This is a genomic window from Rhizobium chutanense, assembly GCF_002531935.1.
GTDB classification, from domain to species: Bacteria; Pseudomonadota; Alphaproteobacteria; order Rhizobiales; family Rhizobiaceae; genus Rhizobium; species Rhizobium chutanense.
The window spans coordinates 1-56027 of record NZ_NWSV01000001.1; the positions used below are offsets into that span (position 1 = coordinate 1).

55 protein-coding genes and 1 tRNA gene (1 of these 56 running past the window's edge) are annotated in these 56027 nt (G+C 62.1%); 27 read left to right on the forward strand and 29 right to left on the reverse strand.

Annotated features, from left to right (window positions below):
- On the forward strand, positions 1-287 hold a 287-nt coding region (locus tag CO666_RS34395; RefSeq protein WP_210202055.1), incomplete at its 5' end, for a hypothetical protein.
- A gap of 143 nt (positions 288-430) precedes the next feature.
- Positions 431-2371 (forward strand): M23 family metallopeptidase, encoded by a 1941-nt coding sequence (locus CO666_RS00005; protein ID WP_097610154.1) that lies wholly within the window; start codon positions 431-433, stop codon positions 2369-2371.
- A gap of 89 nt (positions 2372-2460) precedes the next feature.
- On the opposite strand, the gene clpB is transcribed toward CO666_RS00005, so the two are convergent.
- The 6 genes from clpB to CO666_RS00035 all read right to left on the reverse strand — a co-directional run bounded on the left by clpB (position 2461) and on the right by CO666_RS00035 (position 12091).
- On the reverse strand, positions 2461-5061 hold the full coding sequence (clpB, locus tag CO666_RS00010; RefSeq protein WP_097610155.1) for an ATP-dependent chaperone ClpB: 2601 nt from the start codon (positions 5059-5061) through the stop codon (positions 2461-2463).
- Between the two features lie 246 nt (positions 5062-5307).
- Positions 5308-6039 (reverse strand): DUF4167 domain-containing protein, encoded by a 732-nt coding sequence (locus CO666_RS00015; RefSeq protein WP_097610156.1) that lies wholly within the window; start codon positions 6037-6039, stop codon positions 5308-5310.
- 341 nt (positions 6040-6380) lie between these two features.
- Positions 6381-7241: a peptide chain release factor N(5)-glutamine methyltransferase gene (prmC, locus tag CO666_RS00020; RefSeq protein ID WP_097610157.1), complete on the reverse strand. Its 861-nt coding sequence runs from the start codon at positions 7239-7241 to the stop codon at positions 6381-6383.
- A complete protein-coding gene (prfA, locus tag CO666_RS00025; RefSeq protein ID WP_085738516.1) occupies positions 7238-8317 on the reverse strand; it encodes a peptide chain release factor 1 in 1080 nt (359 codons plus the stop codon). Before prfA ends, prmC begins: the two co-directional genes overlap by 4 nt.
- A gap of 142 nt (positions 8318-8459) precedes the next feature.
- Positions 8460-10727: a phosphoenolpyruvate--protein phosphotransferase gene (gene ptsP, locus CO666_RS00030; protein WP_097610158.1), complete on the reverse strand. Its 2268-nt coding sequence runs from the start codon at positions 10725-10727 to the stop codon at positions 8460-8462.
- Positions 10728-10816: 89 nt separating this feature from the next.
- Positions 10817-12091: an aspartate kinase gene (locus tag CO666_RS00035; protein WP_085738518.1), complete on the reverse strand. Its 1275-nt coding sequence runs from the start codon at positions 12089-12091 to the stop codon at positions 10817-10819.
- 296 nt (positions 12092-12387) lie between these two features.
- Between CO666_RS00035 and ubiG the strand changes: the two genes are divergently transcribed.
- On the forward strand, positions 12388-13134 hold the full coding sequence (gene ubiG / locus CO666_RS00040; protein WP_097610159.1) for a bifunctional 2-polyprenyl-6-hydroxyphenol methylase/3-demethylubiquinol 3-O-methyltransferase UbiG: 747 nt from the start codon (positions 12388-12390) through the stop codon (positions 13132-13134).
- Between the two features lie 21 nt (positions 13135-13155).
- Here ubiG and CO666_RS00045 read toward each other — a convergent pair whose 3' ends face one another.
- Genes CO666_RS00045 through CO666_RS00065 form a run of 5 tightly spaced genes read right to left on the reverse strand, consistent with a single transcriptional unit; the run spans position 13156 to position 16094 of the window.
- Entirely contained in the window at positions 13156-13734 is a 579-nt protein-coding gene (locus tag CO666_RS00045; RefSeq protein ID WP_097610160.1) for a DUF3291 domain-containing protein, read from the reverse strand.
- Position 13735: 1 nt separating this feature from the next.
- The gene (locus tag CO666_RS00050) at positions 13736-14164 is read right to left on the reverse strand and encodes a DUF1178 family protein (RefSeq protein WP_097610161.1); all 429 of its coding nucleotides are present in this window, start codon (positions 14162-14164) and stop codon (positions 13736-13738) included.
- On the reverse strand, positions 14161-15018 hold the full coding sequence (locus CO666_RS00055; protein WP_097610162.1) for a carbon-nitrogen hydrolase family protein: 858 nt from the start codon (positions 15016-15018) through the stop codon (positions 14161-14163). Before CO666_RS00055 ends, CO666_RS00050 begins: the two co-directional genes overlap by 4 nt.
- A 10-nt stretch (positions 15019-15028) precedes the next feature.
- Positions 15029-15286: a glutaredoxin 3 gene (gene grxC, locus CO666_RS00060; protein ID WP_097610163.1), complete on the reverse strand. Its 258-nt coding sequence runs from the start codon at positions 15284-15286 to the stop codon at positions 15029-15031.
- Between the two features lie 31 nt (positions 15287-15317).
- The gene (locus CO666_RS00065) at positions 15318-16094 is read right to left on the reverse strand and encodes a ComF family protein (RefSeq protein WP_097610164.1); all 777 of its coding nucleotides are present in this window, start codon (positions 16092-16094) and stop codon (positions 15318-15320) included.
- 77 nt (positions 16095-16171) lie between these two features.
- Here CO666_RS00065 and CO666_RS00070 point away from each other — a divergent pair, with 77 nt between their 5' ends.
- Positions 16172-17056, forward strand: a complete 885-nt coding sequence (locus CO666_RS00070) for a methyltransferase domain-containing protein (RefSeq protein ID WP_097610165.1) — start codon at positions 16172-16174, stop codon at positions 17054-17056.
- Positions 17057-17070: 14 nt separating this feature from the next.
- Here the strand turns inward: CO666_RS00070 and CO666_RS00075 are convergent, their stop codons facing one another.
- From CO666_RS00075 to CO666_RS00100, 6 genes are all read right to left on the reverse strand, one after another.
- The gene (locus CO666_RS00075; protein WP_085738526.1) at positions 17071-17238 is read right to left on the reverse strand and encodes a Flp family type IVb pilin; all 168 of its coding nucleotides are present in this window, start codon (positions 17236-17238) and stop codon (positions 17071-17073) included.
- Between the two features lie 69 nt (positions 17239-17307).
- The gene (locus CO666_RS00080; protein ID WP_085738527.1) at positions 17308-17625 is read right to left on the reverse strand and encodes a hypothetical protein; all 318 of its coding nucleotides are present in this window, start codon (positions 17623-17625) and stop codon (positions 17308-17310) included.
- Positions 17626-17805: 180 nt separating this feature from the next.
- Complete coding sequence (gene mutT / locus CO666_RS00085; protein ID WP_097610166.1) at positions 17806-18219, reverse strand: 8-oxo-dGTP diphosphatase MutT; 414 nt, start codon at positions 18217-18219, stop codon at positions 17806-17808.
- The gene (locus CO666_RS00090) at positions 18216-19022 is read right to left on the reverse strand and encodes a GNAT family N-acetyltransferase (RefSeq protein ID WP_097610167.1); all 807 of its coding nucleotides are present in this window, start codon (positions 19020-19022) and stop codon (positions 18216-18218) included. The genes mutT and CO666_RS00090 overlap by 4 nt, the downstream gene beginning before the upstream one ends.
- Positions 19003-20244, reverse strand: a complete 1242-nt coding sequence (gene argJ, locus CO666_RS00095; protein ID WP_097610168.1) for a bifunctional glutamate N-acetyltransferase/amino-acid acetyltransferase ArgJ — start codon at positions 20242-20244, stop codon at positions 19003-19005. Before argJ ends, CO666_RS00090 begins: the two co-directional genes overlap by 20 nt.
- Before the next feature lie 117 nt (positions 20245-20361).
- A complete protein-coding gene (locus tag CO666_RS00100; RefSeq protein WP_097610169.1) occupies positions 20362-21243 on the reverse strand; it encodes a peptidylprolyl isomerase in 882 nt (293 codons plus the stop codon).
- Positions 21244-21489: 246 nt separating this feature from the next.
- Between CO666_RS00100 and secA the strand changes: the two genes are divergently transcribed.
- The 3 genes from secA (at position 21490) to CO666_RS00115 (ending at position 27079) form a co-directional block, all read left to right on the forward strand.
- Positions 21490-24207: a preprotein translocase subunit SecA gene (secA, locus tag CO666_RS00105; protein ID WP_097610170.1), complete on the forward strand. Its 2718-nt coding sequence runs from the start codon at positions 21490-21492 to the stop codon at positions 24205-24207.
- Positions 24208-24385: 178 nt separating this feature from the next.
- Positions 24386-25801 (forward strand): oligosaccharide flippase family protein, encoded by a 1416-nt coding sequence (locus CO666_RS00110; protein ID WP_097610538.1) that lies wholly within the window; start codon positions 24386-24388, stop codon positions 25799-25801.
- Entirely contained in the window at positions 25802-27079 is a 1278-nt protein-coding gene (locus CO666_RS00115; protein ID WP_097610171.1) for a GNAT family N-acetyltransferase, read from the forward strand.
- Here CO666_RS00115 and CO666_RS00120 read toward each other — a convergent pair.
- A complete protein-coding gene (locus CO666_RS00120; protein WP_097610172.1) occupies positions 27054-28715 on the reverse strand; it encodes an AMP-binding protein in 1662 nt (553 codons plus the stop codon). The genes CO666_RS00115 and CO666_RS00120 overlap by 26 nt on opposite strands.
- A gap of 235 nt (positions 28716-28950) precedes the next feature.
- On the opposite strand from CO666_RS00120, the gene CO666_RS00125 reads away from it, so the two are divergent.
- Positions 28951-29931 (forward strand): aldo/keto reductase, encoded by a 981-nt coding sequence (locus tag CO666_RS00125; RefSeq protein WP_097610173.1) that lies wholly within the window; start codon positions 28951-28953, stop codon positions 29929-29931.
- Positions 29932-29990: 59 nt separating this feature from the next.
- Here the strand turns inward: CO666_RS00125 and CO666_RS00130 are convergent, their stop codons facing one another.
- Positions 29991-30569 carry a TetR/AcrR family transcriptional regulator gene (locus CO666_RS00130; protein ID WP_097610174.1) on the reverse strand — a complete coding sequence of 193 codons (579 nt, stop codon included), beginning with the start codon at positions 30567-30569 and terminating at the stop codon, positions 29991-29993.
- A gap of 127 nt (positions 30570-30696) precedes the next feature.
- Here CO666_RS00130 and CO666_RS00135 point away from each other — a divergent pair, with 127 nt between their 5' ends.
- Entirely contained in the window at positions 30697-31992 is a 1296-nt protein-coding gene (locus CO666_RS00135; RefSeq protein ID WP_097610175.1) for an MFS transporter, read from the forward strand.
- A gap of 121 nt (positions 31993-32113) precedes the next feature.
- Positions 32114-32198, forward strand: a tRNA-Leu gene (locus CO666_RS00140).
- A gap of 175 nt (positions 32199-32373) precedes the next feature.
- Here CO666_RS00140 and CO666_RS00145 read toward each other — a convergent pair.
- Both CO666_RS00145 and CO666_RS00150 read right to left on the reverse strand, forming a co-directional pair.
- Positions 32374-32661, reverse strand: a complete 288-nt coding sequence (locus CO666_RS00145) for a hypothetical protein (RefSeq protein ID WP_085738536.1) — start codon at positions 32659-32661, stop codon at positions 32374-32376.
- 164 nt (positions 32662-32825) lie between these two features.
- Positions 32826-33110 carry a hypothetical protein gene (locus CO666_RS00150; RefSeq protein WP_097610176.1) on the reverse strand — a complete coding sequence of 95 codons (285 nt, stop codon included), beginning with the start codon at positions 33108-33110 and terminating at the stop codon, positions 32826-32828.
- 212 nt (positions 33111-33322) lie between these two features.
- Here CO666_RS00150 and CO666_RS00155 point away from each other — a divergent pair, with 212 nt between their 5' ends.
- A complete protein-coding gene (locus CO666_RS00155; RefSeq protein ID WP_097610177.1) occupies positions 33323-35071 on the forward strand; it encodes a cation:proton antiporter domain-containing protein in 1749 nt (582 codons plus the stop codon).
- 56 nt (positions 35072-35127) lie between these two features.
- Here CO666_RS00155 and CO666_RS00160 read toward each other — a convergent pair whose 3' ends face one another.
- On the reverse strand, positions 35128-35454 hold the full coding sequence (locus CO666_RS00160; protein ID WP_097610178.1) for a hypothetical protein: 327 nt from the start codon (positions 35452-35454) through the stop codon (positions 35128-35130).
- A gap of 216 nt (positions 35455-35670) precedes the next feature.
- Here CO666_RS00160 and CO666_RS00165 point away from each other — a divergent pair, with 216 nt between their 5' ends.
- Together CO666_RS00165 and CO666_RS00170 are read left to right on the forward strand one after the other, a co-directional pair.
- Positions 35671-36267, forward strand: a complete 597-nt coding sequence (locus tag CO666_RS00165) for a YqaA family protein (RefSeq protein ID WP_097610179.1) — start codon at positions 35671-35673, stop codon at positions 36265-36267.
- Between the two features lie 23 nt (positions 36268-36290).
- Positions 36291-36806 carry a disulfide bond formation protein B gene (locus tag CO666_RS00170; protein ID WP_097610180.1) on the forward strand — a complete coding sequence of 172 codons (516 nt, stop codon included), beginning with the start codon at positions 36291-36293 and terminating at the stop codon, positions 36804-36806.
- Between the two features lie 5 nt (positions 36807-36811).
- On the opposite strand, the gene CO666_RS00175 is transcribed toward CO666_RS00170, so the two are convergent.
- Together CO666_RS00175 and CO666_RS00180 are read right to left on the reverse strand one after the other, a co-directional pair.
- Positions 36812-37369 carry an HNH endonuclease gene (locus tag CO666_RS00175; RefSeq protein ID WP_097537242.1) on the reverse strand — a complete coding sequence of 186 codons (558 nt, stop codon included), beginning with the start codon at positions 37367-37369 and terminating at the stop codon, positions 36812-36814.
- A gap of 111 nt (positions 37370-37480) precedes the next feature.
- Positions 37481-38173 carry a DNA-3-methyladenine glycosylase family protein gene (locus CO666_RS00180; protein WP_097610181.1) on the reverse strand — a complete coding sequence of 231 codons (693 nt, stop codon included), beginning with the start codon at positions 38171-38173 and terminating at the stop codon, positions 37481-37483.
- On the opposite strand from CO666_RS00180, the gene gluQRS reads away from it, so the two are divergent.
- Positions 38172-39053, forward strand: a complete 882-nt coding sequence (gluQRS, locus tag CO666_RS00185) for a tRNA glutamyl-Q(34) synthetase GluQRS (RefSeq protein ID WP_097610182.1) — start codon at positions 38172-38174, stop codon at positions 39051-39053. The genes CO666_RS00180 and gluQRS overlap by 2 nt on opposite strands.
- Here gluQRS and CO666_RS00190 read toward each other — a convergent pair.
- On the reverse strand, positions 39018-39941 hold the full coding sequence (locus tag CO666_RS00190; protein ID WP_085738542.1) for a YihY/virulence factor BrkB family protein: 924 nt from the start codon (positions 39939-39941) through the stop codon (positions 39018-39020). The genes gluQRS and CO666_RS00190 overlap by 36 nt on opposite strands.
- A 76-nt stretch (positions 39942-40017) precedes the next feature.
- On the opposite strand from CO666_RS00190, the gene CO666_RS00195 reads away from it, so the two are divergent.
- The 7 genes from CO666_RS00195 to CO666_RS00230 all read left to right on the forward strand — a co-directional run bounded on the left by CO666_RS00195 (position 40018) and on the right by CO666_RS00230 (position 45618).
- Positions 40018-40851, forward strand: a complete 834-nt coding sequence (locus tag CO666_RS00195) for an SDR family oxidoreductase (RefSeq protein ID WP_097610183.1) — start codon at positions 40018-40020, stop codon at positions 40849-40851.
- A gap of 14 nt (positions 40852-40865) precedes the next feature.
- The gene (locus CO666_RS00200; protein ID WP_003582606.1) at positions 40866-41069 is read left to right on the forward strand and encodes a twin transmembrane helix small protein; all 204 of its coding nucleotides are present in this window, start codon (positions 40866-40868) and stop codon (positions 41067-41069) included.
- Positions 41070-41305: 236 nt separating this feature from the next.
- Positions 41306-41884 (forward strand): cob(I)yrinic acid a,c-diamide adenosyltransferase, encoded by a 579-nt coding sequence (locus CO666_RS00210; RefSeq protein WP_097610185.1) that lies wholly within the window; start codon positions 41306-41308, stop codon positions 41882-41884.
- A gap of 33 nt (positions 41885-41917) precedes the next feature.
- Positions 41918-42706 carry a rhomboid family intramembrane serine protease gene (locus CO666_RS00215; RefSeq protein ID WP_097610186.1) on the forward strand — a complete coding sequence of 263 codons (789 nt, stop codon included), beginning with the start codon at positions 41918-41920 and terminating at the stop codon, positions 42704-42706.
- 182 nt (positions 42707-42888) lie between these two features.
- Positions 42889-43638 carry an electron transfer flavoprotein subunit beta/FixA family protein gene (locus CO666_RS00220; protein ID WP_097610187.1) on the forward strand — a complete coding sequence of 250 codons (750 nt, stop codon included), beginning with the start codon at positions 42889-42891 and terminating at the stop codon, positions 43636-43638.
- 21 nt (positions 43639-43659) lie between these two features.
- Complete coding sequence (locus tag CO666_RS00225) at positions 43660-44589, forward strand: electron transfer flavoprotein subunit alpha/FixB family protein (RefSeq protein ID WP_097610188.1); 930 nt, start codon at positions 43660-43662, stop codon at positions 44587-44589.
- Positions 44590-44736: 147 nt separating this feature from the next.
- Complete coding sequence (locus tag CO666_RS00230; protein WP_017966357.1) at positions 44737-45618, forward strand: 3-hydroxybutyryl-CoA dehydrogenase; 882 nt, start codon at positions 44737-44739, stop codon at positions 45616-45618.
- 279 nt (positions 45619-45897) lie between these two features.
- On the opposite strand, the gene tlpA is transcribed toward CO666_RS00230, so the two are convergent.
- Complete coding sequence (gene tlpA, locus CO666_RS00235) at positions 45898-46560, reverse strand: thiol:disulfide interchange protein TlpA (RefSeq protein WP_097610539.1); 663 nt, start codon at positions 46558-46560, stop codon at positions 45898-45900.
- A 26-nt stretch (positions 46561-46586) separates the two neighbouring features.
- On the opposite strand from tlpA, the gene argH reads away from it, so the two are divergent.
- From argH to CO666_RS00255, 4 genes are all read left to right on the forward strand, one after another.
- Positions 46587-47990: an argininosuccinate lyase gene (gene argH / locus CO666_RS00240; RefSeq protein WP_097610189.1), complete on the forward strand. Its 1404-nt coding sequence runs from the start codon at positions 46587-46589 to the stop codon at positions 47988-47990.
- A gap of 149 nt (positions 47991-48139) precedes the next feature.
- Positions 48140-48334 (forward strand): LPS translocon maturation chaperone LptM, encoded by a 195-nt coding sequence (gene lptM / locus CO666_RS00245; protein ID WP_097610540.1) that lies wholly within the window; start codon positions 48140-48142, stop codon positions 48332-48334.
- Positions 48335-48345: 11 nt separating this feature from the next.
- Complete coding sequence (lysA, locus tag CO666_RS00250; protein ID WP_097610190.1) at positions 48346-49614, forward strand: diaminopimelate decarboxylase; 1269 nt, start codon at positions 48346-48348, stop codon at positions 49612-49614.
- Between the two features lie 247 nt (positions 49615-49861).
- Positions 49862-52516, forward strand: coding sequence for a TIGR02302 family protein (locus CO666_RS00255; protein ID WP_097610191.1), 2655 nt, complete (start codon positions 49862-49864; stop codon positions 52514-52516).
- Between the two features lie 100 nt (positions 52517-52616).
- Here the strand turns inward: CO666_RS00255 and CO666_RS00260 are convergent, their stop codons facing one another.
- The 3 genes from CO666_RS00260 to CO666_RS00270 form a co-directional block, all read right to left on the reverse strand.
- Positions 52617-52976 (reverse strand): response regulator, encoded by a 360-nt coding sequence (locus CO666_RS00260; RefSeq protein ID WP_003543311.1) that lies wholly within the window; start codon positions 52974-52976, stop codon positions 52617-52619.
- Positions 52977-53145: 169 nt separating this feature from the next.
- On the reverse strand, positions 53146-53688 hold the full coding sequence (hpt, locus tag CO666_RS00265) for a hypoxanthine phosphoribosyltransferase (RefSeq protein ID WP_097610192.1): 543 nt from the start codon (positions 53686-53688) through the stop codon (positions 53146-53148).
- A 148-nt stretch (positions 53689-53836) separates the two neighbouring features.
- The gene (locus CO666_RS00270; protein ID WP_097610193.1) at positions 53837-54490 is read right to left on the reverse strand and encodes a hypothetical protein; all 654 of its coding nucleotides are present in this window, start codon (positions 54488-54490) and stop codon (positions 53837-53839) included.
- A 205-nt stretch (positions 54491-54695) separates the two neighbouring features.
- Here CO666_RS00270 and ftsE point away from each other — a divergent pair, with 205 nt between their 5' ends.
- Positions 54696-55355 (forward strand): cell division ATP-binding protein FtsE, encoded by a 660-nt coding sequence (gene ftsE, locus CO666_RS00275; protein ID WP_003567051.1) that lies wholly within the window; start codon positions 54696-54698, stop codon positions 55353-55355.
- Positions 55348-56027 carry the 5' portion of a cell division protein FtsX gene (locus CO666_RS00280; RefSeq protein ID WP_097610194.1) on the forward strand. It continues 334 nt past the right edge of the window, so only the first 680 of its 1014 coding nucleotides appear in the window; its start codon is at positions 55348-55350; its stop codon lies beyond the right edge, outside the window. Before ftsE ends, CO666_RS00280 begins: the two co-directional genes overlap by 8 nt.

The window sequence follows — 56027 nt, forward strand, 5'->3', positions numbered from 1 at the left end:
AGTCTTCGTCGCCAGCAGCGCCGCCGCCCTCGTTCAGTGAGTGGGCTTATAGAACTATCCCCTTTTCCAAGTCAACAGCCCTTTTCGAAAAAAATGAGGTTTCTTTTATCCGATTGTTTTCACAACGGAATTTTCTCATGACGCCGAAATGCGGTCGTTTCCCGGATTCCGACCGGCTTGAGATGGCCGGGAAAATGAACCTCTTTCGACTTTTCGTGGAAAGAACGCTCTTTCATGTCGCCGCGCCCCGACATCATCACAATCTGCTGGTCTTAAGAGACGCATGATTCACACAGGTAAAAGCAGGCAATCTGCCTTTCCCTGAGCGATTTGACTTCCATGCCCAAAATATGCACATCTTTTGCCCCAGCCAGGATGGCCGAGAAATGCTTCCAGAGACGCCTGATGTAAGGACGCGGACCCGACTGCCATGATGACGGAGAAAATGATGATCCGCTCGTTGGGCAACGAGCCTCCGCTTCTGGCCGATGGCAGGCGCGCGCCCGATCGGCGCGAGGTTTCCCTGCGCTGGCTCTCGGGCACGTTCCTCACCGGCATTACCTCCTCCGTGCTGATGGGCGTCGCGCTTTTTGCCGCGCTTGACGGCCGCCAGCAACTGGCGATCCCCGCCGAAGCCTATGCGAGTGCAGCGGCAGACGCGCACGAGGATACGGCAGTGGTGCGCGGCGGAAGGCTGATTGCACCCGCCATCGCCGCAAAACCGTCCGACCGGGCCATCATGGAAGTTTCGACCGTCGTCCACGACGGCGAGAAGGAAGTCGTGCGCCGCCAACCCTTCGCGCATGTGAAGATGACGCTGGCCGCCAATCATGTGGCGACCGAGGACTATCCCGACTTCGATCCGCTGGCGATTTTTTCCGCCGACGAGCCGCAGCCCGCCCCGCAAAGCCGCACCGGCGCGATTTACGGCTCCGATGTCGAATCCGAAGTCAGCCTGAAGACCATCCCCTTCCCCACAGGCAAGACCAGCATGAAGATGGCGTCTGGCTTGTCGCTGGAGGAAGTCGAAGAGAATGTGCGCTCCAACGGCTCGGTGCTGACGGACGGCAACACGCAGCTCGCAGCGCTCTATTACGTCGATCCGCGCCGTTTTTCGAACGAGGATGCCGATGTCGATCTGACCGCCGGCCTGTCGGCTCGTGTGCTCGAGCAGAACATGACGGTCTCCGCATCGGAATCGATCACGCCGCAGACCGAGGAGTTCGCCGACGATATCTTGCCGGTGCGCGTCGACACGCCGATCGCCAAGGCGCTGACGGACTCGGGCTATCCGCAGCAATATGCCGATGGCATTGCCGGTTTCATCTCGCAGCAACTGGGTTCCACCGATCTCGACAAGGGCGACGTGCTGCGCATCGGCATCATTCAGAAGGGCGAACAGGCAAAGATCATCCGCGCCAGCGTCTATCGCGGCACGCGCCATCTCGTCACCGTGGCCGTCGACGACAAGGGCAGATACGTGCCTGGAAGCGAGCCGCCGATGCTGGATGCCATCGCCACCGCCTTCGATGACAATTCCTTCGCGCCGCCGCCCGGCCAGAACCTGCCGCGCGTCTATGACGGCATCTATCGTGCAGCCCTTTCCTACGGCATGACCAAGGATATGACGGCGCTGATCATCAAGCTGCTTGCCAGCAATGTCGATTTCCAGGCGCAGCTGCGGGCTACCGACAGTCTCGAGGCCTTCTTCTCCGTCGCCGACAGCGCCGGCCAGGCGACCGAGGATTCCGAACTGCTCTACGTCAACGCCCGCTTCGGCGACACGCAAACGCGCTTCTACCGCTTCCAGGATCCCGACGACGGCACGGTCGATTATTTCGACGAGAGCGGCAAGAGCATCCGCCAGTTCCTGCTGCGCAATCCGGTTCCGAACGGCATCTTCAAATCGGGTTTCGGCATGCGCCGTCACCCAATCCTCGGTTTTGCCCGCATGCATACCGGCGTCGATTGGGCGGCCCCCCGCGGCACCGCAATTATCGCCGCCGGCAACGGCACGGTCGAAAAAGCCGGCTGGGATTCCGGCGGCTACGGCAACCAGACGATTATCCGCCACGCCAACGGCTACGAATCCTCCTACAATCACCAGAGCGCCATCGCCAAGGGCGTTATCCCCGGCGCCAAGATCCGCCAGGGTCAGGTGATCGGCTGGGTCGGCACCACGGGCGAATCCACCGGACCGCATTTGCATTACGAGCTGATCGTCAACGGCACCAAGGTCGATCCGCTGCGCATCCGCCTGCCGGGCGGCAAGTCGCTGCAGGGCGAGGCGCTGGCGAAATTCGAGGATGAGCGCAAGCGCATCGATACGCTGCTGAACAACCAAACGTCGGATCAGGTGGCAAGCAAGTAGTCTCGAACTGATGTTCCTCGTCGTCACCTCGCCCGCCAACCAAAAATGGCGGCCGAAGCCGCCATTTCTCATGCATCCGGCACACCGGTTTATGCCGCTTCACTCACCGTCTGCTTCGTTCTGAACTGCAGCCGGTCCGAGCCGTTCGTCACCTTCACCGTCGAACCGTCCGGCACCTGGCCGGACAGAATCTGTTCGGCCAGCGGATCCTGCACGAACTTCTGGATCACCCGCTTCAGCGGCCTTGCGCCGTAAACCGGATCATAACCCTTGTTCGCCAGCCAGTGACGGGCCTCCTCATCAAGGTCGATGACGATCTTGCGTTCGGACAGCAGCGCCACCAGCCGCTTCAGCTGGATATCGACGATCGCACCCATCTCCTCACGCTTGAGGCGGTGGAAGAGGATGATCTCATCGATGCGGTTCAGGAATTCCGGCCGGAAATGCCCGCGCACGACATCCATCACCTGTTCGCGAACCGTGTCGCTGTCATCTCCGTCCGGGAGCTGCGTCAGATATTCGGCGCCGAGGTTCGACGTCATGATGATCATCGTATTGCGGAAGTCGACTGTCCGGCCCTGGCCATCCGTCAGGCGGCCATCATCCAGCACCTGCAGCAGGATATTGAAGACGTCGGGATGCGCCTTTTCGATCTCGTCGAACAGCACGACCTGATAGGGCCGGCGGCGCACGGCTTCCGTCAGCGCTCCGCCTTCGTCATAACCGACATAGCCGGGAGGCGCACCGATCAGCCGGGCAACGGAGTGTTTCTCCATATATTCCGACATATCCATGCGCACCATCGCCGTTTCGTCGTCGAACAGGAAGCGGGCAAGCGCCTTGGTGAGCTCCGTCTTGCCGACGCCGGTCGGGCCGAGAAAGATGAACGAACCGATCGGCCGGTTCGGATCCTGCAACCCGGCGCGGGCCCGGCGAACCGCGCGCGATACGGCCTGAACCGCATCGCCCTGGCCGATCACCGATTTCGCCAGCTCGTCTTCCATCCGAAGCAGCTTGTCGCGTTCGCCCTCCAGCATCTTGTCGACCGGAATGCCGGTCCAGCGGGAAACGACATGGGCGATATTGTCGGGGGTCACAACCTCCTGCACCATCGCGCCGCGTTCGCCATCCTGCTTCTCGGCGTCGACGAGCTGTTTTTCGAGATCCGGGATGACGCCGTAGGTCAACTCGCCGGCGCGCTGGAATTCACCCTTGCGCTGGGCGATCGCCAGTTCGTTGCGGGCATCGTCGAGTTGCTTCTTGAGATCGGCGGCAAGCCCGAGCTTCTGCTTTTCCGCCTGCCAGCGGGCCGTCAGCGCATCGGCCTCCTCCTCGAGGTCGGTCAGCTCTGTCTCCAGCCGCTTCAGACGGTCGGCGGAGGCCACATCGGTTTCCTTCTTCAGCGCCTCACGCTCGATTTTCAGCTGGATGATGCGGCGGTCGAGCTCATCGAGTTCTTCCGGCTTGGAATCCACCTGCATGCGCAACCGCGCTGCCGCTTCGTCCATCAGGTCGATCGCCTTGTCGGGCAGGAACCGGTCGGTGATATAGCGGTTGGAAAGCGTCGCAGCCGCCACCAGCGCCGCATCGGCGATGCGCACCTTGTGATGCTGCTCGTATTTTTCCTTCAGGCCGCGCAGGATCGAGATCGTGTCTTCGACCGTCGGTTCGTCGACGACGACGGGCTGGAAACGACGGGCAAGGGCCGGATCCTTCTCGACATGTTTGCGATACTCGTCGAGCGTGGTCGCGCCGACGCAATGCAGCTCGCCGCGGGCAAGCGCGGGTTTCAGCAGGTTGGAAGCGTCCATCGCCCCATCGGCCTTGCCGGCGCCGACCAGCGTGTGCATCTCGTCGATGAACAGGATGATCTCGCCGTTCTCGGCCTGTACTTCATTGAGTACGGCCTTCAGCCGCTCCTCGAATTCGCCGCGGTATTTCGCACCGGCGATCAGCGCGCCCATATCGAGCGCCATCAGCTTCTTGTCCTTGAGCGATTCCGGCACGTCGCCGTTGACGATGCGCAGCGCCAGCCCCTCGACGATCGCCGTCTTGCCGACGCCGGGTTCGCCGATCAGCACGGGATTGTTCTTGGTGCGGCGGGAAAGCACCTGGATCGTGCGGCGGATTTCGTCGTCGCGGCCGATCACCGGGTCGAGCTTGCCTTCGCGGGCTTCGGCGGTGAGATCGCGGGCAAACTTCTTCAGCGAATCGAAACCCTGTTCGGCATTGGAGGAATCCGCCGTCCGCCCCTTGCGGATGTCGTTGATGACCTGATTGAGGCCTTGAGCCGTCACGCCTGCGTTCTTCAGCGTCGAGAAACTCGAGGCCGAGGATTCGATCGCCAGCGCCTGCAGCAGGCGCTCGACCGTGACGAAGCTGTCGCCGGCCTTCTTTGCCGCCTCTTCGGCGGTCGAAAGCACCTTGGCAAGCGGCTGGGCCAGATAGATATTGCCGTTGCCGCCTGATATTTTCGGCAATTTGGCAAGAGCCGCGTCATTGGCGAGACGCGCGGCCTTGGCATCGCCGCCGGCGCGCTCGATCAGCGACGCCGCCATGCCCTGATCGTCGTCGAGCAGGACTTTCAGCACATGTTCGGGCGTGAACTGCTGGTGACCCTGCGCCAGCGCATAGGTCTGCGCCGACTGGATGAAACCGCGCACCCGCTCGGAATATTTCTCGATATTCATATTCTACCTCCTGGATCGCCCTACCCTGACGAGGCGCAGACCGATGATTGAGATCGACCCCCTGAAAAGGCAGGCCGCGCTTGGCCCGTCTGGAATTTGGGCGAAGCAGTCGTGGAGAATATGGTAGCCTGTTCTGCGAGTTTAAAGAGCCGATAAAACGAAAATCCCCGGCGCGAGGCCGGGGATTTTCGTTGCAATTCTAACAGATGGCATGAACCTCGCGCCCCCTGCGGAGCCGCCGGATTCTCATTCCGACGCTGCGTCCGCCAGCACCGGCACCTCGGAAGAAGCACCCTCGCCTTCACCGGCGGCTTCCCCTTCCGCACCGCGACGCGGGCGACGGGGACGGCTGCCGGTGCTGCGGCGGCGGGGCTGGCGTTCGCGCGGCTGACCGCCGGAGCCTTCCTCGTCCATGGCGACTTCGGCCGGAATGCCTTCGATCTCCGGCTGCGGGCCGGTTCCGTCGATGACCTCGGCCTGGGGCACCACCGGCGCCGGAGCAGGGGCCGGCTGGGGCTGGGGCTGCGACTCAGGTCGCGGCCGCGGCTGATGCTGCCTGTTCTGCGGCGGCTGGACGACGACGACATCATCACCGTCATTGTCGTTGTTGTCGATTTCGTCGCCGTCGCGGTCTGCGGCGTCATTGTATTCGCCGCGATCGTCGCGCTGGAAACGTTCCTGCATCTGTGCCTGGGCGCTGGCAATGATTCGATTGTAGTGTTCGGCGTGCTGGAGATAATTCTCCGCAATCACGCGGTCGCCGGAGCTTTGAGCGTCGCGGGCGAGCTGCGCGTATTTTTCGGCGATATGCTGGGCAGTGCCGCGAATCTTCACATCGGGGCCGGAGCTGTCATAGGTTCGGGTCAGCGGGTTGCCGCCCTTGCGGTTGAAATTGTTGTTATTGTTATTTCCGCCGCCGCCGTTGTTATTATTGTTGCCACGCCCTCGACCGCGCTTGTTCTGCTGTCCTGGCCTCATAGATCGTTCACCTGAATTCTCTGTTTGTGATGGATACATGGCACCAACCGCCATGACCGAAAAGCGGGTCAGGACCTTTGTGCCGCGAGCATACTGCGCCTTTGCGCCGACCTGCCGCTTGGTTTCAAGTCAGATTGACTGATTCACGCATTGGGTCGTGTTCAACCGTTGAAACTCTCGTTTAAAAGAGCGGACCCCCGAGGCAAACCAAGTACCGAACGAATCTCGTTCATTCCTATCTGCCCAACACGTGACCGCAACCTATATTGCTTCCCTGGGAAATCCAAGCCTTTTCTTCGCAATAACAATAATGTCCTGTTCGATGCAGCAATTATCGCCTGTCACGCGAGCGCGAACACGAGCACCCTGTCGTTCTGACCATAATCTTTTACGGATTTGAGGCACTTGAAGCCTTTCGCTTCAAAGATCGCCGTCACATCGTTTCGCTGATCGTAGCCGATTTCCAATCCGACGACCCCGTCGGGCCGCAGGAACCTTGCCGCATCCTTGGCTATGGCTTTGTAAGCGTCAAGCCCATCCGGGCCGCCATCCAGCGCTGCAACCGGATCAAATTTCGTCACTTCGGGAGCGAGATCGTGAATGACATTGGAAGCAATATAGGGCGGATTTGAGACAATCACGTGAAAGGAACCCCGGATGCTCTCGAACCATCTCGACTGTATGGCCTCAAAACGATCCTGCAATCCGTTTCTTTCCGCGTTCGATCTTGCCGTCTGAAGTGCATCCGCCGATATGTCGCTGCCGACACCCGACGCCTCGGGACATTCGCTCAAAAGCGCAAGGCATATCGCCCCGGTCCCGGTTCCCATGTCAAGAATATGGAGATCGTCTTGCCCTTTTGCAAGGTCTCTGAGACAGGCAAGCACCGTATCGACCAGGATTTCCGTATCCGGCCGCGGCTCCAGCGTTTCTGCCGAAAGCCGTAACGGCAGCCCATAAAATTCCCGCTCCCCGAGAATGCGGTGCACCGGCTCGTGGCCGAGGCGCCGCTCCACCGCTTTGAAAATCACGTCGGTCTGCTCGGAAGAAAGCCGCGCAGCCGATCGCGTCAAAAGCTCGGTCGACGATAGTTTTAAAAGACCTGCGACAAGCAGCCGCGCATCGATCGCCGGATCGACGATGCCTGCTTCGGTGAAGCGACGGCGCGCTTCGGCAAGCGCATCGGCGACCGTCGAGCTCATTGCTGCTCGCCGAGCTGCGCCAGCTGGCTGGCCTGGTAATCGGCCATCAGCGCATCGACGACCTCTTCGATTTCGCCTTCCATCATCCGATCGAGCTTGTAGAGCGTCAGATTGATGCGATGGTCCGTCACCCGCCCCTGCGGGAAATTATAGGTGCGGATACGTTCCGAGCGGTCGCCGGAGCCGACCTGGCTCTTTCGGTCGGCAGAGCGCTCGCTGTCGGCCCGCTGCCGCTCGGCATCATAGAGCCTGGAGCGCAGCACCTGCATCGCCTTGGCACGGTTCTGATGCTGCGATTTTTCCGAGCTGGTGACGACGATGCCGCTCGGCAGGTGGGTGATGCGCACCGCCGAATCCGTCGTATTGACGTGCTGGCCGCCGGCGCCCGAAGAGCGCATCGTATCGATGCGAATATCCTCCGGCCGGATCTCGATATCGATCTCCTCGGCCTCCGGCAGCACCGCGACCGTTGCGGCCGACGTATGGATGCGTCCGCCCGCCTCGGTTTCCGGCACACGCTGCACGCGGTGCACGCCGGATTCGAATTTCAGCTTGGCGAAAACACCCCTGCCGGTGATCGTCGCAATGATTTCCTTGTAGCCGCCGGCTTCGCCCTCGCTCGCCGAGAGCACCTCCACCTTCCAGCTCTTTTCGGAGGCAAACCGCTCGTACATGCGAAAGAGATCGCCGGCAAAAAGGGCGGCTTCCGATCCACCCGTGCCGGCGCGGATTTCGAGGATTGCGCTCTTTTCGTCTGCCGCGTCCTTCGGCAGAAGCAGGATCTGCATCTCCTGCTCCAGCGCTTCGATCTGCTCCTTCACCTCAGGCAGTTCCAACTCCGCAAGGTCGCGCATCTCGCGGTCGACCGACTTGTCCTCGAGCAGCGTTTCAAGATCGCCAAGCTCGGCGATCGCCTTTTCATAGGCGCGGATCTTCGTGACGACGGGCTGCAGCTCGGAATATTCGGATGCCAACTTCACATAGACGTCGGCGGCGGGGCCGGCCGACATGCGCGCTTCGATCTCGCCGAAACGGCGTTCCAGCTCGCGCATCTTTTCAACGGGAAGCTTCGCCACCCTTCACTCCGATTCTTCTTATATCTGTCCAGAGCATGATGCCGAAAAGTGTGAGCGGTTTTCGGATAACATCATGCTCTAACTATTTAATTTAGAACAGGATTCAGATTTTCGGCCGAATCCGGCCTAAAAACATCCTGTTCTAAAGGGGAATATTGTGGCTTTCGGCGAAGCGGGCAAGCACCTCGCGCATCGGCATCATGGCGTGGACATCGTCCAGCACTTCGTCCATCGCCTTCGTCAGAGCCCCGACATCGAGCCCGAGCAGCATTGCCTTCACTGGTCCGATCGAGGCGGGCGACATGGAGATTGAGCGGAAGCCGAGGCCGAGCAGCGCCATCGCCGAGATCGGTTTGCTGGCGAGTTCGCCGCAGAGCGTCACCGGCGTCTTGTTCCGATCCGCCCCGCGCACGATATCGCGCAGGATGCGCAGGAACGGTTTCCCGAGTGGATCGAAGCGGTCCGAGACCCGCGCATTGCCGCGGTCGACCGCCATCGAGAACTGGAAGAGGTCGTTCGAACCGACCGAAACGAAATCGACCGTCTCCATCAGCTCGTCGAGCTGCCAAAGCAATGCCGGCACCTCCAGCATCGCCCCGAATTGCAGCTTGCGCGGCAGCCCGTGGCCGAAGCGCGAGAGATGCTGCACTTCCTTCTGCAGCAGCTCGCGCACCGTCTTCAGCTCGGAAACCTCGGTCACCATCGGCACCATCAGCTTCAGCTCGGTGCCGGCCGATGCCTTCAAGAGGGCGCGCAACTGGGTGCGCAACAATCCCGGCCGGTCGAGCGACAGCCGGATAGCGCGCCAGCCGAGCGCGGGATTTTCCTCCTCATGGCCGCGGAAATACGGCACGACCTTGTCGCCGCCGATATCGAGCGTGCGGAAGGTGACGGGACGGCCGGCAGCCTGTTTTATCACATTGCGATAGAACTGCTCCTGCTCCTCCGCCTTTGGCATGGTGGAGGCAATCATGAACTGCAGTTCGGTGCGAAACAGGCCGATGCCCTCCGCGCCCGATTCCGAAAGCTGCGGCAGGTCGACCAGCAGTCCAGCATTCATCATCAGCGCGATCCGCTGACCATCCCTGGTCACCGGCTCGACGGCGCGCAGCGCCCTAAACTGTTCCTGCCGCCTGGCGCGGAAGCGCACCTTTTCCTCGTAGGAACGCCGGTGATCGGCCATCGGCCGCAGATGCACATGTCCCTCGTCGGCATCGATGATGACAGCGTCGCCGTTTTCGGCGAGCGCCACCACACCGGCCGCCTGGCCGATGACCGGAATGCCCATGGCGCGGGCGACGATTACCACATGGCTCGTCACCGCCCCTTCTTCCAGCACCAGCCCGCGCACGTTGGCGCGGGGATAATCGAGCAGTTCGGCCGCCCCCATGGCGCGCGCCAGGATGATCGCGTCGCTGGGGAAGCCTTCAGCGGTCGTCCGCCCGGTATAACCCGTCAACTGCCTGAGCAGCCGGTTCGCCAGATCCTCGAAATCATGCATGCGTTCGCGCAGATAGGGGTCGGTCAACCGCATCATCCGCGCCTTGGTGTCGCTCTGCACTTTTTCCACAGCCGCTTCCGCCGTCAGGCCGTTGCGGATCGCCTCCTCGAGCTTGCGCACCCAGCCCTGGTCATGGGCGAACATGCGATAGGTTTCGAGCACCTCGCGGTGTTCGCCCTCCATCGAGACGTCGCGACGCGACAGCATGTCGTCGATCGAGATCCGGAGCGAGCCCATGGCTTCGGCCAGCCGCCGGATTTCCTTTTCCGCATCTTCGTTGAGCAGGTTGGTAACGACGATGCGCGGCTCGTGCAGCACGACATAGCCGAGGCCGATGCCGTCATTATAGGTATCGCCGTCGATCGTCACCGATCGTGTCAGGTCGAGTTCGAGGCCCGGCTTGGTGATCTTCTTGAGCTCGCCCGTGGCGATCATCTCGGCGAGCACCATCGCCGTCGTTTCGAGCGCTTCCACCTCCTCGTCGCGATAATTGCGGCTCGCCTTGTTCTGCACGACGAGAACGCCGAGCGAGCGCCCGGTTCGGAGAATCGGCACGCCGAGGAAGGAATGGTAGATTTCTTCGCCCGTTTCCGGGAGATAGCGGAAGGCAGGATGCGACTGCGCGTCGGAAAGGTTCAGCGGCTGCGCCGAAGCGGCGATCGTGCCGACGAGGCCCTGCCCCATCTTCAGCTGCGCCAGATGCACGGCTTCTCGGTTGAGGCCTTCGGTCGCATAGAGTTCGAGCACGCCGTCGGCGCGCAGCACATAGACGGAGCAAACCTCCGCCACCATGTTGCCGGCGATCTGGCGGACGATCCGGTCAAGGCGATCCTGCGGCTCCAGCGGCTCTGCCATCAACTCGCGCAGACGCCTGAGCAGCACGCGCGGACCGCCGGAAAGGTCTCTCATGACGTCTCAAGCTCCCGAAACAACGCTCTCAGTCCCGGCGGGCCTGCCTCCGTCTCCTCAACCTGAAGGGGCAGGCCGCCCACTGGGAATCAATTCTTATCCAGACCGTAGCAGGAATGCAAAGTCCTGACAGCGAGTTCTGCATAGGGACCGTCGATCAGAATGGAAATCTTGATCTCGGAGGTGGTGATCGCCTTGATGTTGATGCCTTTTTCGGCAAGTGCACGAAACGCGGTCGCAGCAACGCCCGCATGGCTGCGCATGCCGATGCCGATGACCGACACTTTCACCAGCCCCGATTCGTTCTGCACGACATCGTAGCCGATCTTCTCCTTATGGTCGCCGAGCACCTTGATCGCCTTCTCGACGTCGCCTGACGGCACGGTGAAGGTCATGTCGGTCTTCGAGCCGTCCTCGGAGATATTCTGGACGATCATGTCGACATTGATATGGGATTCGGCGAGCGGCCCGAAGATCGCCGCGGAAACGCCCGGCCGGTCGGCAAGACGGCGAAGCGAGATCTGAGCCTCATCCTTGGCATAGGCGATGCCGGTGACTACTTCCTGTTCCACGATTTCATCCTCGTCACAAATCAGCGTTCCGGGCGGGTTTAGCAGATCGCCCATGCCCGGAGCATCGGGATCTTCGAATGACGAACGCACGAAGGTGCGCACCTTGTGCACCATGGCAAGCTCGACCGAGCGCACCTGCAGCACCTTGGCGCCGAGCGAGGCCATTTCGAGCATTTCCTCGAAGGCGATCTTCTTCAGCCTGCGCGCCTTCGGCACGATGCGCGGATCGGTCGTATAAACGCCGTCGACATCGGTATAGATATCGCAGCGATCCGCTTTGACAGCGGCCGCGATGGCAACGGCCGACGTGTCCGATCCGCCGCGCCCGAGCGTGGCGAGGCGGTTGTCGGGCCCCAATCCCTGGAAGCCGGCGATGACGGCAACCTGCCCCTCGCCCATCCGCTTGATGATGTCGGAGCCGTCGATCTCCAGGATACGGGCCGCGCCATGCGCATTGTCGGTGCGGATCGGGATCTGCCAACCCTGCCAGGAACGCGCATTGATATCCATCGCCTGCAAGGCGATCGCCAGCAATCCCGAGGTCACCTGCTCGCCGGAAGCGACCACCGCATCATATTCGCGCGCATCGTAAAACGGCGAATTGGCGCCGATCACCTTCGGCATGCCCTGCACCCAGCCGACCAGTTCATTGGTCTTGCCGGACATGGCCGACACCACCACCGCCACCTCGTGACCGGCATCGACTTCGCGTTTCACATGGCGGGCAACGTTCTTGATGCGGTCCAGGTCAGCGACGGACGTGCCGCCGAATTTCATTACGATGCGTGCCATATGCCTCTACCACGACTGGCGCCGGAAATCGGAAACCCGACCCGGCATCACGAAAGCTCTGGGGCGGACCGCTTGGCGAAAGAGCCGGACTCCCAATTTCTGGAACCGCTCTAAAAGCCCAGGCCCTGAAGGCCCCAAGTTGCGGGGTCTCTTAGCGAGTTTGGCGGGGGGAGGCAAGCACACGATATAAAGCAATTGCCGAGCGCCTCCACGCTCGTCGCTCCTTGATACCCGCGCCCCTTGACTTATGCCCCCGATCGTCCGACTTCACATCTCACGAACGCAAGGAGTGGACGATGACGGAAACCGCCAGAAGCACGATCGACCAGGGCGAAGTGGACCGCTTCTCGGCGATGGCGGCGGAATGGTGGAGCCCGACCGGCAAGTTCAAGCCGCTGCACAAATTCAATCCCGTCCGCCTCGCCTATATCAGAGACAAGGCCTGCGAGAATTTCGGCCGTGATCCGAAAACCGCCCGCCCGCTCGAGGGGCTGCGCGTGCTCGATATCGGCTGCGGCGGCGGTCTGTTGTCCGAACCTGTCGCCCGCATGGGCGCCTCCGTCACCGGCGCCGATCCGTCCGAGAAGAATATCGGCATCGCCTCGACCCATGCGAAGGCTACCGGCGTTTCGGTCGACTATCGCGCCGTCACCGCCGAGGAACTCGCCGAGGCCGGCGAGACCTTCGATATCGTCTTGAACATGGAAGTGGTCGAACATGTCGCCGACGTCGAGTTCTTCATGACGACCTGCGCAAAAATGGTCCGCCCCGGCGGCCTGATCTTCGTTGCCACCATCAATCGCACGATGAAGGCGGCAGCGCTTGCCATCTTCGCCGCCGAGAACATTCTGCGCTGGCTGCCGCGCGGCACCCACCAATATGAGAAGCTGGTGCGTCCGGAAGAGCTGGAAAAGCCGATGACGACGAGCGGCCTCGAGATCACCGACCGGACCGGCGTCTTCTTCAATCCGCTGTCGAACCAGTGGAACCTGTCCAAGGATATGGACGTGAACTATATGCTTCTGGCTAAGCGGCCTGCATAGCTCTCGTCGGCAATAAGCCGGCTACACTTTCAGCATTTGAACGCGGGCAACCAGATCCTTTTGAGTTTCCGCGTTGCAAGCGGCAAGTTCCTTGACTCGATCGCGATCGATTGTCGTCTTCGCTCCGTCAGGTCCGTAGGGCTGCTTGAACGTAAAAGCGCCGGCGCTCGGCCCGTGATCGGCGAGATATTCGAGGCGTTCGACACCCTCCTGCCAATCCGGCCTGTGATGGTCAGACACCCACCACAGAACCAGCGGCGGCCATGTCTGTTTCACATTCCAGCTGCGTGCATGTTTGAGCGCCTCTGCATGCACACCATTATAGGTAAAGGCCATCAGACTCTCGATGTCGGCCCAGAGCGAAAGGGAGGAGGGTGCTGATGTAAAACCGCTGCCCTCGATGTAACGGGGAAAGACCTGAACGCCCCAGCTTCGGGCCCCGGGATAGCCGGCATAACCGGAGCGTCCGATAAAGCCGCAGGCACGGGCGGCGGCCTCGAAATTCAAGGGCTCGCGGAGAACGAAGCCTTCGACCGTTTCGCTTTCGGCAGGCGCGACGTGCAGGCCGAAATTGTAGAAGGCCAGACGCGCGGAAGGCATTTCAGTTCACATCCTCGGGCAGAACAGGAATGGCGGCAATCTCGATGCCCTCTTCCACAAGCGCCTGTGCCTCGTCGACCGTTGCCTGGCCGATGATGCCGCGGGCATCCGCCTCGCCGTAATGGATCTTGCGGGCTTCCTCGGGAAACTTGGCACCGACATCCTCGGAATTGGCCTTGACGGCAGCAACCGCCTCTTTGAGTTTTTGCAGGGCCTCCTGGCGCATGGCGTCCATCGCCAGCGTCTGCCTCTCGTCCTTCTTGCGCGCCGTCGACACCGAAGGCGCCATCAGCAGCTTGGAGACGGCAGCGGAATGGCAGACCGGGCAGGTGAGGAAACCGGTCGCGACCTGACGGTCGAAATCGGCGCTTTCAGAAAACCAGCCTTCGAATTCATGGGCATTGTCACAGGTGAGCGAATAGCGGATCAAGCGGCCACGCCTCCGGCGACTGCCCCGGCAATCTTCTCGATCGAAAATTCCCGGCCATTCCTGAGATTCGGGATCTTGTCATGCGCAACCTTGACCGCGGCAGGTTCGATCTCGGCGATGATGACCGCCTCGCCGGTCGCCCCGGCCGATGCCAGCACCGTGCCCCATGGATCGATGATCATCGAATGACCGAAGGTCTCCCGGCCGTCCTCGTGCCGGCCGGCCTGCGCGGCGGCAATGACGAAGACACCGTTCTCAATTGCGCGGGCTCTGAGCAGTATCTCCCAATGCGCCTCGCCGGTTTGTTTGGTGAAGGCGGCGGGAACCGTCATCACCTCGGCGCCGGCAATCGCCTGGGCGCGGAAGAGTGCCGGAAAGCGCACGTCGTAGCAGATCGCAAAGCCCATCTCGGCAAAGGGCAGCGACAGCACACGCGCCTCCGAGCCGGCGGTATAGGCTGCACTTTCGCGCCAGCTCTCGCCATTGTCGAGATCGACGTCGAACATATGGATCTTGTCGTAGCGATTGAGGATCCGGCCGTCGGGACCGAACAGGAAACCGCGATTGGCGATCTTGCCGTCGGCAAGGGCAATCGCCGTCGAGCCGACATGCATGTGGATGCCGAGGTCGGCGGCAAGCTCCGAGCCGGTCTTGACGATGATGTCATGCGCCTCGTCGGCAAGCACGGCGCGCGCCGCAGCGCGGTCGCGCTGCAGCATGCCGGTCATCTCGGGCGTCTGCACATAAGTGGCGCCCTCTGCGGCCGCCTCGCGCACCAGCCGCGCCATGGCGGCGGCGTTCTTCGCCGGATCGACCCCGGAACACATCTGGATGGCGGCGGCCTTGAAGCTCATCGGCTCTTCCTCAGATCGCCAGCATCGGATCGAGCTTGCCGGCCCGATCGAGCGCAAACAGATCGTCGCAACCGCCGACATGATCGGCGCCGATGAAGATCTGCGGAAACGTGGTGCGCCCGTTCGACTTGCCGATCATCTCCTGGCGAAGATCCGGCGAGTAGGTGGCGTCGTGCTCGACATAGTCGACGCCTTTTTCTTCGAGCAGGGACTTGGCGCGGCTGCAATAACCGCAAAACTGCCGTGTATAGATGGTGACGGGTACCATGATCTCTCCAGACCGATGCCGGGTATTTCTGTCATATAGGCTCGGACAGAGCCCTTGCAAAGGTCAAAACCGTGATCTCGGCTGCCCCCGCCTTGCGCAGTGTCCGGCTTGCTGCGGCGACCGTCGCCCCTGTTGTATAGACGTCGTCGACGAGCACGATGCGCTTGCCGAAAATGTCGTTTTCGCGCCCCTTGGCAATCGCGAAAGCGCCCCTGACATTGTCCTCGCGCGCCTTCGCGCCAAGGCCGACCTGCTGGCTGGTGCGCTTGACGCGGACAAGCGTGGCGCCAAGCAGCGGCTTGCCCGAAAGCCCTGCCATATGGCGGGCAAGCTCGGCGGCCTGATTGAACTTGCGCGTCAGCATGCGGGTGCTGTGCAGCGGCACCGGGATCAGCGCATCGCAGCTTTCGACCGTCCCGTCGGAAGCACGCAGCATCCAGGCTGCCATCATCGGCGCCAGATCGGTGCGATCGCGATACTTCAGCCCGTGAACGAGATCGCGGACCGCATGGTCGTGGGTCGCAGCCGACCGCAAGCGGTCGAAGGGCGGCGGGTGGGCGATCGCCTCGGCACTGAGAATGCCGGCGCCGAGATCATGCGAGAAGGGGATACCGAGCACCTCGCAATAAGGTCGTTCGATGAAGCGGATGCCGGACCAGCATTTCGCACAGAGCCCGCGATGGCCGCCTGTGGAAATACCGCAGACCGAACAGGCCGGTGGATAGAAGAAATCGGCAAGTACCGAAAACGGCCGCAAGAGATGCGCCCGCAAGACCTTTGACGGACTTTCGAAATCGATCGGCCCCATGCCGACGAGGCTAGCGCATAATCTGGAAAAGGAAAATCGTCTTGCCGCTTAAACCGTGCGGGACTAAGGACATCGCCATGGAAACGATTTTCGACAAGGCCCTGATCGCCGCGCATCGCCATCGCGCGCTTGTCAACAGCGACCCGAAAGCCGCCTTCCTGCTCGATATCGCTGCTGAAGAACTGGCTGAGCGGCTTGCAGTCGTCGAGCGGACCTTCGAGACCGCCGTCGAACTGCATGGCGCGACGGGAGCTGCCGCCCGTGCCGCACTGGCGACGGGAAAGATCGCCACGATGATCCGCGTCGAGAGCGAGAGGGCCTATGCGATCCCGGGAGAGGCCCTGGTCGAGGCGCAGCTCGAGGACGTCCCGCTCGAACCGCAATCGGCCAATCTCATCCTTGCGCCTCTCTGCCTGCATCTGACCAACGATACGCCAGGCGTCTTCATCCAGATCCGCCGCGCTCTGAAGCCGGACGGCCTGTTCCTGGCTGCGATCCCCGGCGCCGGCACATTGCAGGAATTGCGCGACGTCCTGCTGGCCGCCGAGGCCGAACTGACCGGCGGCGCAAGCCCGCGCGTCATCCCCTTTGCCGATGTGCGCGATGTCGGCAGCCTCATGCAGCGCGCCGGCTTTGCACTGCCGGTGATCGATGCGGAAAACTATACGGTGCGTTATGATTCGCTCTTTCCGCTGATGCGGGATCTGAGAGCGATGGGCATGAGCAATCCGCTTGCAGCCCGCGGCCGGATGCCGCTGACGCGTGCCTTCTTCCTGCGCGCGGCTGAAATTTACGCCGAGCGTTATGCCGATCCCGACGGACGCATCCGCGCGACCTTCTCGATCATCTATGTCTCGGGATGGGCGCCGCACGAGAGCCAGCAAAAGCCGCTGAAGCCGGGTTCGGCCAAGGCACGCCTTGCCGATGCGCTGAAGGTGGACGAGCACAAGCTCAGACAGTAGCGGCTGGCTGCTTCTCAATTCGCCGGCAGATTGTTGCCTATCGAGTTGAAAATCCCCTGCAGGCTGCCGGAGAAAATTCCAAGAGCGGAGACGATTGCGCCACCAACGAGGGCGGCGATGAGACCGTATTCGATCGCCGTCGCACCTCTGTTATCTGCAAGACATGCTTTTAAAAGACGCATTACCCCAACCCTTAGCGCGAACTGACAGCAAACGACCATTCCACGACCATCGGGCGATGGCCAGCATTTTTAGCAACCGGCGCCTACACCGTAGCCTTGGACGACGCAGACCGAGCCGGGCGTATCCTGGAGGACGCTGCGACGGATCGTATAGCGCTTGCCGCTTTCGGTCTTCGGGATTGATCCAGTTGTCATCGTATCGAATTCAGCCGGTGCGCTGGCAAAGACGCTTTTCTTTGAGGAATCCGCAAGCATCGGCGTCAGGATGAGTGTCAGCGCCACCACCGCAGTGCCGAACAGCAGGGCGATATTGAGCGCACCCGTCCTGCGCGAGGCAGACGAAACCCGTTCCTTCTCCCGGACAGCTTTCCAGAAATCATCGTCCATGACGTCAAGCCTTTTAATACACGCACGCCAGATGCTTGATTGAGGCCGATCTTTGGCAGAAGGTGTTAAACGATCCATTAATATCCACAGCCGAAAACGGCGTGGCGCGATAATAATCAGGTAACGCTAATGCATGTCGCCTCGAAGTGTACCGCGGTACCAAGGTCAACGAGACCCGCTTTAAAGTAAATCCTGCAGCATCGGGATCAGCGGCTCATCGGCCGGCGGCATCGGGTAATCGCGTAGCGCCTGCGGACGCACCCATTTCAGCGCCTGGCCCTCCCGGCCCTGGGGAATGCCCTCGTAGCGCCGGCAGATATAGAGCGGCATCAATAGGTGGAAAGTCTCGTAAGAGTGGCTGGCAAAGGTCAGCGGCGCCAGGCAGGCGATCTTGGTATTTATGCCGAGCTCCTCCTCGAGTTCACGCACCAGCGTTTCCTCCGGCGTCTCGCCGGGCTCGACCTTGCCGCCGGGGAATTCCCACAATCCGGCCAGCGACTTTCCCTCGGGGCGCTGTGCCAAGAGGATACGCCCATCGGCATCGATCAAGGCACAGGCGGCGACCAGCAATATCTTCCGGCCTGCATCGCTCATCGCGGCTCCCGCTGCCAATAGCAATAATGATAGGCGTCGCGAAAACCGAGGCGTTCGTAAAGGGCGATGGCCGGGCGATTGGACAGCTTCACCTGCAGCCAGGCCGAACGGGCGCTGCGCATGCGCGCCCAGCGCAGCGCCGAGGTCAGGATCTCGGTGCCAAGTCCCTCGCGCCGCCGCGTCTCAGAGACCGACAGCGACATGATGCCGGCGAGGTCGTTGTCCTGGACGCAGAGCACGGTCGCAAGCGGGCCATCCGCGGCATTCTCGATCATGAACAGGCCCGACGGCGGCTTGATCGCCGAAATGATTTCGGCAAGCGCCGGCTTCAAGCTCAGCGGCGCCCGTTCGACGGCGAGGTTGGCGTCGACGAAACGGCCGACATCATGGGTCGGCAGGTGATCGAGCGTATCCGGCAGGTCGGCCTCGGAGAGGTCGCAGGTCATCACGACGGTTTCGTCGAACCGCGTCCAGTTCTGCGCGCTGAGAAGCTCGATCAGCACCGGCGAAGCAAGCGGCGTCTGGCGCACCACGGCGGCGCGACCATAGGCCTCGAACTTCCGGCTCGCCTTTTCCAGGCGGATTTCGACGTCGCGATGATCCGAAGGATCGAGCGGCACGATCGAATTCAGCCGGTTGGACGGATGGCCGGCCGTCAGCCGCACCTGCCAGCTGCCGTCATATTGCACGGATGCCGCCGGCCAGGCACGAAAGCCGACGGCCTCCAGCCTGCGCACCAGCGGCAGATTCTGTGAAGAAATGGATGCCTGCGTCAATGACCGATCAGCTCCGATAGTCGCCATTGATCGCAACATATTCCTTGGTGAGGTCGCAGGTCCAGACGGTTGCGGTGCCGGCGCCGAGGCCGATATCGACTTTGACGGGGATATCCTGTGCCTTCATGACGTCAGAGGCGGCCTGCTCGGAATAATCCGGGTCGCGCTCGCCATTGACAGCGACCCTGACGTCGCCGAACCAGATGGCGAGCCGGTCGCGGTCGGCCATCTCGCCCGATTTGCCGACGGCCATGACGATGCGGCCCCAATTGGCGTCTTCGCCGGCAGCCGCCGTCTTGACCAGTGGCGAATTGGCGATCGACAGTCCGATGCGCTTGGCGGCGGCATCGCTCTCAGCGCCCGTCACCGTAATTTCGAGCATCTTGGTCGCGCCCTCGCCGTCGCGCACCACCTGCAGCGACAGATCCTTCAGCACGTCGTTGAGGGCAGCGCGGAAGGCGGCAAGGCGCGGGTCGTCGGCGCGTTCGATGCGGGCCTGGCCGTCCTCGGCCGCAGCGCCCGTCGCAAACAGCATCAGCGTATCGGAGGTGGAGGTGTCGCTGTCGACCGTCATGGAGTTGAAGGTCGGGCCGACGCCGTCGGACAGCAGCGCCTGCAGCGCAGCCGGCGCGATATCGGCATCGGTGACGACGAAGGAGAGCATCGTCGCCATGTCGGGCGCGATCATGCCGGCGCCTTTGGCGATGCCGTTGATAGTGACCGCGACGCCGCCGATCTCGGCGCTGCGGGTCGAAACCTTCGGGTAGGTGTCGGTCGTCATGATTGCCTTGGCGGCCTCGAACCAGAAATCGCCGGTGGCTTCAGCCTGCATCTTGTCCAGGACGCCTGAGAATTTGGTGGCATCGAGCGGCTCGCCGATGACGCCGGTCGAGGCAAGGTAGACTTCGTTTTCGGCGCAGCCGACGGCAGCCGCAGCCGACTTCGCCGTCAGCGCGGTCGCCTGGCGGCCCTTCAGGCCGGTGAAGGCATTGGCATTGCCTGAGTTGACGACGACGGCGCGAGCGCTGCCGTGGGGAAGGTTCGCCCGGCAGAAATCGACCGGCGCCGACGGGCACTTGGAGCGGGTAAAAACGCCGGCGACGGCGGCCGGTCTGTCGAAGACCATCATCAGCACGTCGGTACGGTTCTTATACTTGATGCCGGCAGACGCCGTCGCCATACGCACGCCGCGCAGCGACGGCATCGAGACGAAGGATTTCGGAGCGAGCGGAGAGACGGAACCGGACATGATGCGACACCTGCCAAAGAGCATTTCCAGGCGAATGGGAAACCGGCTCGCCCTCCGGAAATGCGACAACAACGATAATAGTGAAGGGCCCGGAAGAACCGGGCCCAGATGCGGATATTACTGCTTCGGTGCCGGCGCGGCGGGCTCGCTGCCCGGCTCCGGCTGCTTGTTGGCCTGGTCGTAACCCTTGCGCAGCGTCTCGTCGGTGATCTCGATCTTGGCCGAGGCCTTCGCCTTGTTCAGAAGCTCAAGATACTTGTCGCGCATGACGAGCTGACGAACCTGATCCTGCACCTGCTCGAAGGGCGGCGGCGGGGCGTCGCGCTTATCCTCGACCTTGATGACGTGATAGCCGAAATCGGTCTTGACGGGCGTCTTGGAATAGGTGCCCTTCTCGAGCGCGAAGGCTGCGTCCTCGAATTCCTTGACCATGCGGCCGCGCGAGAAATAGCCGAGATCACCGCCTTCCGACTTGTTCGGATCGGTGGACTTTTCCTTGGCAAGTTCGGCGAAATCCTTGCCGGCGTCGAGCTGCTTGATGATGTCCTTGGCTTCGTCCTCGGTCTTGACGAGGATATGACGGGCGTGGACTTCTTCCTGTTTCGGCAGGGCAGCGACTTCCTTATCGTAGCGGGCCTTGACTTCTTCAGGTGTGACGATGTCGACGACATGCTTCTTGAAGTAGGCATTGTGCAGCTCACGGTCGGTGAGATACTGCATGCGTTTCTTGAATTCGTCGGTCTGGTCGAGCTTCTCTGCGGCAGCGTCGGCGGCCAGCAGCTTCACGTCGATGGCTGCGGAAAGGGCTGCGACCTTCTTCTGGTCGTCGGGAAGCTGCGCCAGCTGCGGGTCGAGATTGGCGACCGCGAGGTCGAGTTCCGACTGGTGAATTTCCAGATTGCCGACCTTGGCGATGACGGCGTCATCGGCATGGGCCGGGGCCTGGAGCGCAACAAAAGTTGCAAACGCCAGAACGGCAAGCTTGTTGGTGCTCAACATGAAATACCCTTCAAAGTTACATCGCCGGCTTCAGCATCCTCTGAATCCAGCCCAAAATAGCCATCAGCACCGGATTGTGGCCTTTCTGTATCCGCCAAATCCGTTGACATCATTCGACCCCCCTCTTATCTGTCACGCAACCTCGCGTCCAGAACAGTTTCCGGGCGTTTTAAGGCGCGCGCCTGATTTTCGGCTGGGCCGCGAACAAGAAACGCCGGGGATGAATATTGAGAAAGGGCCAGTCATATGGTCAGCTTTGGCGGTATAGCCCGCAAGTTATTTGGGTCTTCCAACGACCGCCGCGTGCGGTCCTTCCAGCCGAACGTCGCTGCCATCAACTCTATCGAAGAGAAGACCAAGGCCCTGACGGACGAGCAGCTCGCGGCAAAGACCGCGGAGTTTCGTGCCCTGCTCGCCGAGGGCAAGACCCTCGACGACATTCTGGTGCCTGCCTTTGCCGTCGTTCGCGAAGCGTCCCGCCGCGTTCTCGGCCTGCGACCTTTTGACGTACAGCTGGTCGGCGGCATGATCCTGCATTCGAATGCGATCGCCGAGATGAAGACCGGCGAAGGCAAGACCCTCGTCGCCACCCTGCCGGTCTATCTGAACGCGCTTTCCGGCAAGGGCGTGCACGTCGTCACCGTCAACGATTACCTCGCCCAGCGCGATGCCGCGACCATGGGCCGCGTCTACGGCTTCCTCGGCATGACCACCGGCGTTATCGTCCATGGACTCTCCGACGAGGAACGCCACGCCGCCTATGCCTGCGACATCACTTATGCCACCAACAACGAACTCGGCTTCGATTATCTGCGCGATAACATGAAGTACGAGAAGAACCAGATGGTTCAGCGCGGCCACAACTTCGCGATCGTCGACGAAGTGGACTCGATCCTCGTCGACGAGGCGCGCACGCCGCTGATCATCTCCGGCCCGCTCGACGACCGCTCCGAACTCTATAATACGATCGACGCCTTCATTCCGATGCTCGTAGCCAGCGATTACGAGATCGACGAGAAGCAGCGCTCGGCCAATTTTTCCGAAGAGGGCACCGAGAAGCTGGAAAACCTGCTCCGCCAGGCCGGCCTTTTGAAAGGCAACGCGCTCTACGACATCGAGAACGTCGCGATCGTCCACCACGTCAACAACGCGCTGAAGGCCCACAAGCTCTTCCAGCGCGACAAGGACTATATCGTCCGCAACGACGAAGTCGTCATCATCGACGAGTTCACCGGCCGCATGATGCCGGGCCGCCGCTATTCGGAAGGCCAGCACCAGGCGCTCGAAGCCAAGGAAAGGGTGCGGATCCAGCCGGAAAACCAGACGCTGGCCTCGATCACCTTCCAGAACTACTTCCGCATGTACGACAAGCTCGCCGGCATGACCGGCACGGCGCAGACGGAAGCGGAAGAATTCGGCAACATCTATAATCTCGACGTCGTCGAGGTCCCGACCAACCTGCCGATCAAGCGCATCGACGAGGACGACGAGGTCTACCGGACCTTCGACGAAAAGTTCAAGGCGATCATCGAGGAGATCCTCGACGCGCATAAGCGTGGCCAGCCGGTGCTTGTCGGCACCACCTCGATCGAAAAGTCGGAACTGCTCGCCGATCGCCTGCGCAAGCAAGGCTTCGACGACTTCCAGGTGCTGAATGCCCGCTACCACGAGCAGGAAGCCTATATCGTTGCCCAGGCCGGTGTGCCGGGCGCCGTCACCATCGCCACCAACATGGCCGGCCGCGGTACCGACATCCAGCTCGGCGGCAACCTCGACATGCGTATCGAGCGCGAACTCGGCGAGGTCGAAGCCGGCCCGGAGCGCGACGCCCGGATCCAGGCGATCGTTGAGGAAATCAAAAGCCTCAAGGAAAAGGCGCTCGCCGCCGGCGGTCTCTACGTCATCGCCACCGAACGCCATGAGAGCCGCCGCATCGACAACCAGCTGCGCGGCCGCTCCGGCCGTCAGGGCGACCCCGGCCGCTCGAAATTCTACCTTTCGCTTCAGGACGACCTGATGCGTATCTTCGGTTCCGACCGCATGGACAGCATGCTGACCAAGCTCGGTCTCAAGGAGGGCGAGGCGATCGTCCATCCCTGGATCAACAAGGCCCTGGAGCGCGCCCAGAAGAAGGTCGAAGCCCGCAACTTCGATATCCGCAAGAACCTGCTGAAGTATGATGACGTGCTCAACGATCAGCGCAAGGTGATCTTCGAGCAGCGCCTCGAACTGATGGAATCGACCAATATTTCCGAGACCGTTTCCGACATGCGCCGTGAGGTGATCGAGGACATGGTCGAAAAGCATATCCCCGAGCGCGCCTATGCCGAACAATGGGATGCCGTCGGCCTGAAGACCGGCGTTACCAATATTCTGAACCTCGATCTGCCGATCGAGGACTGGTTCAAGGAAGAAGGTATCGGCGAGGACGATATTCGCGAGCGCCTGACGGAAGCGACCAACGCCGCCTTCACGGAAAAGGCCGAGCGTTTCGGCGACGATATCATGCATTATGTCGAACGCTCGATCGTCATGCAGACGCTCGATCACCTCTGGCGCGAGCACATCGTCAATCTCGACCATCTGCGCTCCGTCATCGGCTTCCGCGGTTACGCCCAGCGCGATCCGCTGCAGGAATACAAATCGGAAGCCTTCGAGCTCTTCACCGCGCTGCTCAACAATCTGCGCGAGGCCGTGACCGCCCAGCTGATGCGCGTCGAGCTGGTGCAGCAGGCCCCTGCCGAGCCCGAACCGCCGCTGATGCAGGCCCATCACCTGGATCCGACGACCGGCGAGGACGATTTCACCCCGGCGGTCTACCAGGCATCGGAAGTCATCGTTTCTCCTGAGAACCGCAACCCCGATGACCCGGCCACCTGGGGCAAAGTCGGCCGCAACGAGACCTGCCCTTGCGGTTCCGGCAAGAAATACAAGCATTGCCACGGCGCCTTCGAGCAGGCCTGAGGCAAGCCGCAAAGACTGTGAAAATGCCGCCTTCGGGCGGCATTTTTCTTTTGCGGCACATCGGAAAACCGGGATGTCGGCGTCGGTCAGCAGGCCTGATCCGGAACCGTTTCTTAACCCTGTTCTGTCAAGACTTCGGCTGCGATTTGCCTGACCTTTAGAGTTTTGCGTGTTCATCATGGCGGTCATAGAAACAGCGGAGAAGATGCTGCCCGCGGGTGTGCGCCCGATCGGCAGCCGCACGCTGCGCATGCTTGCGGCCGTGCTCACCGAACGCGGCGAGAAGGCAGCCGCCCAGCGCATGGCGCTGACGGCCTTTGCGATCCGCATCCTCAGCGCGGCACTCGCCTTCGTCTCGCAAATCGTGCTTGCCCGGCTGATGGGCGAATATGAATACGGTATCTTCGTTTTCGTCTGGGTGCTGGTCGTCGTCTTCGGCGATCTCTCATGCCTTGGTTTCCACACGGCCATCGTCCGTTTCCTGCCGCAATATAGGGCGGCCGGCGCCTTCGAGGAAATCCGCGGCCTTACCGGCACGGCGCGCATCTTCGCGCTGCTTTCCGGCACGGCGGTGCTCGCCGCCGGCATGCTCGGGCTGCATTTCTTCGGCCATATGATCCAGGTCTATTATCTCGTCCCGGTCTTCCTCGGCCTGCTCGCCATGCCGATGATCGCGCTCGGCGACATTCTGGAGGGCACGTCGCGGGCCAACCATTGGCCGGTGATGGCGCTGAGCCCGGTCTATATCGTCCGCCCGATCCTCATCATCGCCTTCATGCTGATCGCCATTGCGATCGGTGCCGAGCATACCGCCGTCACCGCGATGCAGGCAGCGCTGGCCGCGACCTTCGTCACCGCCCTTGGCCAGTATGCCGCGACGCTCTATCGCCTTCGACGGCATTATGACGAAGGCCCGCGCAAGGTCGATTTCCTCGCCTGGTTCAGTGTCGCTTTTCCGATTTTCCTGATCGAGGGCGTGAGCTTCCTGCTCACCAATTCCGATGTCGTCGTGGTCGGCATCTTCCTCGAGCCGCACGACGTCGCCATCTACTTCGCCGCCGCCAAGACGATGGCGCTGGTGCATTTCATCAATTTCTCGGTCAAGGCAGCCTCCGGCCCGCGCTTTTCCTCGATCATCGCCGAAGGCGACCACGCACAGCTGGCGGTGGCCGCTGTCGACGCCGCCCGCTGGACCTTCTGGCCGGCACTCGCGGTCGGCCTTGCCGTGCTCGCCGCCGGGCATCTGCTGCTGTCGCTGTTCGGCGGCGCCTTCACCTCAGGTTATCTGGTCATGGCGATCCTGCTCGCCGGCATCCTCGCCAAGGCATTGGTCGGCCCGGCCGAAACGCTGCTGATGATGGCCGGCAAGCAGAATCTCTGCGTTGTGCTCTATGCCGGGGCGCTCACCGCCAATGTCGGCCTCAACCTTGCTTTGATCCCGCATTACGGCATCGAAGGCACCGCGATTGCCACGGCCTCGGCCATGGCGGTCGAGGCGATCCTGCTGCATCTCGCCGTCCGCCGCGCGCTCGGCATCGTCCTTTTCGCCTTCGCCAGCCCCTCCGCCGCAACGCCAGAAATGAGAGTTCGATAGATGGTGCGTATTCCCCCCGTCACCGAAAGCACCGACAGCATCGCCAACCGCATGGTGCATGATCTCGCCGCGCTGAATTTCGAAGCGCCGCAGGCCGAGGCGCGCGCCGAGATCGGCCGGCCGGGGCGCGAGCTCTGCCTCTATCCCGGCAAGCTCGGCTATGAGCTTCAGGAAGAGCTCGATTTTCTCTCCAACCGGGCGATGGAGCCGAACGTCTTCTTTTCCGGCCGTTTCCTGGCACCCGCCATGCCGCGGCTCGAAGACCGGCAGGTCAACTTCGCCTTGATCCGCGACCACAATGCCGGCCGCAGCCGAATGCGCTTTCTGTTGCCGTTTTCGATCGACAAGCCGGGTTTTGCCGTCGGCCCGTCGATCATCCGCGGCTGGTCGAACAGCTTCGGCCCGCTCGGCACACCGCTCGTCGACAGCGAAGATGCCGCCGAGACCCTCGACAATCTCTTCGAGGGACTGACGGCGCGCGACCTCAATCTGCCCGGCATCATGGTTCTGCCGGATCTGCGGCTGAACGGCATCTTCGTGCGCATGGTCAAGGCCGTGGCGCTCAGCCGCAATCTCCCCGTCACCGTCACCAATCCCTATTTGCGCCCGATGCTGCAGAGCGACGAAGAGGCGCCGGCCTATCTCAGCCGCACCATTTCCTCCTCGCATATGCGCGAGATGCGCCGCCAGTGGCGTCTGCTGGAGGAACAGGGAACGGCGGTCTATGCCGTCGCCCGCCAGCCGCGCGAAATCCACGTCCGCTTCGAGGAGTTCCTGGCGATGGAAGCCGGCGGCTGGAAGGGCAAGCGGCGAAGCGCTCTCGTCACCGATCGCTATCATACGGCCTTCGCCCGCGAGGCGGTGTCGAACCTTGCCGCCGTCGATGCCGTGCGTGTTCACACGATCGATCTCAACGGCAAGGCGATCGCCGCCACCGTCGTGCTGATGATGGGCGGTGAGGCCTATACCTGGAAAACCGCCTATGACGAGAACTATGCCCGCTATTCGCCGGGCAAGCTCTTGATGAGCGAACTCACCGAATGGCATCTCGACGACGCCAATATCGTCCGCTCCGATTCCTGCGCCGTCTCCGACCACCCGATCATGAGCCGTTTCTGGCAGGAGCGCGAGGAGATGGGAACGCTGGTGATCGGCCTGACGCAGAACAGCGACCGCGACATGCGCCAGGTCACAGCCCAGCTCCACATGTACCGCAGCACCCGCAACATGGCGAAGATGCTGCGAGAAAAGATCATGTCGCTCGCCGGCCGGAGCTGAACAGCTCACCTTCGGCGGCCGCTTTCTCGCGCAATAGCCGGCGGATCACCTTGCCGGTGGTGGTCAGCGGCAGGGCCTCGATGAATTCCACCTCGCGTGGATATTCGTGCATCGAAAGCCGCGTCTTCACCCATTCCCTGATGTCGGCCGCCAGCGCCTCGCTGGGATGGTAGCCGGGCGACAGCACGATATAGGCCTTGACGATTTCGGTGCGCAGCGCATCCGGTTTGCCGACGGCGGCGGCAAGCTGCACGGCGGGATGGCCGATCAGGCAATCCTCGATCTCGGCCGGGCCGATGCGGTATCCGGATGAGGTGATGACGTCGTCGTCGCGGCCTTCGAAGGTGACGTAGCCCTCGTCGTCTTGCCGGCCGATGTCGCCGGTGAGCAGCCGTCCCTTGACGAATTTTTTCTCGGTCGCCGCCGCATCGTTCCAATAGCCGAGGAACATCACGGGGTCGGGACTGGCGACGGCGATCTGGCCCGGTTCACCCACCGGCAATTCATCGCCCGCTTCGCCGACGATCGCGACGCGATGCCCGGGCACCGCCCGGCCGATCGCGCCCGCCTTGGTCACGCCATAGGCCGCGCTGGAGGAGAGCACGAAATTACATTCCGTCTGACCGTAGAATTCGTTGACGGTGATGCCGAGCGCGCGCCGCGCCCATTCATAGGTCTCGCGGCCGAGCGCCTCTCCGGCCGAGCCGATGGTGCGCAGCACCAGATCATATTTCGAGCGCGGATCGGAAACGGCGCGCATCAGTCGCAATGCCGTCGGCGGAATGAAGGCGTTGCGCACCTTCATCTCCGCCATGATCCGATAGGCCATGTCGGCATCGAATTTCTGCGCCGGCGACGAGACGACGGGAACGCCGAGCAGCAGGCTCGGCAGCAGCGCATTGAGCAGCCCGCCGGCCCACGCCCAGTCGGACGGCGTCCAGACCTTGTCGCCGGCGCGCGGAAACCCCTCATGGGCGAACTGCATGCCGGGAATATGGCCGGGCAGGACGCGGTGGCCATGCAGCGCACCCTTCGGCGGCCCGGTCGTTCCCGACGTGAAGATCATCAGCGCCGGATCGTCCGGACCGGTCCTGGCGACGTCGAAGACAGGGGAATGGCCGTTCACCAGATCGCTAAAGGCAGCCGCATCGGCGCTCGCCCCGTCGATGCTGACCACATGTTTCAGCATCGGCAGCCGATCGCGGATCTGCCGGATGCGTTCGAGACCGAAACCATTGGTGACGACGGCCGTAACACCTGCCGCCTTCAGTCGGTATTCCAGCGCCTCGACGCCGAAGAGCAGCGCCAGCGGCAGCGCAATCGCGCCGGTCTTATAGATCGCCACATGCGCAATCACCGTCTCGAAGGATTGCGGCAGGAGCAGCGCGACGCGATCGCCGCGGTTGATCTCCAGCGAAACGAGGGCATTGGCGAAGGCCGAGGATTGGTCGGCGAGCGCGCGATAGGTCATTGCGCGGTGATGGCCATCGGGGCTGAAATGTTCGAGGCAGACGCGCTCCGGCGCCCGAACCGCCCAGTCGTCGCTGACGGCCCGGCCGATATTGAAATCTTCGGGAACCCGCCACGAGAAATTGCGATAAAGATCGTCATAGCGATCATGGGGCGGCAGTATCATAGGCAAAATCCGGTGAATGCTGCACCAGCTAACACCTTGTGCTGCAAATGCGCAAGCAGCCGGTCCGGGCGGCGATCGCACGCGCAGCATCACAGCCCATCACATATTGTTGCGCGCATGGCAGAACGGATTCTTCGTCAAGCGCCCTGCGACTTTGCCGGTTTCCGCACTAGATCATGGAGAGCCGCCTGGGGGCATCGGAATTGGGTCCACCAATTCATCACGGAGTCGTTTCATGGAATATACAAAATTTGGCAAGACCGGTCTCGAAGTGTCAAAAATCTGCCTGGGCTGCATGACCTTCGGCGATCCCGGCCGCGGCAATCATGCCTGGAGCCTCAGAGAAGAGGAAAGCCGGACGATGATCCGGCAGGCGATCGACCTCGGCATCAATTTCCTCGACACCGCCAACACCTATTCCAACGGCTCTTCGGAAGAGATCGTCGGCCGCGCCATAAAGGACTTCGCCAAGCGCGAGGACATCGTGCTGGCGACCAAGGTGTTCAACCGCATGCGGCCGGGCCCGAACGGCGCCGGCCTGTCGCGCAAGGCGATCTTCGATGAGATCGACAACAGCCTGCGCCGGCTCGGCACCGACTATGTCGACCTCTATCAGATCCACCGCTTCGACTATACGACGCCGATCGAAGAAACGCTGGAAGCGTTGCACGACGTGGTCAAATCGGGCAAGGCGCGTTATATCGGCGCTTCCTCCATGTATGCCTGGCAGTTCGCCAAGGCGCTCTACGTCTCCAGGCTGAACGGCTGGACCGAATTCGTCAGCATGCAGGACCACCTGAACCTGCTCTACCGCGAGGAAGAGCGCGAAATGCTGCCGCTCTGCGAAGACCAGAAGATCGCCGTCATCCCCTGGAGCCCGCTTGCCCGCGGCCGCCTGACCCGCGACTGGGACGAGACGACGGCGCGCAGCGAAACTGACGAATTCGGCAAGACGCTCTACACCCAGTCCATCGATGCCGACCGCAAGATCGTCGAAACCGTGGCCGGGATCGCCAAAGCCCGCGGCATCTCCCGCGCTCAGGTCGCCACCGCCTGGATCCTGCAGAAGAGCGCCGTGACCGCCCCGATCATCGGCGCGTCCAAACCCAACCACTTCACAGACGCCGCTGCCGCGCTCTCGGTGAAGCTCACCGCCGAGGAAATCGCCGCGCTGGAAGCGCCCTACATCCCGCACGCCATTGCCGGCTTCAAGTAGGCACGATCCCCTCTTCACCGATAGGCGGAGAGGGGCTCGATATTCTTCCGAGCCTGAGGTTATGTCCGACTGCCGGGATCGAGCTGCCGGCGCATCGTCACCAGGAACTGCTCGGCAAGCGCCCTGTCCTCGACTGCGCGGGCAAGAATGACGGCGCCCATCATCGATGACAGCGTCGTCGCGGCTTTGGCGCGGCGTTCCTCTTCGGTCTCGCCGGGAACGATCTCGGCGAGCGTGTCGACCAGCACCGACAGCCCGTCGCTGAAGACCGCGCGGACGGCGCCGCGGCTGCGGCTGACCTCCTGGATCAGCGTGGCGAAGACGCAGCTGCCGCCCGGATCGTCGACCGTGCGCCAGTGAATATAATGATCGAGAAGCGCTTCGAGCGGCCGCTCCGGCTCCTCCGCAATATGCTCCTTCCAGCGCGTCTCGACCTTCTCGATCAGATTGCGGCTGACCTCGAGCGCCAGATCGTCCTTCGAGCCGAAATGACCGTAGAAGCCGCCATGCGTCAGCCCCGCCGCCTTCATGATGTCGGCGACACCGACCCCGTCGAAGCCGTTCTCACGGAAGAGCACGCCGGCAACGCTCAGGATTTTCTCTCTGTTTTCGGCAAATTTTTCGCGGCTGACCCGCATTTTGATCTCCAGAAATAGTCGCTTGACAAAATATATGACGTCCATCATGAATAAGCAACAAATATGATGACCATCATGTAAATCAGGCCTCTCTTCTCCCGAACCCGAATCCAACGGAATTTCGTCCATGGTCTCCACAGTCCTTGCCTCCAGCCTTGCCCGGCGCAACATCCACTACGGCTGGGTCGTCGTTGCCGCTACCTTCCTCACCATGCTGGTGACAGCAGGCGCCATGGGCGCACCCGGTGTGCTCATCAAGCCGCTGCAGGACGAGTTCGGCTGGGAGACCTCGCAGATCTCCTCGGCGCTGGCGATCCGCCTGATACTGTTCGGCTTCATGGGTCCTTTCGCCGCCGCCTTCATGAACTATTTCGGCGTGCGCAAGGTCATCGTCTTCGCGCTGGCGCTGATCGGCGCCGGCTTCATCGGCTCGCTGTTCATGACGACGCTGTGGCAGCTGCTGTTGCTCTGGGGCATCGTCGTCGGCTTCGGCACCGGCCTGACGGCCATGGTGCTCGCCGCAACGGTCTCCTCGCGCTGGTTCACCAAGCACCGCGGCCTGGTCGTCGGCATGCTTTCGGCCAGCTCGGCCACCGGCCAGCTGGTCTTTCTGCCGCTGATGGCCGAGCTGACGGTACGCTATGGCTGGCGCTCGACGGTGTTTTTCGTCTGCGCCATGATCATGGTCGCAGCCCTGGCCGTGCTTGCCTTCATGCGCGATCGTCCGGCCGACCTCAACCTGCCGGCGCTCGGCGAAACTGATGTAACGCCGCCGCCGGCAGCGACCTCGCTCGGCGTCGCGCTGATGACGCCGATCACCGTGCTGAAGGAAATCTCGAAGACCTCGACCTTCTGGATTCTCTTTGCCACCTTCTTCATCTGCGGTCTCAGCACCAACGGCCTGATCCAGACCCATTTCGTCACCCTGTGCGGCGATTTCGGCATCGTGCCGGTGGCCGCCGCCAGCGTGCTGGCCGTCATGGGCATCTTCGATTTCTTCGGCACGATTGGCTCCGGCTGGCTCTCCGACCGCTTCGACAATCGCTGGCTGCTGTTCTGGTATTACGGCCTGCGCGGCCTGTCGCTGCTCTACCTGCCCTTCAGCGATTTCAGCTTTTACGGCCTGTCCATCTTCGCCGTCTTCTACGGCCTCGACTGGATCGCCACCGTGCCGCCGACCGTCAAGATCGCCGCCGACCGCTTCGGCCGCGAAAAGGTCGGCCTCGTCTTCGGCTGGGTCTTTGCCGGCCATCAGCTGGGAGCCGCCACCGCCGCCTATGGCGCCGGCCTCTCGCGCACCGAGCTTTCGAGCTACCTGCCCGCCTTCTTCGTCGCCGGCGCCTTTTGCCTGCTGGCCTCGATCCTGGCGATCACGCTGAAGAAATCAGGCGTAAGCCACCCGGCGCCTGCCGCCGCTCATTGATATCCGACAGCCTCCGGCCTCCAAACGAGGCCGGATCTCTCTACCGGATCAGTCTGATAACTTCGCTTGCCCGTCTTGCATCTGCGGCCGCCCGCATGTTAGACAGCCGCCCGTATCCGTTGCCCCATTGGCGGAATTGGTAGACGCGCTCGACTCAAAATCGAGTTTCGAAAGAAGTGCTGGTTCGACCCCGGCATGGGGCACCAGCCTACGCTCTGTGAGCTTCGGCTCGCCGAGCCGAAGCTCACAGAGCGTAGGCTGTCGCGCCGCAGTTCCGCCAGGAACGAAGGCGGACTGGTTGGATTATGGCACCATCACCTCGAATGCCGCCGCGCAGCCCTTGCTCAAAGAGCTGGCGCGGAAGCACGAATCCAGCCGAAACTACTTATTCTTCAGCAGCCACATCTTGCCGGCCATGGTGATGCCGTAGACGTCTTTCGCGCCGTCGTCATCCAGGTGCCGCCGCTCGAGGAAACCCGGCTCCTTCAGCTCGCCCAGCGTCTTGGCAGTGACCGATTTGATTTTCTGCGGCCGTTCTTTCCAACGGTCGTTCTTTGCATAAGTCACCGTGGCGTTCTGATGCGTCCATTTATTGGCTGGCTGAGGGTAAAGGTCTCCATCCCTCGCAAGTTTCAGTGCGGCGATCTGGGACGGCGTAAGTTCAATCATCGTGGAAAATCCTGTGCAGGCGGTATTTGCGCTGGGAGTGCGCTTCTACCAAAGGCGTGCTCATAACACCGACAGACGACTTTCACCACTGCATTGAGAGATTGGCGCAGGAAAGGCGAAACCCGGCTCTTGGGAACCGGGTTTCGTCTGTCGTGCATTTCCAGTTAATTGCAGCGGCGAACCGTCCTGGTGACCTCGCCTTCGTCGGTCTGGCGGGTGACGCTTCTGGTTTCGCAGCCGCTGTCGCGATAGCGCCGGTGCTCACGTTCGCGCACCGCACCGAAAGTGACGCCACGCTCGCTGATGGTGATGCCGGGCCGGACCCGCTCATGACGATAGCCATCGTCATAGGAACGTTCCCTGACATAGACGCTGTCGGCGAGAGCAGGCGCTGCAAACGAGCAGGCGGCAAGGGCCGCTACAGTACAGTTGAGGATGATCTTCCGCATGTCGTTCTCCTTTCTTGATGAAAGGGCAACGACAAAAAACGCAAGTGGTTCCAACAGCGCCGATCGCCCAGCCGCGCGGCAGGCGACGGCAGACGAGACCTGCGTCTCACCGGCAGGACGCGGAACGACCAGGCGCCCGCCATCCAAATCACCTGTTTAATTTTGCGCGCGCTTCGTCCAAAGTGACCGCCGCTGAAGAAGAGAGGCCGGACGTGCATCAGGAAGTAGGACTTATCGCGACGGTTGCCGTCAGTTTTGTTTTCGCGGCTGTCCTCGGTTACGGCGCCGATCGGCTTCGGCTGCCGCCGCTCGTCGGCTACCTGATGGCCGGCATTCTGATGGGGCCGTTCACCCCGGGCTTCGTCGCTGACACCGCCCTTGCCGGCCAGCTCGCCGAAATGGGTGTCATCCTTCTGATGTTCGGCGTCGGCCTGCATTTTTCCGCCTCCGACCTGCTTGCCGTGCGCGGCATCGCCGTGCCGGGCGCGATCGGACGCATCATTCTCGCCACCCTGTTGGGCATCGGCCTTTGCAAACTCTGGGGCTGGAGCCTTGGCGCCGGCATCGTCCTCGGCCTCAGCCTGTCGGTGGCCAGCACCGTCGTTCTTCTGAAGGCGCTGGAGGAGCGCAATCTTGTCAATGCCCCCAGTGGACGCGTTGCCGTCGGCTGGCTGATCGTCGAGGATCTGGTGATGGTGCTGGCGCTGGTGCTGCTGCCGGCGCTCGCCGAACTTCTGGGCGGCAACGCCGCCGCGACAACAAACCACGGCCTCGGCGAGCTGCCGCTGGTGCTGACGATCGGCCTGACGCTGTTGAAGGTGGCGGCCTTCGCCGCCATGGCGATCTTCCTCGGCCCTCGCATCGTGCCCTGGCTGCTGACGATGATCGCCCGCACCGGCTCGCGTGAGCTGTTCACGCTGACGGTTCTCGCGATCGCGCTCGGCATCGCCTTCGGCTCGGCGGCGATCTTCGGTGTTTCCTTTGCGCTCGGCGCCTTTTTTGCCGGCGTCGTCATGAGCGAATCCCAGCTCAGCCACAGGGCGGCGGCCGATTCGCTGCCGCTGCAGAACGCCTTCTCCGTGCTCTTCTTCGTCTCCGTCGGCATGCTCTTCGACCCGTCGATCCTGGTGCGCCAGCCGCTGGCGGTGATCGGCGCGCTGGCGCTCGTCATCCTCGGCAAGGGCATCATCACCTTCGCGCTCGTCATCCTGCTCAGATATCCGATCGGCCTGGGGCTGACACTGGCCGGTGGCCTTGCCCAGATCGGCGAATTTTCCTTCATCCTCGCTGGCCTCGGCGTGTCGCTTAAGCTTCTGCCGCATGAGGGCCAGGATCTGATTCTGGCCGCCGCCATCCTGTCGATCACGCTCAACCCGATCGTGATTCTCGCGACCGACGGATTGAAGAAATACGCCCATTCGACGTGGCCCTCGCTGTTCGAAAACTACGGCAGAAAGCGGCAGAAGACGCTCGGCAAGGAACTGGAAAAGATCAGGGCGCTCGGCGAGGAGCGCGAGCGCCAGCATCAGTTGAAGATGCAGCAGCTGATCGAAACCTTCCCGCTGTTCTCCCAGGTCGGCGAGGATGCGCAGGAGGAGCTGCTGCTGCTCTTCAAGGCGAAGTCAGCCCCTCCCGGGGAACGCGTCATTCGCCGCGGCGACCGCGGCGACAGCATGTATTTCATCTCGTCGGGAGCGGTGGAGGTGCGGCTCGCCAGCGGCGCGATCCGCCTGGAGCCGGGCGCTTTCTTCGGCGAAATGGCGCTTCTCACCGGCGGACGGCGCACCGCCGACGTCATCGCCGTCGATTTCTGCCAGTTCGAGGTGCTCGAGCGGCGCGACTTCAACATGTTCATGTCACACCATCCCAATCTGCGCGCCGCCGTCAGCGAGATGGCCCAGAAGCGCACGGAGATGAACGTCCTGCGTCAGCAGTGGGAAAAGTCGATGGATCTGTCCTGAAACGCACACCGCAGCGGGGATCAAATACCGCTGCAAACCTGCTGCCCCCGGAAGGCTCAGCCCGCCGGCCAATAGCCATCGGAGCGGAAATCCTCGGGGATCGGGTCGAGCCGCGACAGGGCTTCGGCGGCAAAATCGATCTGCAGCGACAGGTGCTTGAGAGCCGCCAGCATCGGCATGCCGGTCGCAAACTCCCGGACACGCGACCGATGACAGCCGCTTTCGCTGAGCCGCCGCGCCGCCTCTTGGCGCACATCGTCCGGGCTTGGCCTGCCGCTCTCTTCGGCCTGGACATTCATTGGCACGGCCCGCCCAAGCCCGCCTTCGATCACTTTGAACATTCTTTTGCCACCCTGCACGTCGACCCAATTCAGCTGGAGCATGATCTCGTCCGAAAACCGCCCACACTTTTCGGCATCATGCTCTGCAGCTTGCCGCAGAATGGCCGATTCGCAATCCCGTGAAATCTTGGGAGAGACGTCGATGCCCCCGCATCACGAAAATTTTTGGACGGCGGTGGCACGAAGGACACGGGCGAGCATTTACAGCGCCGCGCACGGCCCCTAAAGCTTTTTGCACCGCAACAGGAAGGAAACGGAATGCTCCGCAGACTTTACGACTGGACCATGTCTCTGGCCGCGCGCAAATCGGCCGAAGTCTGGCTCGCCGTCATCGCCTTCGTCGAAAGCTCCGTCTTTCTCGTCCCCGCCGATGTGCTCTTCCTGCCGATGGCGCTTGCCAAGCCGGAGCGTTCCTATCGCTACGCCCTGATCGCGACGGTCGCCTCCGTGCTCGGCGGCATCGCCGGCTGGGCGCTGGGTCATTACGCTTATGAGGCGGTGGCGCGGCCAGTTCTGGAATTCTACAATAAATTCGAGGATTTCGAGCGATTGCGAAACAGCATCCACGAACAATGGGGATTCCTGTTGCTGTTGCTGGTGACTTCCGGTTTGGCGCACCTGCCGCCGATCAAAGTCGTAACTATTTTGGCTGGCGTCATTAACATGAATCTAGGCGTCTTCATTATTTCCGCCATCATAGCTCGCGGTGCTCGGTTCATGCTTTTGGCCTGGCTGCTTCGTCGATACGGCGAGCCGATCCGCCACTTCGTCGAGAAGCGCCTTGGTCAGATCGTCGGCATCGGCGCCGGCGTCCTCATCACACTCGGAATCGCCTATAAACTGCTTGCCCACTGAGCCACCTTTCGCGGAGTTCCGCCATGACTGCCACTTCTTCGCCGCTTGCCCGCCCCGGCTTTATCTATTCCATATTGCTCGCCATCGGCATGGCGGCGGCGGTCGGCACGGCGCTCGGTTTCCAATATATCGGCGGTTATATTCCCTGCGCGCTCTGCCTGCTGCAGCGCCAGCCTTATTATTACGCCATCCCGATCGCCATCCTCGCCGCCGTCTCCGAGCTCGTCGGCCTGCCGAACTGGATCACCCGCGCGCTCATTCTCGCAGCCGGCATCCTGATGCTGGTGACGGCCGGTATGGGCGTCTATCACGCCGGCGTCGAATGGCATTTCTGGCCGGGGCCGGCCACCTGCTCAACGACGGCAAGCAGCATGACGAGCAATGCCGGCGATCTCCTCACCGAACTCAATACGATCAAGGGCCCGTCCTGCACCGATGCGGCGCTGAGGGTGCTCGGCCTGTCTTTTGCCGGCTGGAACGTGATCGCGGGAATTCTGCTCGCAGCCTTCGCCTTCGTCGGCGTCCGCAAATCGGCGTGAACTGATCAGGGCTGCAGTTCGGTATCCCAGTAGAGATAGTCGAGCCAGCTGTCGTGCAGATAGTTCGGCGGGAACAGCCGACCGTTATTGTGCAGATCCTGCACCGTCGGCTGATAGGGCTTCTGCGACGGGAACATGCTGGCCTGCTTGGGAAGCTTGCTGCCCTTGCGCAGATTGCAGGGCGAGCAGGCTGCCACGACATTCTCCCAGGTCGTCTCGCCGCCATGGGCGCGCGGGATGACGTGGTCGAAGGTCAGGTCGTCATGGGCGCCGCAATACTGGCATTCGAACCGGTCGCGCAGGAAGACGTTGAACCGGGTGAAAGCCGGATTGCGGGATGGCTGAACGTAAGTCTTCAGGCACACGACGCTCGGAAGCCGCATCGAGAAGCTCGGTGAGGAAACCGAATGCTCATATTCTGCGATGATGTTCACACGGTCGAGGAATACCGCCTTGATCGCGTCCTGCCAGGACCACAGCGACAAGGGGTAATAACTCAGCGGCCGGTAGTCAGCGTTCAGAACGAGCGCTGGCAGGGCCTGGGGGGAGACTGCAATCGTCAAGGGACTCTCCTGATCGATTCGGCATCTGCACCTGTATATTAGGCCGGTTGTTACAGGATTGTGAAGTCCAATAAATTCAGAGGATAAAGGCAATTTGAAGAGTGTGGCCGATCAGGCGGTCGGCACCATGTCGCGGCGCGTTTTCACGGCGTAATAGGCCCAGAAAAGCCGCGCCGCCACGGAGCGCCACGGCGACCAGGCTTGCGCAAGCGCAGCAAGCGCCTTGGCCTGCGGCCGTGCCGTAAGACCGAATGCCGCACCGACGGCATTCTGCAGCGCGACATCGCCGGCCGGAAAGACATCGGCATGGCCGCCGCAGAACATCAGATAGACCTCCGCCGTCCACGGACCGACGCCCTTGAGCGCCGTCAGTTCGCCAAGCGCTTCATCAGGCGGCTTCAGGCAGAGCCCGGAAAGATCAAGCCGGCCGGAGGCAACGGCGTCGGCGATCCGCGCCAGGGTTTCGGCCTTGGCGCGCGACAGCCCGAATTCCCGCCAGGCCTCGGCGTGAAGCAGCACATAGCCTTCGGCGGTCAGCAGACCGTCTGCCGGCAGCATTCGCCGCCAGATCGCCTCGGCGCTGGCGCGCGATACCATCTGCGAGACGATGATATGGGCAAGGCCGGCAAAACCGGGTTCGCGCAGCCGCAACGGAAGAGGTCCGATATCCCTGGCGATCGGCGCAAGGCGCGGATCGAGGCCCAGCAGCGCCTCCAGCCCCCGACTGACGTCGTCGTCGTCGCGGATGATCTGCACATTGCCTCCCGGTGGTTCGAAACTCAAATCCGTGGCAAAAGAAAGCATGATCACGAGTGAGCGTCAAAAACCTGTATTTCGTTTTGCGCCGAGCCCGAACGGACAGTTGCATCTCGGCCATGCGCTCTCGGCCCTCTTGAACCATGACATGGCGGAGGCCGCGCATGGCCGCCTGCTGCTGCGCATCGAGGACATCGACCAGACGCGCTGCACGCCCGAGTTCGAGGCCGGCATCCTCCGGGATCTCGACTGGCTGGGGATGGATTGGGAAAGTCCGGCGCGGCGCCAGTCGGAACATTTTGCCGAATATCAGGCGGCACTGCACGCGCTGATCGAGCGCGGCCTGGTCTATCCGGCCTTCCTGACCCGTGGCGAGGTGAAGGCGCGCGTCGCCGCCTATGAGGCGGCCGGTGCTTCTTGGCCGCGCGATCCCGACGGCACGCCGCATTATCCCGCCAACGATCGCGACCGCCCGGAAGAGGAATGGCGGGAAATACTGGCCTCGGGGAGGAAACATGCCTGGCGGCTCGATATGCGCAAGGCGCTGGACCTGATCGGCGAGCTGCTGTTCTGGACGGAAACAGGCGACGGCAGATCGGGCGAGATCGCTGCCGAACCCGAAGTCTGGGGCGATGTCATCCTGTCGCGCTCGGACGCCCCGTCGAGCTATCATCTGTCGGTGGTCGTCGACGATGCGCTCCAGGGTGTCAGCCATGTCGTGCGCGGCTTCGACCTGTTCTACGCGACATCGGTGCACCGGCTGCTGCAGGTGCTGCTCGACCTGCCGCAGCCCCTCTATCACCATCACCGTCTCATTCTCGATGCGAGCGGCCGCAAGCTTTCGAAGAGCGAAGGCGACAGCGGGCTTGGGGAACTGCGCGCCCGCGGCCTGTCAGGGGCCGATATTCGCCGTCTTGTCGGGCTCTGACCGCCGTTCGACACGCTGCCTGCCGACGATCGAAAGCGTGTGGGAGAACATCCGGAAGACGCGGAATTTGATCAGCGCCGCGTTGATCTCCGCACCGATGATGAAGATGACGCCGACCATGTAGAGGAAGATCAGCACGATCATGACGGAGGCGAGACCGGCATAGGTGGCGGTGTAATTGGCGAAGGTCGCCAGATAATAGGCAAAGATCAGCGCTCCGGCCAGCCAAAGCAGCAGCGTCAGCAAAACGCCCGGAATGACGTCGAAGACCCGCCGCTTGCCGGCCGGCAGCCACAGATGCACGACCAGCAGCCCGACGGTCAGCACGACAAGCGTGCCGTAGATGCGCCAGCTGAAGACGACGTCGAGCGTGTCGGCAAACAGCGGAAGCCACTTCCTGGCATAATCGAGCGCCAATGGCACGGCCACCAGCAGGATGCTGATTGCCGCAAAGATGATGACCGCGATCAGCACGTAGCCGAGGCTGGCGAGGCGGGTGAAATACCACGGCCGCGTTTCCTGCACCCGGTAGGCGCGATTGAGCGAGATGCGCAGCGCCTCGACGCCGTTCGAGGCGAAATAGGCGGCCGCCAGCACCGAGATCGTCAGCAGCCCGCCGCGCTGAATGGTCAGCACCTGCAGCACCTGGTCGGCGAGCGGCTTGGCGATCGCCTCCGGCCAGGTGTCGAAGATCAGGTGGATGGCGGTCGAGGAGAACTGATCGGCGCCGAGAAAGCTGGCGAGTGCCGTGCCGAAGATCAGGAAGGGGAAAACCGCAAGCAGGCTCGACAGCGCCACGTGGCTCGCCATGGCGAAACCGTCATCCTCGACCATATGACAGATCGCGTCGTAGACCACGTCGTAGATCGTGCGCAGCACTTTCGGCATTCCGTCTCCGGCTTTCCAGATTGTATCCTCTAGCCGAATATGGGAAACGAGTCCCATTTTGTACAGGAATCATTCCATGGCGGGAGAGCGCACCATCGTCGTCACCGGATGCTCGTCCGGGATCGGCGCTCATTGCGCCCGGGCGCTGAAAGCCGATGGCTGGCGCGTCTTCGCGACGGTGCGCAAAACCGAGGATCTGGCGAGCCTGGAAGCCGACGGCATCGAAGCCTTCCTGATGGACTATGCCAGGACCGAGACGATTTCCGAGCTGGTCGACAGCGTCATGAAACGCAGCGGCGGCCGCATCGACGCGCTCTTCAACAACGGCGCCTACGGCCAGCCGGGTGCCGTCGAGGATCTTTCGACATCAGCGCTACGTGCCCAGTTCGAGGCCAATTTCTTCGGCTGGCACGAACTGACGCGGCAGGTCATTCCGGCGATGCGCAGACGCGCAGAGGGACGGATCGTGCAATGCTCGTCGATCCTCGGCGTCGTGCCCTATCGCTATCGCGGCGCCTATACCGCTTCCAAATTTGCGCTCGAAGGCCTCAGCATCACTTTGCGCATGGAGCTGCAGGGCAGCGGCATCCATGTGAGCCTGATCGAGCCCGGGCCGATCGCCACGCGTTTCACCGCCAATGCGCTCGCCAAGATCAGGGAGCATATCGACGTCGACAATTCGCCGCACGCCGCCGACTATGTCAGGCAACTGGCAAGGCTCGACGGATCGGGGCCGGTCAACCGCCATAAGCTTGGCCCGGAAGCGGTCTATTCCGTCCTGAAACACGCATTGAACTCGAAAAATCCAAGGCCACATTATCCTGTAACGACGCCGGCTAAACAGGGCATGGTCCTGAAGCGGCTGCTTCCGGCAGACCTCTTCTACCGCCTGATGCGCTGGACGGACTGAGAAAGCTGAATGCCATGTCCACGGTCACCTATATCCTTGCGATCATCGTCATGGGCGCCGTCGCCCTCGTCCTGATCCGCGGCCTGTTCAACATGATGAAGGGCGGCGATGCCAACCGTTCCAACAAGCTGATGCAGCTTCGCGTCCTGCTGCAGGCCATCGCCGTCATCCTGATCATGATCACCCTCTGGATCACCGGCGGCGGCCGGCCGACTTAACTAGGCTAACCTGACGATAGAGGGGTAAATATGGGTGCTATCACCTCCTCGAACTCCCTCATTCCTGTGCTTGTCACAGGAATCCAGCCACCGCGCGTCTGCGCGGTGAATAACCTGCAACGTTCAAAAGAGTCTTCCGCGCCCAAGGACTTGGGCGCACTGGATTCCTGTGACAAGCTCAGGAATGAGGGAAAGTGGTGTGGCACGGCCATCCTCCCCTCGACAGGCGGTGCGACATGGTGAAACTCAACAAGATCTACACCAAAACCGGCGATGACGGCACGACCGGGCTGGTATCCGGCCCGCGCCGGCCAAAGGACGATCTGCGCGTCGAAGCCTATGGCACGGTCGACGAGGCCAATTCCGCGATCGGCCTGGCGCGGCTGCATACATCAGGCCTGCCCGAACTCGACGCCATGCTGATGTCGATCCAGAACGACCTCTTCGATCTTGGCGCCGATCTCGCCACCCCTGACACCGGCGAGACGCCGGCCTACGAACCGCTGCGGATCGTCGAGACCCAGGTCGACCGCGTCGAGCGCGATATCGATCGGCTGAACGCCGGTCTGGAGCCGCTGAAATCCTTCATCCTGCCGGGCGGCAGCCCCGCTGCCGCCCATTTGCATCTTGCCCGCACGATTGCCCGGCGCGCCGAACGTCTGATGGTGGCGCTTGCCCGCACCGATGGCGAAATCGTCAGCGAGCCGGCCAGGAAATACGTCAACCGGCTCTCGGATTTTCTGTTCGTCGCGGCGCGTCATGCAAATGACCGAGGCCAGGCGGATGTGCTTTGGGTTCCGGGAAAAAACAGATAGGTTTGCCGCGACGACGATCGCCGGGGGGCCTTTATGTTCATACCACTTCACGACGCCAATACGCTGAAACATATCAAGGTCCAGTGGGTGACGCTCTCGCTGATCGCGCTGAATGTCGCAATCTGGCTATTGACCAGCTTGGAGAGCGAGCAGGCAGCCCAGGCGACAACAGTCGGGCTCGGTTACATCCCGGCGATCATCTTCGGCGACGCGGTGCTGGCGCAGGGGCTCGAAATCGTGCCGGAACCGCTGACTTATCTCACCTATGCCTTCGTCCACGCCGGCTTCTGGCATCTCGCCGGCAACATGATCTTCCTCTGGGTCTTCGGCGACAATGTCGAGGATGCGATGGGGCATCTGCGCTTCCTGATATTCTATCTCCTCTGCGCAGCGGCCGGCGCGCTCTGCCACGGGCTGCTGAGCATGACGTCGCAAGCGCCGCTGGTCGGCGCATCAGGAGCGATCTCCGGCGTGGTTGCCGCCTATGTCATGCTGCATCCGCGCGTCAGGGTTTGGGTGCTGGTCTTCTTCCGTGTGCCGTTGCCCCTGCCGGCTTTCGTGCCGCTGCTGTTGTGGATCGGGCAGCAGTTCTTCATGCTGGCTGTCACACCGGAAAGCGACGTTTCCTGGGGCGCGCATGTCGGCGGCATTATTGCCGGGGCTCTTCTCATCCTTGTCTTGCGCCGGCCCGGCGTGCCGCTCTTCGACCGGGAGATCGTGACACCTCGGGCCGTGAGAAACAGTCCCGGCGCCGTTCCGCCCATCGCCGCCAGAACGGACGGACGGATAGCGCAGCGATTTCCCTGGGGCCGGCGCTCATAGCAATATTGACGTGAACGTAAACGTCCATATATAGCCGGTCAAATCGCCTGCCTGCGTCATGCAAGCGTTGAAATTGGAGGAAAAACGCGTATCCATGTCGCCATTCGACAATCGGAGCGGCGCCTGAGCGCGCATTTTCTAGAAAAGTCTCTGAAGCCAGTTTTCCCTGAAGGAAGGACCCCATGAAGATTCTCGTCCCAGTCAAACGGGTTGTCGACTACAACGTGAAGATCCGGGTTCGTCCGGATGGTACGGGTGTCGAGCTTGCCAATGTAAAGATGTCGATGAACCCGTTCGACGAGATCTCGGTGGAAGAGGCGCTGCGGCTGAAGGAAGCCGGCAAGGCCGAGGAAGTGGTGGTGGTGTCGATCGGCCCTGCCAAGGCCGAGGAGACGCTGCGGACGGCGCTCGCCATGGGCGCCGACCGGGCGATCCTGGTTGAGACCGACGATCAGGTCGAGCCGCTGGCTGTCGCCAAGATCCTCAAGGCTGTGGCCGATGCCGAACAGCCCGGCCTGATCATCGTCGGCAAGCAGGCGATCGACGACGATTCCAACCAGACCGGCCAGATGCTGGCAGCATTGCTGGGTTCGGCCCAGGCGACCTTCGCCTCGAAGATCGAGATCGGAGACGGCAAGGCAACCGTGACCCGCGAAGTCGACGGCGGCCTGCAGACGATCGAGATCAAGCTGCCGGCGGTGGTCACCTCGGATCTGCGGCTGAACGAACCGCGTTATGCCTCGCTGCCGAACATCATGAAGGCGAAGAAGAAGCCGCTCGACAAGAAGAGCCCGGCCGATTTTTCCGTCTCCACGACGCCGCGGCTGAAGGTGCTGAAGACCGAGGAGCCCAGTGGCCGCAAGGCGGGCGTCAAGGTCAAGTCGGTCGCCGAGCTGGTCGACAAGCTGAAGAACGAAGCCGGCGTGCTCTAAGGTTCGAAAGGAATTATCACCATGACCATTCTTCTTCTGGCCGATCACGACAATTCGAGCCTTTCCGACCAGACCGCCAAGGCGCTGACGGCCGCTTCCCAGATCGGCTCCGACGTGCATGTTCTTGTTGCCGGCAAGGGCGCCAAGGCTGCTGCCGAACAGGCGGCCAAACTCTCCGGCGTCTCCAAGGTGCTCTTGGCCGAAAGCGATGCGCTCGCCAACAATCTGGCCGAGCCGCTCGCCGACCTGATCGTCTCGCTCGCCGGCTCTTATGACACGATCCTGTCTGCCGCCACTTCTGTCGGCAAGAACGTGCTGCCCCGCGTCGCCGCCCTGCTCGATGTCGCCCAGGTCTCGGAGATCATCGAGGTGGTCTCGTCCGATACCTTCAAGCGGCCGATCTATGCCGGCAATGCCATCCAGACGGTGCAGGCAAGCGACGCCAAGAAGGTGATCACCGTGCGCACCGCCTCGTTTGCTTCCGCATCTGAAGGCGGCTCCGCCGCGGTCGAGGTCATTCCGGCGGCTTCCGATCCCGGCCTGTCGACTTTCGTCAAGGATGCGCTGTCGGCCTCCGACCGTCCGGAGCTGACTTCGGCCAAGATCATCCTCTCCGGCGGCCGGGCGCTCGGATCGGCGGAGAAGTTCCGCGAAGTCATCCTGCCGCTTGCCGACAAGCTGGGGGCCGCCGTCGGCGCCAGCCGTGCGGCCGTCGATGCCGGTTATGCGCCGAACGACTGGCAGGTCGGCCAGACCGGCAAGGTGGTGGCGCCCGATCTTTATATCGCCGCCGGCATCTCAGGCGCCATCCAGCATCTGGCCGGCATGAAGGATTCGAAGGTGATCGTCGCCATCAACAAGGACGAGGAGGCGCCGATCTTCCAGGTCGCCGACTACGGTCTGGTCGCCGATCTGTTCGAAGCCCTGCCGGAATTGCAGAAGGCGCTCTAAGCGCGCCAAATGCTTTTCTTTCGCACTTGCGAATGACTGGAAAATTATCTTTTATGGCGCTACTACTGCTGCCGGGCGATCATTTGCCCGGCAGTATTGCTAAAAAATGCGGTAGCGCGGGGGCGAATGCCGTGTGGGGGTTTGGAGATGAATGCGGTGTTGAAGAATATTGGTATTATCGGTGCCGGCCAGATGGGCTGCGGCATCGCGCATGTTTCGGCCGCCGCAGGTTACAGGGTTCACATCTACGATCTCTCCCAGGACCGCATCGAATCCGGCCTTGCCACCATCAACGGCAATCTTGCCCGGCTGGTGACGAACGGCAAGATGACCGAAGAGGAACGCAAGTCGACCTTGTCGCTCATCTCGGGCTCGTCCGATGTCAATGATCTCGCCCCGTCCGATCTCGTCATCGAGGCCGCCACCGAAGATGAAACCGTCAAGCGCAAGATCTATACCCAGGTCTGTCCGGTGCTGAAGCCGGAAGCGCTGCTTGCCACCAACACCTCTTCCCTTTCCATCACCCGGCTTGCTGCCGCAACCGACCGCCCCGAACGCTTCATGGGCATACATTTCATGAACCCGGTGCCGGTCATGAAGCTGGTCGAACTGGTGCGCGGCATCGCGACCGATGAGAAGACCTTCTCCGCCGCCAAGGAATTCGTCGGCACGCTGGAAAAGACCATCACCGTCGCCGAGGATTTCCCCGCCTTCATCGTCAACCGCATCCTGCTGCCGATGATCAACGAGGCGATCTACACGCTTTATGAAGGCGTCGGCACGGTCGATGCCATCGACACGGCGATGAAGCTCGGCGCCAACCATCCGATGGGGCCGCTGCAGCTTGCCGATTTCATCGGCCTCGACACCTGCCTGTCGATCATGCAGGTTCTGCACGACGGTCTGGCGGACTCGAAATATCGCCCCTGCCCGCTGCTGGTGAAATATGTCGAGGCCGGCTGGCTCGGCCGTAAATCCGGCCGCGGCTTCTACGATTATCGCGGCGAAGTGCCGGTGCCGACGCGCTAAAGCGCGGCGCGATCTTTCAGATTCTCTTGGCCCACGCTTGAGGCCTTTGGTTTTCCGCATGTCGCGCAAAACCGCGGCCCACTTTTGCGCGACAGCTTTAAGCAGACATCATCAGAAAGGGCGAATGGACCCGACGCCCGCGACATGCTTTCCTTGCCGTGAACGGGAGGGAATGCCATGTCGACCGAAACACCGATGTTCCTGCTGCAATGCTGCGTCCTTATCGGGCTCGCGGGGGTGTTCCTCATCAAAGGAGACGGTGACTCCTGACCGGTCTCCCTACGACCCGATAGCACCCTTGATCAGCGCTTTTGCATCGTCGCTGTCCCAGGCGGCAGGGCCGTTCATGGCGGAGATCAGGCAGCCCTTGTCGTCGAGCAGCAGCGTCACCGGAAGACCGAAGGCGAGGCCTTCCTTTTTCAGGCTGTTGAAGACCGCGATCGTATTATCCCGATAGAGCTGCAGCGCATCGACACCGATTTCGCTTAGGAAGGCCTTCGGCTTCTCGTCGTCGCCGCTATCGATATTGACGGGCACGACCTGGAACTTGTCGCTGCCCATCTGCTTCTCGAGTGCGTTCAGCGCCGGCATCTCCTCGCGGCAGGGAACGCACCATGTTGCCCAGAGATTGAGAAGCACGGTCTTGCCGGCAAAATGATCGAGCGTCAGCGGCTTGCCGTCGGGGCCGTTGAAGGACACCCCGGTCAGCTTGCGCGGTTCGCTGGCGGCAACCATGGCGGCCACCTGCCCTTTCATCAGCGGCGTGATGCCGGCGGTGCGATCCCTCGCAAGCTTGCATTCGGCTGACGCCGTTTCACCGCCGCCATTGCCAATCCCCGTCTCCTTCACGTATACCGCTGCCGCACCGGCAACCACGCCTGCAACGGCGGCGATTGCGATCAATTTTCCGGACGGCAGGCCGAAAGGTTTTTTTGTCGTCATTTCATTCTCCAGGACGGGCATCTTCCATGGCCGAGAGCAACACGGACACCAAATCCTCCAACCAGATGTGGGGTGGTCGCTTCGCCTCCGGCCCTGACGCGATCATGGAGGAGATAAATGCCTCGATCGGTTTCGACAAGAAGCTATTCGCCCAGGATATCCGCGGTTCGATCGCTCATGCGACGATGCTTGCCCATCAGGGCATCATTTCGGCCGAGGATAAGGACAAGATCGTTCACGGGCTAAACACGATCCTGTCAGAAATCGAAAGCGGCAATTTCGAATTCTCCCGCCGGCTCGAAGACATCCACATGAATATCGAGGCGCGCCTGGCGACGCTGATCGGCCCGGCGGCCGGCCGGCTGCACACCGCCCGTTCGCGCAACGATCAGGTGGCGCTCGATTTCCGCCTCTGGGTGAAGGAAGAGCTTGAGAAGACCGAAAGGATGCTGACCGGCCTGATCGCCGCCTTCCTCGACCGTGCCGAGGAACATGCCGAAAGCGTCATGCCTGGCTTCACCCATCTGCAGACCGCCCAGCCGGTCACCTTCGGCCATCACTGCATGGCCTATGTCGAAATGTTCGGCCGCGATCGCTCGCGCGTGCGCCACGCCATCGAGCACCTGGATGAAAGCCCGATCGGTGCGGCCGCCCTTGCCGGCACCGGCTATCCGATCGATCGCCATATGACGGCCCAGGCGCTCGGTTTCCGCGAGCCGACCCGCAATTCCATCGACACGGTCTCCGACCGCGATTTCGCCATCGAATTCCTGTCGATCGCCGCGATAACAGGCATGCATCTGTCGCGCCTGGCCGAAGAGATCGTCATCTGGTCGACGCCGCAATTCGGTTTCGTCCGTCTCTCCGACGCGTTTTCGACCGGCTCGTCGATCATGCCTCAGAAGAAGAACCCGGATGCCGCCGAACTGGTGCGTGCCAAGACCGGCCGCATCAACGGCTCGCTGGTGGCGCTGCTGACGATCATGAAGGGCCTGCCGCTCGCCTATTCCAAGGACATGCAGGAAGACAAGGAACAGGTCTTCGATGCGGCCGAGAGCCTGGAATTGGCGATCGCCGCCATGACCGGCATGGTGCGCGACATGACCGTCAACACCCAGCGCATGAAGGCGGCCGCCGGCTCCGGCTATTCGACGGCAACCGACCTTGCCGACTGGCTGGTGCGCGAAGCCGGCCTGCCCTTCCGCGATGCCCATCACGTCACCGGCCGCGCCGTGGCGCTTGCCGAAAGCAAGGGCTGCGACCTCGCCGAACTGCCGCTCGCCGATCTGCAGGCGATCCATTCCGCGATCACCGATAAGGTCTACAACGTGTTGACCGTCGAAGCCTCTGTCGCCAGCCGCAAGAGCTTCGGCGGCACGGCGCCGTCCGAGGTGCGCAAGCAGATCGCCTTCTGGCGCGCCCGCAACTGAGAGAGACGAGGCGGGGCGACAGCCGCCTCGCCTTTTGCCGCAGGGAACAGCGTCCAACAATCAGGGTGCACAAGGCGGATAAACTTCGCTATGAAGATCGCCATCGTTCAAAGAATGATGTCCGTCATATGCCGCACAAGAGGATATCCATGCAGAAGAGCTTGCCGCATCTCATCCGCCTGACGGCGGTGCTCGCCGTCATCGGCCTTGCCGTTGCCGGATGCGGGCGCAAGGGCGATCTCGATCCGCCGAGTGCTGCGGCAACCAAGGAAGGCGATATTTCCAAGCCGACAAAACAGCCGGGAACCGTTGACAAGCCCTTCGTTCTCGATCCTCTTCTTTAAGGCATAAGCCCGTGAACCATTTCGAGTACCGCGACGGCATCCTTCACGCCGAGAACGTTCCCGTCCCCGAGATCGCCAAAGCGGTCGGCACACCTTTCTACGTCTATTCCACCGCGACGCTGGAACGCCATTACCGCGTCTTCTCGGAAGCCTTCGGCGATGTCGACTCCATGGTCTGCTACGCAATGAAGGCGAATTCCAACCAGGCGGTGCTGAAGACGCTCGGCCGTCTCGGCGCCGGCATCGACGTCGTGTCGGAAGGCGAGCTGCGCCGCGCGCTTGCCGCCGGCATTCCGGCAGAGCGCATCATGTTCTCAGGCGTCGGCAAGACGCCGCAGGAAATGGACTTCGCCCTCGAAGCCGGCATCTACTGCTTCAATGTCGAATCCGAGCCGGAGCTCGAAATCCTCAACCAGCGCGCCGTCAACGCCGGCAAGAAAGCCCCGGTCTCCTTCCGCATCAACCCGGATGTCGATGCGAAAACGCATTCGAAGATTTCGACCGGCAAGAAGGAAAACAAGTTCGGCATTTCCTGGGAGCGTGCCCGCGCCATCTATGCTCATGCCGCCAAGCTGCCGGGCATCGAAGTCACCGGCATCGACATGCATATCGGCAGCCAGATCACCGAGCTGCAGCCCTTCGACGACGCCTTCAAGCTGCTGCACGACCTCGTCGCGACGCTGCGCGCCGACGGCCACACCATTCATCACGTCGATATCGGCGGCGGCCTCGGCGTGCCCTACAAGGACGACAACAATCCGCCGCCGCTGCCGGATGCCTATGCGGCGATCGTCAAGAACCAGCTGCGCGGCCTCAACTGCAAGATCGTCACCGAGCCCGGCCGCCTGATCGTCGGCAACGCCGGCATCCTGGTGACCGAAGTCCTCTATGTGAAGGATGGCGGCGAAAAGACCTTCGTCATCGTCGACGGTGCGATGAACGATCTCATCCGCCCGACCCTCTACGAGGCCTATCACGAGATCCGTCCGGTGACGATTTCGGCCGCGAACGCCCCGCGCATCCGCGCCGACGTCGTCGGCCCCGTCTGCGAGACCGGCGATTACCTGGCGCTCGATCGCGAAATGGCGATGCCGAAGCCCGGCGACCTGATCGCCGTCAGCACGGCCGGCGCCTATGGCGCGGTCCAGGCCGGCACCTATAACAGCCGCCTGCTGGTGCCCGAAGTTCTGGTGAAAGGCAGCGATTTCCATGTGATTCGCCCGCGCAGAACCTATGCGGAACTGATCAGCCTCGACTCCGTTCCGACCTGGCTCGACTAGCACCGGTCAGAAAATCGGAAGCGATTTGGATTCAAAGAGTTAAAGCGCGAGGAGCAATCTGAAGGATCGCGACGCGTTTTAAACAGCCATCACTTTTTGGCGAATAAACGTGAAAAGCCGGTATTGCCGGCCGCTCGCCCTCGCCTTCGCCACAAAGAGTGTTATCCTTGTCAGTCATGAGCGTATTGCCCCGCAATCGCCGGAAGCGCCCTCTGTTCCAGAACGCCAGATCGCGGAGACCGGATCGATGACAAGCCCCTCGAGGCAGAAGAAAGGTGCATTTGCGCTCCGCCCTTCGCTTGCCCGGCTGGTAACGACGAAACGCCTGCTGGCGCGCGTCGTGCTGTTTTTCGAGCAGTTGCTGCCGCCGCTGATGCCGGTGCTCTCGGTCATCGCCTTTTATCTCTCCGCCTCCTGGTTCGGCGTCTTCCGCAGCGTCCCCGACTGGCTGCGCATCCTGCTGCTGATCGCCTTTGCCGCGGCTTTCCTGGTCTCGCTCCTCCCCTTCCGCAGCCTGCGCTGGCCTGATGTCGGCGAGGCTGACCGCATGCTGGAAGAGCGCAACGGCCTGCCGCACCAGCCGGTCACCGTGCAGGAAGACGAACTGGCCTTCGATACGCCTTTCGCCCAGGCGCTCTGGCGCGAGCACCAGACCCGCATGGCGGAAAAGATCGCAGCGCTCGATGCCGGCCTGCCGCGGCCTGATATCGCCGCACATGACCGGTTTGCACTGCGCGCCGTGCCGGCGCTGCTGCTGGTCACCGCCTTTGCTTATTCGCTGTCGATCAATGGCGGCTCGATCGGTGATGCGTTGCAGGCGGCACCCGAGCAGGTCGCGGTCGATCCGGCGGTGCGCATCGACGCCTGGGTGACGCCGCCTTCCTATACCGGCCGCGCCCCGATCTACCTGACCGCGGACGGCAGCGAGCAGGCGCCGATCGACATTCCGCAATTTTCAGGCCTCACCGTTCGCGTCAGCGGCGGAAAGACCGCCGAAAAGGTCGTGTTCCGCAAGGCAAACGGCGAGGCGCAGGATATATCGGTGCAGGCGGATACCAAACCGCAGCAGGCGGTGGTGTCGGCCGGCGAACAGCCGAATACGGCCTCGGCCGGCCCGGCTTCCGTCGCGCAGACGCATATGATGAAACTCCAGGAGAGCGGCGCGCTCGAAGTCAACGGCCGCCGCTGGCGTTTCAACATCCTTCCCGACAAAGCGCCTGAGATCGCCTTCGACGGCTTGCCGAAGCCCAGCGTCAACGGCGCGCTCGAAATCGGCTTTACCGTCAAGGACGATTACGGCGTCCAGGAGGCGCATGCGGAGATCGTTCCTCTGGAAAACGATCCGACGGCAACGCCGCTCTATCCCTTGCCGGAATACCGGCTGGATATTCCCCGCCGCAACGCCCGCGACGCCAAGGGTGTCACCAGCCGCAACCTGACCGAACATCCGCTTGCCGGCAAACGCGTGCGCGTAACACTCGTCGCCAAGGATGCCGCCGGCCAGACCGGCCGCAGCCCGCCACATGAGATGACGCTGCCGTCGCGGCCCTTCAACGAGCCGCTTGCCGCGGCCGTCGCCGAGGAACGTCAGGTTTTCGCGCTCGACACCCGCAAGATGCCGCAGGCAATCGCCCTGAACGAGGCGCTGACCATCCGTCCCGAGGAGACCATCCCCAAGCTCACCAACTATCTGCTGCTGCAATCCGCCCTGACGCGCATGAAGCTGGCAAGGGGCGATGAAGCGCTGAAAGATACGGCCCAGTATCTCTGGGAGATCGCTCTCGGCATGGAGGACGGCGATCTTTCGCTTGCCGAGCGCAAGCTGCGCGAGGCCCAGCAGAACCTTGCCGATGCGTTGAACCGCAACGCCCCGGATGAGGAGATCAAGAAGCTGATGGACGAACTGCGCAAGGCGATGCAGGACTATATGAGCGAGCTTGCCCAGCGTATGCAGAACGCGCCGATGCAGCCGAACCAGAACGCGCAGAACATCCTGCGCCAGCAGGATCTGGAACGGATGATGGACCAGATCGAGAATCTCGCCCGCTCCGGCAATCGTGACGCGGCCCAGCAGATGCTGTCGGAATTGCAGCGCATGATGAACAATCTGCAGGCCGGCCGGCCGCAGCGGGGCCAGCAGGGCCAGGAAAACAGCGAGGCCCGCAAGCAGATCGACAAGCTCGGCGAAATCCTGCGTGACCAGCAGAAGCTGATGGATCAGACCTTCCGCCTCGATCAGCAGCTCAGGGACCGCATGCAGCGCGGTGAACCCGACATGGGCGAAAACGATCCGCTGCTCGACGAGATGAACCCGGAGGAAAACGGCGAGTCGCAGGATCAGCAGCAGGGCCAGCAAGGCAAAGACGGCCAGCAGCCTTCGGACCAGCTGACGGCCGAGCAATTGCGCGAGGCGCTGAAACAGCTTCGCACCCAACAGGATGCGCTCGGCAAGCAGCTTGGCGAATTGCAGAAGAAGCTGGGCGAAATGGGCATGAAGCCTGGCCCGGGCTTCGGTCAGGCGCAGCGCGAGATGGAAGGCGCCGGCCGCGAGCTCGGCCAGGGCCGCGGCCAGCCGGCAATCGAGGGCCAGGGCCGCGCGCTGGAGGCACTTCGCCAGGGCGCTCGTGACATGATGAACCAGATGATGCAAGCGCAACAAGGCCAGCAGGGGCAAGGTCCGAATGGCCAGGTGGGACAAGGCGAACAGAACGGTCGCGATCCGCTCGGCCGGCTGCGGCAGACCCAGGGACCGGACTTCGGCGACAACAGCGTGAAAGTGCCCGACGAGATCGACGTTCAGCGCGCCCGCGAAATCCTCGACGCGATCCGCGAGAAGCTCGGCAACAATCCGCCGCAGGAAATGGAACGGCGGTATCTCGAACGGCTGCTGGACATCCAGTAGACTTGCGCCGCCGCGCGACAAATATCAACCGCTCAAACGCGTAACCCCGAAATCGAAATCGATTTCGGGGTTACGCGTGAAATTCCCATAGTGGACGCACTTAAGCGACGAGCGCCCGGGCGACCGCCTTGCGGATATCGGGAAGCGCGAATGGCTTGGCGACGACGTCGATGATCTTTTCGGCAAGATCGTCGGCCCGTTCGCGCTGTTCGGCATAGCCGGTCATCAGCAGGATCTTCAGGCCGGGAAAGGCGTCCTTTGCCTGATGGGCGAGTTCGATGCCGTCCATCACGGGCATGCGGATATCTGAAAGCAGCAGATCGTAGACCCCGTCCTTGAGCTTCTCCAGGCCCTCGGCCCCGTCAGCCGCCTCATCGGTCTCGTGGCCATCAAGCCGCAGGGCTCGGGCTACGAAGGACCGCAGGGAATCCTCGTCTTCCGTGATCAGAATTCTTGCCATATGTGCATCGCTCCGTGTCAGCCCCGCGACGGAAATCATCAGGATTTCCTTTTCGATCGGTAAAGATGAGGAAGCGATGGACGAGATGGTTAACAACCCGTCTCGACCGGCAGGCGAGCGCCGGGCCTCTTCGGGACGCGTGAAAGACGCCGGAATGCTCTGCGGTTGCTCAGGCGTCGCCGGTCACCACGCCGACGAAAGGCAGTTCGCGAAATGCATAGGCGACGTCCATGCCGTAGCCGACGACGAAATAGTCGGGGCATTCGAAGCCGACATAATCCGCCTCCAGCTTTTCCTTGCGCTTGACGCGTTTGTCGAGCAACACGGCGATGGTGACGTTGCGCGCGCCCCGCTCGAACAGCAATTCCTTGGCAAACAGCAGCGTCCGGCCGGATTCGAGGATATCGTCGATCAGCAGGACGTCGCGGCCATGCACATCGCTGTCGATATCCTTGACGATGCGCACGCCCTGGGAAACCGTGCCGATGCCATAGCTCGACAATGTGATGAACTCGACCTCCGGGGCAAGCCCGCTATCATGCAGGGCACGGATCAGGTCGGCGGCGAAGATGAACGAGCCCTTGAGCACGGCGATGACGAGCAGGTCCTTGGTCGGGCCGTTGGCGATCTCCTTCGCCATCGAATGATTGCGCTCGGCGATTTGCTCGGCGGTGAAGAGCGGCTCGATATTTTTTCCGCGCACGACAGGCATAAGGGCTTGCTCCATGAAAAGAAGGGTAAGCCGTTAGCACATATGCGGGTCCGAAACAGCCTCGCGGCTGAAATTTAACGGGATTGGCGCGAGTTGTGACCGGAAAGCCGGCCGCGACAGGTCCCGGATTTTCTATGCAGGCCAGCTTTTATGGCAGGAAAGAAAGCCTGACTTCCGGCATTTTTCCGCCGGTATGCTGGACACGGGCCGAGAAGCCCCGGCTCTGGCCGCTATAGATGACATCGGACGGCGGATTGATGACGATGCTTGCGGTCAGCCGCTCGTCGGTCACCAGATCGGCACGGATCGGCCGCACCGTCTGCGTCGTACCGCTGTCGTTTTCGACGATGCCGTTGATGACGAGCACGCGCATGCCGTTCGCGTCGCGCGGCGTCACCGTCACATGGGTGAAATGCAGCGGCGCTCCGGAATAGGCGGGCTCCCCGGAAAAGCCGGAAAAACCACCCGCAAGGCCGAAGACGAGTACGACGAGCGCCAGTACCAGCGCGGAAAAACTCCGCATCGACGCGCGTTGCAGGAAGGATTCCATCGCCTGCAGAACCGAAGCGGCCGTCGCCCCCGCAAGCGGCGGCTGTGCTGCCTGTGCACCGGCCATGCGCTTGCGGTTATCGTTATAAGTCCTTGCGGCAAATTCCGTCGATCGGACTTTGCCGAGGGTGACGAATTCGGCGTCGGAAACATCGGCAGGACGCGCCGTGCGGTACTGGCGGGCGGCAGGTTCCGGCGGCAGGAAATCATAGGCCTGGCCCGGCGTCCGGCGGCTGAAGGAGGATGCTTCCATGGTGACTGCCTCGCAGATGTCCACATGGTTTCGATGCCGGTAGAAATCTTGGCATTGAAACGAATCCTCCTCAGTCGTAAATTTTAATGGTTAATGCTTCGCAAAGATCGCCATCAAACGGGCGTCTTTCCAGCAAATTTACCGGCTGTTAACCCTGTTGGTTAACAAGTCACACGGTGAAACCAAGAACAGACTGAGCTGCCCGTTGATCCACTTCGAGAATGTCGGTTTGCGCTATGGCATGGGCCCGGAGATTCTCCGGGACCTGACCTTCGACATTCCGAAAAAATCCTTTCAATTCCTGACGGGCCCATCGGGCGCCGGCAAGACGTCGCTGCTGCGGCTGCTCTTCATGTCGCTGCAGCCGACACGCGGCCTGATCCGCATGTTCGGGCGCGATATTTCCGAAATCCCCCGCCCGGAACTGCCGCTGCTGCGCCGCCGCGTCGGCATCGTCTTCCAGGATTTTCGCCTGCTCGACCATCTGACGACCTATGAGAATGTCGCTTTGCCCTTACGCGTCCGCGGCAAGGATGAAAGCTCCTACAAGACTGACGTGCTGGAGCTGTTGAAATGGGTCGGCCTCGGCGAACGCATCAACGTGTTGCCGCCCGTCCTATCCGGCGGCGAGAAGCAGCGCGCCGCCATCGCCCGGGCGCTGATGGACCGGCCGGAAGTGCTCTTGGCCGACGAGCCCACGGGCAATGTCGACCCGCCGATGGCCAAGCGCTTGCTCAATCTTTTTCTCGAGTTGAACCGCCTCGGCACGGCCGTTGTGATTGCCACGCATGACCTGGCGCTGATGGAGCAGGTGGAAGCCCGCCGCATGATCCTTTCGGGGGGGCATCTCGATATCTATGACTGAGCCCCCATCCAGAAACCGGGACATGGTGCCCGGCAAGGCGGAACAGAAGCGGCCGGAAATGCGCGTGCGTCCGACCGCGCCGATCCTGCCGCCGTCCAACATCCAGGGCAACGCCCTGATGGTGGTGATATCGATCATGGCCTTCCTCGCCTGCCTGACGCTCGGCGGCGTCAGCATGGTACGATCGACGGCGGCAAGCTGGGAGAGCCAGATTTCCCGCGAGATCACCATCCAGATCAAGCCGGACGACAACCTCGACATGGAAAAGGCGCTGACGCAGGCGCGTGATCTGGCGTTGACCTTCGTCGGCACCAAAAGCGGCCAGATCGTCGACGAGGCGGCGACCGCCCGCCTGCTCGAACCCTGGCTCGGCCCCGGTCTCGATCTGAAGGATCTTCCTGTCCCCCGCCTCGTCGTCATCACCATTGACGAGAGCAATCCGCCGGATTTCGATGGAATGCGGGCGATGCTCAAGGACAGCATCCCGCAGGCCAGCCTCGACGATCACCGCACCTGGGTCGATCGGCTGGTATCCATGGCGCACACGACGGTGCTGATCGGCACCGGTATCCTGCTTCTGGTCTTCTCGGCCATGGTGTTGACCGTCGTCTTCGCCACGCGCGGCGCACTGTCGGGTAACCGCCACATCGTCGAAGTTCTGCATTTCGTCGG

What these genes read in the sequence shown, in the direction of transcription:
- CO666_RS00065 (WP_097610164.1), bottom strand. Translation starts at nt 16,094, where the DNA reads ATGGGGCCGATCGATTTCGAAAGTCCGTCAAAGGTCTTGCGGGCGCAT.
- CO666_RS00160 (WP_097610178.1), bottom strand. Translation starts at nt 35,454, where the DNA reads ATGCTCCAGCTGAATTGGGTCGACGTGCAGGGTGGCAAAAGAATGTTC.
- CO666_RS00165 (WP_097610179.1), top strand. Translation starts at nt 35,671, where the DNA reads ATGCTCCGCAGACTTTACGACTGGACCATGTCTCTGGCCGCGCGCAAA.
- CO666_RS00035 (WP_085738518.1), bottom strand. Translation starts at nt 12,091, where the DNA reads ATGGCACGCATCGTAATGAAATTCGGCGGCACGTCCGTCGCTGACCTG.
- gluQRS (WP_097610182.1), top strand. Translation starts at nt 38,172, where the DNA reads ATGATCACGAGTGAGCGTCAAAAACCTGTATTTCGTTTTGCGCCGAGC.
- mutT (WP_097610166.1), bottom strand. Translation starts at nt 18,219, where the DNA reads ATGAGCGATGCAGGCCGGAAGATATTGCTGGTCGCCGCCTGTGCCTTG.
- clpB (WP_097610155.1), bottom strand. Translation starts at nt 5,061, where the DNA reads ATGAATATCGAGAAATATTCCGAGCGGGTGCGCGGTTTCATCCAGTCG.
- CO666_RS00130 (WP_097610174.1), bottom strand. Translation starts at nt 30,569, where the DNA reads ATGCGGGTCAGCCGCGAAAAATTTGCCGAAAACAGAGAGAAAATCCTG.
- CO666_RS00260 (WP_003543311.1), bottom strand. Translation starts at nt 52,976, where the DNA reads ATGGCAAGAATTCTGATCACGGAAGACGAGGATTCCCTGCGGTCCTTC.
- argJ (WP_097610168.1), bottom strand. Translation starts at nt 20,244, where the DNA reads ATGTCCGGTTCCGTCTCTCCGCTCGCTCCGAAATCCTTCGTCTCGATG.
- CO666_RS00200 (WP_003582606.1), top strand. Translation starts at nt 40,866, where the DNA reads ATGTCCACGGTCACCTATATCCTTGCGATCATCGTCATGGGCGCCGTC.
- tlpA (WP_097610539.1), bottom strand. Translation starts at nt 46,560, where the DNA reads ATGACGACAAAAAAACCTTTCGGCCTGCCGTCCGGAAAATTGATCGCA.
- CO666_RS00230 (WP_017966357.1), top strand. Translation starts at nt 44,737, where the DNA reads ATGAATGCGGTGTTGAAGAATATTGGTATTATCGGTGCCGGCCAGATG.
- hpt (WP_097610192.1), bottom strand. Translation starts at nt 53,688, where the DNA reads ATGCCTGTCGTGCGCGGAAAAAATATCGAGCCGCTCTTCACCGCCGAG.
- lptM (WP_097610540.1), top strand. Translation starts at nt 48,140, where the DNA reads ATGCAGAAGAGCTTGCCGCATCTCATCCGCCTGACGGCGGTGCTCGCC.
- grxC (WP_097610163.1), bottom strand. Translation starts at nt 15,286, where the DNA reads ATGGTACCCGTCACCATCTATACACGGCAGTTTTGCGGTTATTGCAGC.
- prmC (WP_097610157.1), bottom strand. Translation starts at nt 7,241, where the DNA reads ATGAGCTCGACGGTCGCCGATGCGCTTGCCGAAGCGCGCCGTCGCTTC.
- CO666_RS00170 (WP_097610180.1), top strand. Translation starts at nt 36,291, where the DNA reads ATGACTGCCACTTCTTCGCCGCTTGCCCGCCCCGGCTTTATCTATTCC.
- CO666_RS00145 (WP_085738536.1), bottom strand. Translation starts at nt 32,661, where the DNA reads ATGATTGAACTTACGCCGTCCCAGATCGCCGCACTGAAACTTGCGAGG.
- CO666_RS00195 (WP_097610183.1), top strand. Translation starts at nt 40,018, where the DNA reads ATGGCGGGAGAGCGCACCATCGTCGTCACCGGATGCTCGTCCGGGATC.
- CO666_RS00270 (WP_097610193.1), bottom strand. Translation starts at nt 54,490, where the DNA reads ATGGAAGCATCCTCCTTCAGCCGCCGGACGCCGGGCCAGGCCTATGAT.
- CO666_RS00215 (WP_097610186.1), top strand. Translation starts at nt 41,918, where the DNA reads ATGTTCATACCACTTCACGACGCCAATACGCTGAAACATATCAAGGTC.
- CO666_RS00055 (WP_097610162.1), bottom strand. Translation starts at nt 15,018, where the DNA reads ATGAGCTTCAAGGCCGCCGCCATCCAGATGTGTTCCGGGGTCGATCCG.
- CO666_RS00190 (WP_085738542.1), bottom strand. Translation starts at nt 39,941, where the DNA reads ATGCCGAAAGTGCTGCGCACGATCTACGACGTGGTCTACGACGCGATC.
- CO666_RS00015 (WP_097610156.1), bottom strand. Translation starts at nt 6,039, where the DNA reads ATGAGGCCAGGACAGCAGAACAAGCGCGGTCGAGGGCGTGGCAACAAT.
- CO666_RS00135 (WP_097610175.1), top strand. Translation starts at nt 30,697, where the DNA reads ATGGTCTCCACAGTCCTTGCCTCCAGCCTTGCCCGGCGCAACATCCAC.
- secA (WP_097610170.1), top strand. Translation starts at nt 21,490, where the DNA reads ATGGTCAGCTTTGGCGGTATAGCCCGCAAGTTATTTGGGTCTTCCAAC.
- CO666_RS00255 (WP_097610191.1), top strand. Translation starts at nt 49,862, where the DNA reads ATGACAAGCCCCTCGAGGCAGAAGAAAGGTGCATTTGCGCTCCGCCCT.
- CO666_RS00070 (WP_097610165.1), top strand. Translation starts at nt 16,172, where the DNA reads ATGGAAACGATTTTCGACAAGGCCCTGATCGCCGCGCATCGCCATCGC.
- ubiG (WP_097610159.1), top strand. Translation starts at nt 12,388, where the DNA reads ATGACGGAAACCGCCAGAAGCACGATCGACCAGGGCGAAGTGGACCGC.
- ptsP (WP_097610158.1), bottom strand. Translation starts at nt 10,727, where the DNA reads ATGAGAGACCTTTCCGGCGGTCCGCGCGTGCTGCTCAGGCGTCTGCGC.
- CO666_RS00115 (WP_097610171.1), top strand. Translation starts at nt 25,802, where the DNA reads ATGGTGCGTATTCCCCCCGTCACCGAAAGCACCGACAGCATCGCCAAC.
- CO666_RS00150 (WP_097610176.1), bottom strand. Translation starts at nt 33,110, where the DNA reads ATGCGGAAGATCATCCTCAACTGTACTGTAGCGGCCCTTGCCGCCTGC.
- CO666_RS00125 (WP_097610173.1), top strand. Translation starts at nt 28,951, where the DNA reads ATGGAATATACAAAATTTGGCAAGACCGGTCTCGAAGTGTCAAAAATC.
- CO666_RS00110 (WP_097610538.1), top strand. Translation starts at nt 24,386, where the DNA reads ATGGCGGTCATAGAAACAGCGGAGAAGATGCTGCCCGCGGGTGTGCGC.
- CO666_RS00210 (WP_097610185.1), top strand. Translation starts at nt 41,306, where the DNA reads ATGGTGAAACTCAACAAGATCTACACCAAAACCGGCGATGACGGCACG.
- CO666_RS00080 (WP_085738527.1), bottom strand. Translation starts at nt 17,625, where the DNA reads ATGGACGATGATTTCTGGAAAGCTGTCCGGGAGAAGGAACGGGTTTCG.
- CO666_RS00005 (WP_097610154.1), top strand. Translation starts at nt 431, where the DNA reads ATGATGACGGAGAAAATGATGATCCGCTCGTTGGGCAACGAGCCTCCG.
- CO666_RS00180 (WP_097610181.1), bottom strand. Translation starts at nt 38,173, where the DNA reads ATGCTTTCTTTTGCCACGGATTTGAGTTTCGAACCACCGGGAGGCAAT.
- CO666_RS00090 (WP_097610167.1), bottom strand. Translation starts at nt 19,022, where the DNA reads ATGGCGACTATCGGAGCTGATCGGTCATTGACGCAGGCATCCATTTCT.
- argH (WP_097610189.1), top strand. Translation starts at nt 46,587, where the DNA reads ATGGCCGAGAGCAACACGGACACCAAATCCTCCAACCAGATGTGGGGT.
- CO666_RS00220 (WP_097610187.1), top strand. Translation starts at nt 42,889, where the DNA reads ATGAAGATTCTCGTCCCAGTCAAACGGGTTGTCGACTACAACGTGAAG.
- CO666_RS00075 (WP_085738526.1), bottom strand. Translation starts at nt 17,238, where the DNA reads ATGCGTCTTTTAAAAGCATGTCTTGCAGATAACAGAGGTGCGACGGCG.
- CO666_RS00225 (WP_097610188.1), top strand. Translation starts at nt 43,660, where the DNA reads ATGACCATTCTTCTTCTGGCCGATCACGACAATTCGAGCCTTTCCGAC.
- CO666_RS00120 (WP_097610172.1), bottom strand. Translation starts at nt 28,715, where the DNA reads ATGATACTGCCGCCCCATGATCGCTATGACGATCTTTATCGCAATTTC.
- CO666_RS00100 (WP_097610169.1), bottom strand. Translation starts at nt 21,243, where the DNA reads ATGTTGAGCACCAACAAGCTTGCCGTTCTGGCGTTTGCAACTTTTGTT.
- CO666_RS00045 (WP_097610160.1), bottom strand. Translation starts at nt 13,734, where the DNA reads ATGCCTTCCGCGCGTCTGGCCTTCTACAATTTCGGCCTGCACGTCGCG.